This window comes from Mycobacterium syngnathidarum (assembly GCF_001942625.1).
Taxonomy (GTDB): domain Bacteria; phylum Actinomycetota; class Actinomycetes; order Mycobacteriales; family Mycobacteriaceae; genus Mycobacterium; species Mycobacterium syngnathidarum.
In genome coordinates this window covers 112351-169356 of record NZ_MLCL01000089.1, presented here as the reverse complement: position 1 = coordinate 169356, position 57006 = coordinate 112351, and the positions used below count along the sequence as shown (strand labels likewise).

The following is a 57006-nucleotide window of genomic DNA, read 5'->3' as shown; positions in this document are numbered from 1 at the left end:
CCGGCAGGCACCGCTTCATCGTCCGAGCTCTCGGTCAGTATGGACATCAGCGGCCGCTCGAACGCGGGCTGATCGTGAGATCCGGTGAGGATCAGGAGGTCTCCGTCATGAATATCGTTCTGTACCAGCGTGGCTGACGCGTCGAGATCATCGCCGCCGAGCCGTGCCAGCTGCCAGTGCCGTGGTGTGCCGTCCCCGGCGCCGAGCATGTCGACGATCCAGGGCAACAGTTCGCCCACGGTCATGGCAGCGGGCAAGGCCAAATCGATTGTGGCGCCCCGCTCGACTCCGGGCGGCGGCCCGCAGTGAACCGACACATGGCGCAAGGAATCCGGCATCGCATCACCCCCCCGGTTGACACCGACACATGTCACGCTAACCGACCGGGCCGGGGTCGCTGTGCACCAAAATTTCGGTGAGAACAGGGAACCCGAAGGGGCCGGCGTGCGTCCAAATGTCGATGGGAACCAGCCACACAACGCACACCGCCCGCGGGCTCCCGGCGGTGGAGCCTTCGACCGGGGAGATGGTGATCGACGCGCCACCCGCGTTGCCGCTCCACACCCCGGCCGGCCCTCTGACCCGGTTGCTGCCGTTGGTTCTCGTGGTGGCGGTGGTCGGCATGATCGCGGTGTATGTCACGTCGGGGGCGGTTGCCACCCGCGGCCCGGCGGCCACGATGTTTCCGATCATGATGGCGATGTCGGCGATCGGAACAGCGGCCTACAGTTTGAAGGGCAACGGTCGGGCCCAGCAGATACACCGGGACCGCTGCGAGTACCTGCGCTATCTCGATGGTATCGACGCCGTGACAGGTGAAGCGGGCCGCGCACAGTGGTTGAGCCTGCACGCGGCACATCCCGAGCCCGCACGACTCTGGGCGCTCGCCGGCAGTGAGGGGATGTGGACGCGCCGCCCCGCTGCCGCTGACTTCGGTGAGGTCCGGATCGGGTTGGGGGAGCGTCCACTGTCCATGCGGCTGGTGGCCGGTGCTGCCGATTCGGGACGAGATGCGGATCCGGTCGCGGTATCGGCTCTGGCCCAACTGATCCGGCGTCGGTCGACGGTGACCGATGCGCCGGTGACGGTCAAGCTGTGCGGGCTGAGTCATGTCACCGTCGGCGGTGCCGCCGACGCGGTCCGTGCCCTGCTACGCGCCATGATCTGTCAGCTGGCGATCGCACACAGCCCGCGGTACCTGCGCATCGCAGCTGTCGTCGACGGGTCCACCGCCGCCCATTGGGAATGGTTGAAATGGCTTGGCCACCATGCGGTTACCGGCGGAAGTGGTCCGCCCGCGGCGCCCACGGTGCACACCGTGGTCATCGTCGACTCTGCCTCGGCCGGTGTGCCCGCTGCCGGTGCCGGTGTCACGCTGTTGGTCGCCGCGGGTCCTGGCGGCACCGACACCAGCGGAGCCGATCTGCATCTGGACCTGGATTCCGGTGTAGTGCTCTGCGACGGCGCCGCTGTGCAACCGGACCAGATGACCCACGAGCAGGCCGTCACGTGTGCCCGCAGGCTGGCGCGCCATCGTTTCACCGACACGGCTGACGATTCCGCCTGGCCGGCGTTGATCGGGATCGAAGACCCGGGACGGATCGATCCGCGCAATGTCTGGTTGTCATCGGATCCGCAGCGGTTCCTTCGGGTTCCGGTCGGCCGCTGTGCTGACGGCACGCCGCTGTATCTCGACCTGAAGGAAGCCGCACATGACGGCATGGGGCCGCACGGGCTGTGCGTCGGGGCCACCGGCTCAGGGAAGTCGGAATTCCTGCGGACGTTGGTGTTGGGACTGATCGCCACACATCCTCCCGAGGCGCTCAACCTTGTCCTCATCGACTTCAAAGGCGGGGCAACATTTCTCGGGTTGAACAAGGTGAATCACATCAGCGCGTTGATCACCAATCTGGCGCAGGAGGCGCCGCTGGTGACCCGGATGGCCGACGCCCTGGCCGGGGAGATGACGCGCCGCCAGGAACTGCTGCGGGCAGCTGGGAATCTGGCCAACATCGCCGAGTATCGGAGCCGGACTGATCTACCTGTGCTGCCGGCTCTGCTGATCGTGGTCGACGAGTTCTCCGAACTGCTACAGCAGCACCCGGACTTCGCCGAATTGTTCGTGGCGATCGGCAGGCTCGGTCGCTCGCTGGGCATCCATCTGCTGCTGGCCAGCCAGCGCCTTGACGAGGGCAGGTTGCGGGGGCTGGAGAGCCACCTGTCCTACCGGGTCTGTCTCAAGACGTTCTCGCCCGGCGAATCCCGTTCGGTGCTCGGGATCGCCGATGCGTACGAGTTGCCCGCAACGCCGGGTGCGGCCTATCTGAAGGCGCCATCCGGACAGATCGTCCAGTTTCAGACCGCGTTCGTCTCCGCGGAATGCCCGGTGCACGAGCAGCCTTCGCCGTCACCGCAGGGCCGGGTGCGGCCGCGACGCTTCACCGGGCTCACGGCGGGGACCGATCCTCGGACCGCCGCACCGGCCACGACCACTGTGCTGCACCAGGTGGTCAACCGGTTGACCGGACACGGCACCCCGGCACACCAGGTGTGGCTGCCGCCGCTGCCGGGTGCCGTCCCACTCAGCGATGTGCTGTTGTCGGATCCCGAGCCGCTGACGGTCGCGCTCGGACTTGTCGACTGTCCATTCGAGCAGCGTCGGGACCGACTGATGCTCGCGTTGGGGACCGCGCACGGCAACGTGGCGATCGTCGGAGGTCCACAGTCCGGGAAATCCACGGCGGCCAAGGCTTTGGTGGTGGCGCTGGCCGCCACACATCATCCCCGCGACGTGGCGGTCTACTGCCTGGACTTCGGCGGGGGAGCGTTGAGCGCAGCGCAGGCGCTGCCGCATGTGGGGGCGGTCGCCGGGCGCGCTGACAGCGATCTGATCCGGCGCACCGTGGCCGAGTTGCACGCGCTGGTCGGCGCTCGCGAAGAGCGTTTCACCGCCTTCGGTGTCGGCTCCATGGCGGAGTACCGGTCACGTCGTCGCGATGGAGACATCGACGATCCCTTCGGAGATGTGTTCCTGGTCATCGACGGGTGGTCGACGTTTCGCACCGCGTTCGAATCTCTGGAGCCGTCGATCACCGCGCTTGCGATACAGGGGCTTTCGCTCGGTGTCCATGTCGTGGTGACGGCGTCGCGGTGGGCCGAGTTCCGGCCTGCACTCAAGGACCAGCTGGGAACCCGCATCGAGTTGTGCCTCGGTGATCCGGCCGAATCCGAGATGGACCGAAAACGCGCCCGGCAGCTGGCCCACAGCGCACCAGGACGGGGTCTGACCCGTGAGGGTCGCGAGTTCCTGATTGCGCTGCCACGGCTCGACGGCCGGCCGTGCGACACCGGGATCGGTACCGCCCTGGCACACATCGGTGATGTGCTGCGCCTGCAGTACGGAGATGCCCGAGCGCCCGCGGTGCGGCTGCTGCCGTCGTGCGTGTACGGGTCCGGGCTGCTGCCGGCGTCGCGGGTCCGGCCCGCGACCGAGGTGCTGCTGGGTCTGGGTGAACGCGAACTGGCCCCGGTGGTACTCGATTTCGCCGCTCAGCCGGATCTGGTGATCCTCGGTGACACCGGTTGCGGCAAGTCGACCGCATTGCGCACCCTGTGTCGCAATCTCGTCGACGCCAACGACCCGTCCGACGTGCAACTGCTCATCGTGGACTTTCGGCGTGCGCTGTTGGGAGTTGTCGAATCGGGGCACCTGGCCGGGTACGCGCCTTCAGCCGGCGCCCTGGATGCCGTGCTGCCGAGAGTGCTTGAGACACTGCGCAGCCGGATGCCCGGGCCCGCGGTCACCCAGCAACAGCTTCGCGACCGCTCGTGGTGGTGTGGCCCGGAGCTCTACGTCGTGGTCGACGATTACGACCTGGTGGCCGCCGGCGCGACGAATCCGCTCTCGCCGCTGTTGCCCTACCTACCGCATGCCCGTGACCTCGGACTGCACCTGCTACTGGCGCGGCGTTCCGGGGGTGCGGCGCGAGCAATGTTCGATCCGATGCTGGCCAGCGTCAAAGACCTTGGCTGCATGGGCCTGATGATGAGCGCCAACCCAGATGACGGTGTGCTGCTGGGGGCGGTGCGCCCGGATCGGCTTCCGCCCGGGCGCGCAACGCTGATCACCCGTGCGGCACCCGATCAGCTGGTTCAGGTCGCGCTGACCGACGGGGCGGATCCGTCGTGACAGGGGCGGTCGTCGAGGTGGGCCCGGTGACCGTGCGTGGTCCGGGTCCGGTGTCTGACCTTGCCGTGACGGCGGTGGCCGGCATCGATGACGAGCTCACCCTGGTCGGGGACCAGCCGGTGCCGGTTTCGCAGCTGTGGGTGGAGGTGCTCGACACCGCGGCTGCGGGGAGAAGGAAGCTGACCCTTGTCTGCCCGACCTGGTGGAGCGCCGATCGTTGTGACCGGGTGCGAGCTGCAGCCGCGGTCTCGGGTGCCGAAGTTGTTGTGATGCCGCGGGTTCAGGCTGTGGGCAGCGCTCTGACCGGGGCGTCGTGGGCCGTGGTCGAGATCGCTGATGAGCTCGTGGTGATCTCGAGCGCCGGGGCCCGCAGCGATACCTTGGCGCGTCACGCCGAGGAGGATCTGGATCCGGAGGCGGTGGTACGCACCGTATTGGCACTCGCCGGGACATCGGCTGAGGTCGTCGTCGATGCTCCGGCGGAGGTTGCCGGGGCGGTGGACCTGGGCAATGCGGTGATAGCCGGGCTGCGCCGTCGCGGCGTATGTGTCACCCCGGTCGACGCCCGGATGTGGCGTGACGCGGCCATAACTCCGGACGCCCCGGCCGCCCGTCATCCGGCAGGGGCGCGGGCACCGGCGGGCCGGGTCATGCTCGGTGCGGCAACGGTTTTGGCCGTGGTGTTGGGCGCAATCTCGTTCGCCGGGTCCGGCGGGTCCGCGGACGACATGGCGATGACGGTTCTCGTCGAGGGGCGGGTCGGTGTGCAGATCCCGTCGGGATGGACGGTGCACCGGGTCACCGATGGGCCGGGATCGGCACGGGTTCAGGTGGTTTCCCCGACCGACCCACAGGTGATGATTCACCTCACCCAATCCGGTATCGGCGACGGTGCGGTGGCCGACACGCTGCAGCGCGCATTCCAGGAGCAGCCATCTGGAGTCTTTTTCGATTTCGACCCGTCCGCGGTCGTCGCCGCGCGTCCGGTGGTCAGTTACCGGGAAGTCCGCGCCGGCAGAGAGATCCGCTGGGCGGTGTTCGCCGACGGTCCGGTGCGGATCGCGATCGGGTGCCAGAGCGCACCGGGACACACCGAAGCCGTGCGGCCGGCCTGCGAGGCGGCCACCCGCTCGGCGCGGGCGACATTCTGAAATCGGATGGAACCGAACTGGGCCGGCGTGCGTCGAATTGGTATATCCCGCAGAACAACACCGGAGGACTCACAGGACATGTCACCAGGACCAACGGGGCCGTTGGGCACCGACTTCGATGTAATGACCAGCGTGGCCGGCCGGATCGAGGGCCTCAACGACGACGTCCGGGCCATGCTGCAGACGTTCATCGGGAAGATGAGCAGCGTGCCGCCGTCGGTGTGGGGTGGCGTGGCCGCGGTGCGGTTCCGCGATGTGGTCGACCGCTGGAACGGTGAATCGCTGACGCTGCACACCTCACTGAGCCGGATCGCCGAGACCATCCGGACCAACGAGCGCACGTTGCGCGCCGCGGCCGATGCCCACGCGCAGCGCCTCGGCACCGTCGGCGACGGTATCTGATCGGAGCCCACGATGGACAACGTCTTGTCATACAACTTCGGTGAGATCGAGTACTCGGTCCGCCAGGAGATCCACACCACCTCCGGCCGCTTCAACGCCGCACTCGACGAATTACGTGCGCAGATCGCACCTCTGCAGCAGGTGTGGACCCGTGAGGCGGCGCAGGCCTATGCCGTCGAACAGGCTCGCTGGAACCGGGCCGCGGCGGCGCTCAACGAAATCTTGTTCTCGCTCGGCAATGCGGTGCGTGACGGTGCCGACGAAGTGGCGGCCACCGACCGCAGCGCGGCCAACGCGTGGGGAGCGTGAGGGGGGCGGGAAGAACCTGTGCGGTCCCGGTCGGAGGAGAGGACGATCGGGACCGCACACTTGCGGTCTAGCGGCCCGAGCCGGAGTCGTTCGAACGGCGGGGACGGCGGTGTCCGCCGCGCTGTCCGCCGCCGCCGGACCCGGACCGGGCCGTCGGCGCACCGCCGCCGTTGCGGGAAGACCCACCGGGACGGTTGCGCCGGGGCTGGCCGGACTTGCTGGGCTGGCCGGACTTGCCGCCGGTGCGCCGCGGCGCCGCAGCGGCCTGGGCAACCGGCTCGGGACGGATGGGGTCACCGAAAACCCGGTCGCCGGGGGCGATCTGACGTAGCACCGGATGGTCGGTGCCCTGCACCCGGGTGATGGTCGGCTTGACCCCGGCCTTGCGGGTCAGGCTGCGCACATCCGAAACCTGCGCATCGTGCATGAGCGTCACCACGGTGCCCTCGTTGCCGGCCCGGGCGGTCCGGCCGGACCGGTGCAGATACGCCTTGTGCTCGACGGGCGGATCGGCGTGCACGACCAGGCTGACGTCGTCGACATGGATGCCGCGGGCAGCGATGTCGGTGGCGACCAGCACCCCCGCCGAGCCGTCGGAGAACGCCGTCAGGTTGCGGGTGCGGGCATTCTGGGAAAGATTGCCGTGCAACTCAACTGCCGGGATGCCGCGTGAATTGAGTTGCCGGGTGAGATTTTTGGCACCGTACTTGGTGCGGGCAAAGACGATGGTGCGTCCCGGCGCGGCGGCAAGGTCGGCCACCACGCTGATCCGTGTCGAATTGTCCACGTGCAGCACGTGATGCACCATCGCGGCGACCGGGGACTGGGCGGAGTCCACGCTGTGTACCACCGGGTTGTGCAGGTAGCGGTCCACCAGGACATCCACCCCGGCATCGAGGGTGGCCGAGAACAGCAGGCGCTGGCAGTTTTTCGGGGTCCGGTCCAGCAGTCGCTTGACACCCGGCAGGAAGCCGAGGTCGGCCATGTGGTCGGCCTCGTCGAGCACGGTGATCTCGACCGAGGACAGGTCGGCGTGGCCGGACTTCACATGGTCCTCGAGACGGCCCGGGCAGGCGATCACGATGTCAACACCCTGCTTGAGCGCGGCAATCTGCGGGTTGGGGCCCACTCCGCCGAAAACGTTGATCGAGCGCAGTCCGGTGGCCTTGGCCAGCGGGGCCAGCGAGGCCTCGATCTGGGTGACCAGCTCGCGGGTGGGCGCCAGGATCAGCGCGCGGGGCCGCTTCGGTGCCCGGCCGGTGCCGCTCGTGGCGAGGCGGGCCACCAGCGGCAGCAGGAAAGCATAGGTCTTGCCGGAACCGGTGCGGCCGCGGCCGAGGACATCACGGCCGGTCAGCGAGTCGGGCAGGGTGGCGGCCTGGATCGGGAACGGGCTGTGCACCCCGTTGGCGGCCAGCGTGGCCACGATGGGTGCGGGCAGGCCGAGGTCAGCAAAAGACGTCTGGGCAGACAAAAACAAACTCCGAAGAAAGTGGGCGGTTGTCCTGCCCGGCGCGGGTGAATCCCACGGCGCTGAAATGATGATCGAGATTGCGGCAGAGGCAGAACAGGCAAGCCGCGACGACCCCAACCATACCGGGTGGGGGTGGAATCCGGAGATTTCTGGCGGCTGACCTGCGGGTGGTTTCCATCACAGGTCAGGCCGGTCAACTATCCTGGCGGGTGAATGCCATACCCATGGCCCGACGCCGGGAGAGATGATCGCCGTGGCCGCATCGAGGAACGCGGGAGGCCGGATTTCGACCCGGGCACTGCCCGCGAAGGTGCGTGCCATCCACGACCTTTTCGTGGAAGGTCAGGTAGATGCCGATTCCCTGGATGCCACGCCGGTGCGCCGCGTCATCGTCGAGAGCTGGCAGCGCAGCCTGGCCACCGGCGTCGACCCTGATCTGGGCACCCGGGCGGCGGCGGCCGCCGCGGCACTGACCGAGCTGCGCAACACCCATCCGCTGGCCCCCACCCTGCCGCTGATCCGTCGCCTCCTGGTCGATGACGCCGTCGACTCCGGGGTGCTGGTGGCGATCACCGCAGCCGACGGCACCTTGCTCTGGGTCGAAGGTGACGCGGGCGCGCGGCGCAAGGCCGAGGCGATGAACTTCGTGCCGGGTTCCGACTGGAGCGAGCGGACTGCCGGGACCAACGCACCCGGCACCGCGCTGGCCCTGGATCGCGAACTGCAGATCCTCGGGTCCGAACACTTCTCCCGCACCGTGCACTCCTGGAGCTGCACCGCGGTGCCCGTACACGACCCGGCCACCGGGGCGCTGCTGGGCGCCATCGACCTGACCGGTGGTTCCAAGGTGGCGTCGCCACAGACGTTGGCGCTGGTCAGAGCCACCGCGGCGGCGGTGGAGAACCAGCTGGCACTGCTGCGGCTCACCGCGCCCGTCGTCCCTGCCGCGCAGGAAGGCGCGCGGCTGACGGTGCTGGGCGCCGACCGCCCGCGCTGGCGGGTGCCTGACGTCGCCGGCCGGAGCCAGGACAGTGTGCTGACCGGGCGCCACGCCGACATCCTGGTCCTGCTGATCCGCCACCCCGAGGGGCTCAGTGCCGATCACCTGGCGATGCTGCTCGACGACAAGGACCTGGATGTGGTGACGGTGCGGGCCGAGGTGTCGCGGTTGCGCCGGGTCATCGGCAGCACCTACATCGAGTCGCGGCCCTACCGCCTGATGGCGCCGGTCGCCAGCGACATGGGCGACGTGTTCGGCGCACTGCAGGCGGGCGATGTCGCGGCTGCCCTGGACGCGTATTCGGGGGCGTTGTTGCCGCAGTCGGTGTCACCGGCCATCGCGCGCTTGCGCACCGAGCTGAGCGCCAGTGTGCGCGAAGCGGTGCTGACCGGTGCTGACCTGGGTCTTTTGCGGCGGTGGCTGGCGTTGCCCGACGGCCGCGACGACCGACAGGGCTGGCGGATGTTGCACGACCATGCCCAGGCCGATCCGGTGGCCAGGGCACAGGCCCGCGGCCACCTGGCCGGCATCGACTCTGAGCTGGGCTAACCCGGCCGGCCGGCCGCCTGCAACGTCACTTTCGAACGGTGCAACTGTGCTGCAACCTACTGCTGACTACCTTTAGTGACGACCGACACATCTGGTGTCCGATGCAGGAGATTGCCATGACTGTTTATGCACGTCCGGGTGCCGAAGGCGCCCTGATGTCGTTCGAGGCCCGCTACGACAACTACATCGGTGGCGAGTGGGTGGCTCCCGCCGAGGGGCGCTACTTCGAGAACCCGACGCCGGTTACCGGCCAGGTGTTCTGCGAGGTGGCCCGCTCCACCGAGGCTGACGTCGAAAAGGCGCTGGACGCGGCCCACGCGGCCGCTCCGGCCTGGGGTAAGACCTCGCCGGCCGAGCGGGCCGTCATCCTCAACAAGATCGCCGACCGGATCGAGGAGAACCTCGAATCCGTCGCGCTGGCCGAGTCGTGGGACAACGGCAAGCCGATCCGCGAGACGCTGAATGCCGACATTCCGCTGGCGGTCGATCACTTCCGGTATTTCGCCGGCGTGCTGCGCGCTCAGGAGGGCTCGCTCTCGCAGATCGACGAGGACACCGTCGCCTACCACTTCCATGAGCCACTCGGTGTCGTCGGCCAGATCATCCCCTGGAACTTCCCGATCCTGATGGCGGTGTGGAAGCTGGCCCCGGCACTGGCCGCCGGCAACGCCGTGGTCCTCAAACCTGCTGAGCAGACCCCGGTTTCGGTGCTCTACCTGATGTCGCTGATCGGTGACCTGCTGCCCGCCGGTGTGGTCAACGTGGTCAACGGGTTCGGTGTCGAGTGCGGCAAGCCGTTGGCCTCGAGCAACCGGATCGCCAAGATCGCCTTCACCGGTGAGACCACCACGGGCCGGCTGATCATGCAGTACGCCAGCCAGAACCTGATCCCGGTGACGCTCGAGTTGGGTGGCAAGAGCCCCAACATCTTCTTCTCCGATGTGCTGGCCGCCGCCGACGACTTCCAGGACAAGGCCCTGGAAGGGTTCACCATGTTCGCCCTGAACCAGGGTGAGGTGTGCACCTGCCCGTCACGGTCGCTGATCCAGGCCGACATCTACGACGAGTTCCTCGAACTGGCCGCCATCCGCACCAAGGCCGTGCGGCAGGGGGACCCGTTGGACACCGAGACGATGATCGGTGCGCAGGCCTCCAACGATCAGCTGGAGAAGATCCTGTCCTACATCGAGATCGGGAAAACCGAAGGTGCTCAACTGATCACCGGTGGTGAGCGGGCCGATCTCGGTGGCGATCTGGGCGGCGGCTTCTACGTGGCGCCGACGATCTTCACCGGGCACAACAAGATGCGGCTGTTCCAGGAGGAGATCTTCGGCCCCGTGGTGGCGGTGACCTCGTTCACCGATTACGACGACGCCATCTCGATCGCCAACGACACCCTCTACGGTCTGGGCGCCGGTGTGTGGAGCCGCAACGGCAACACCGCCTACCGCGCGGGCCGCGACATCAAGGCCGGGCGAGTGTGGACCAACTGCTACCACGCCTACCCCGCGCACGCGGCGTTCGGTGGCTACAAGCAGTCCGGCATCGGCCGGGAAAACCACAAGATGATGCTCGATCACTACCAGCAGACCAAGAACCTGCTGGTGAGCTACGCCAACAAGGCGCAGGGCTTTTTCTGACGAGCGCTTGCGCGAGGAACCGACAAGCCCAGTAGCCCCCTGAACCACCGTCGAGTGTGGAGCTGTTGCGGCATCTGACCCGCACGCCCGCAACGGCTCCACACTCGCGGTACCTGTTGTGGAACAACTGAATACGGCAGAAGCCGTCGGCCATCCGACGGCGGCTTCGCTGTGTCCGCCGGTGTCTCGATCAATGTGGTGGAGCGAAATCGCTTGTGGCGCAGTCTATAGCCAAGGTGTCTTCGCTCGCTCGCACCAGTTTCCCGTTGGGGTGGACAGAGTGGTGGCGGAGGGTGATACTCATCTAGTCAAAGGTTGAGAAACCTACCTTTAACGTCGTGTCGACGGGTGACCGGTCAGGCTGCACGAAGCCGGACCTACATGCGAACAGCTTTGTCAATGAAGGAGTTTGAAATGGCGGGTGTGGACGAACACCTGGAGAGTGCTGACTATCTGAACAAACGTCAGCTCAAATCCGGAAGCGCCGGATGGCTGCTGTTGGCCGGCCTCGGCGTGAGTTACGTGATCTCCGGCGATTTCTCGGGCTGGAACTTCGGCCTCGCCCACGGCGGCTTCGGCGGGCTGCTGATCGCGGTGGTGGTCATCGCCACCATGTACTTCTGCATGGTGCTGGGCCTGGCCGAACTGTCCTCGGCGCTGCCCGCGGCCGGCGGCGGCTACACCTTCGCCCGCCGTGCCCTCGGGCCGTGGGGCGGTTTCGCCACCGGCACCGCGATCCTGATCGAATACTCGATCGCGCCCGCGGCCATCGCCACCTTCATCGGCGGCTATATCGAGTCGCTCGGCCTGTTCGGCATCCACAAGGGCTGGTGGATCTACCTGGCGGCCTTCGTCATCTTCATCGGCATCCACCTCGCCGGTGTCGGTGAGGCACTGCGGCTGATGTTCGTCATCACCGCCATCGCCCTGCTGGGTCTGGTCATCTTCGCCGTGAGCGCCATCGGAAGCTTCGACGTCGCCAACCTGACCGACATCGCCCCCGACGCCGCGGCCGCAGGCGCGAGCAGCTTCCTGCCCCACGGATACCTGGGCATCTGGGCTGCCATCCCGTTCGCCATCTGGTTCTTCCTGGCCGTCGAGGGTGTGCCGCTGGCCGCCGAGGAGACCGCCAACCCTGAGCGCAACGTGCCCCGCGGCATCATCGCCGCCATGACGGTCCTGATCATCACCTGCGTCGCAGTGCTGTTCCTGACCACGGGAGCCGGTGGCGCAGACGCGATGTCGACCGTCGACGATCCGCTGGTGCAGGCCCTCGGCGGTGGCGGGTTTGCCGCCAAGGCGGTCAATTACATCGGCCTGTTCGGGCTGATCGCGAGCTTCTTCTCGATCATCTACGCCTACTCGCGGCAGACGTTCGCGCTGTCGCGGGCCGGCTACCTGCCCACCTCGCTGTCGGTGACCAACAAGCGCAAGGCCCCGACGCTCGCCTTGATCGTCCCGGGTGTCGTCGCGTTCCTGCTGTCGCTGACCGGACAGGGCGACCTGATCCTGAACATGGCGGTGTTCGGCGCGGCGTTGAGCTACGTGCTGATGATGGTCAGCCACATCACCCTGCGGGTGCGCGAGCCCAACATGCCGCGCCCGTACCGCACCCCGGGCGGCATCGTCACCACGGGCTTCGCCCTGGTCATCGCGGTCGTGGCGGTGATCGCGACCTTCGTGGTCAGCCCGGTGGCCGCGGGTCTCTGCCTGGCTGTGTTCTGCGCATTCATGCTGTACTTCGCGTTCTACAGCCGCCACCGCCTGGTGGCCAACTCGCCCGACGAAGAGTTTGCGATGCTCGCGGAGGCGGAGAGTGACCTGAAATGAAGTACCACCAGCAGGTCTCGGGGGTGAACTACAGCTTCGACGGTCTGGTCGAGGTGATGGCCAAGGCCACCCCGCTGCGCTCCGGCGATCAACTCGCCGGCTGCGCGGCCGAGCACGACGGTGAGCGCGCTGCGGCCGCCTGGGTGCTCGCCGACCTGCCGTTGGAGGTCTTCCTCAACGAGGAGCTGGTGCCGTACGACACCGACGAGGTGACCCGGCTGATCATGGACAGCCATGATCGCCAAGCCTTTTCGGAGATCTCACACCTGACCGTCGGCGGGCTGCGGGACTGGCTGATGGACACCGCGGCCCATGATCACAGCCCCGAGCGGCTGGCCGCCGTCTCCCCGGGGCTGACCCCGGAAATGGTTGCGGCGGTCAGCAAGATCATGCGCAACCAGGATCTGATCGCGGTGGCGGCCGCCGCGGAGGTGACTGCGGCGTTCCGGACCACCGTCGGCGCCCGCGGCACCCTGGCCACCCGGCTGCAGCCCAACCATCCCACCGACGACCCGCGCGGGATCGCGGCGGCGGTGCTGGACGGGCTGCTGCTGGGCTGTGGTGACGCGGTGATCGGGATCAACCCGGCCACCGACTCGCCGCAGGCCACCGCCGACCTGCTGTACCTGCTCGATTCGATCCGCACCCGCTACGACATCCCCGCCCAGTCCTGTGTGCTGTCGCATGTCACCACCACGATCGGGCTGGTCGAGGCCGGGGCGCCGGTGGACCTGATGTTCCAGTCCGTCGCGGGCACCGAGGGAGCCAACTCCGCATTCGGGGTGAACCTGCAACTGCTGCGCGAGGGCAACGAAGCGGCGCGCAGCCTGCGCCGCGGCACCGTCGGCGACAACGTCATGTACCTGGAGACCGGGCAGGGCTCGGTGCTCAGCTCCGGTGCGCACCTCGGGGTCGGCGGCAAGCCGGTGGATCAGCAGACCCTGGAGGCCCGGGCCTACGCGGTGGCCCGCGACCTGCAGCCGTTGCTGGTCAACACGGTCGTCGGGTTCATCGGGCCGGAGTACCTCTACGACGGCAAGCAGATCATCCGGGCCGGTCTCGAAGACCACTTCTGCGGCAAGCTGCTCGGCCTGCCGATGGGGGTGGATGTCTGCTACACCAACCACGCCGAGGCCGACCAGAACGACATGGACAACCTGTTGACCTTGTTGGCCGCGGCGGGAGTGGCCTTCGTCATCACCGTGCCAGGCGCCGATGACGTCATGCTCGGCTATCAGAGCCTGTCGTTTCACGACGTGCTGACCACCCGGCGCACGCTCGGGCTGCGACCGGCCGCCGAGTTCGAGGCGTGGCTGCGCAGCGTCGGCATGGTCGACGACTCCGGCAAGCTCACCCCGTTCGACCTGGAGCGTTCGGTGCTGCGATCGCTGACCTCCGCGGAGCCGTCATGAGCGCGAACGAGGTTGCAGTTCAAGAGTTTTGGGATGAACTGCGCAAGACGACGCAGGCCAGGATCGGGCTGGGGCGGGCCGGAACCGCGCTGCCCACCCGCCGGGTGCTGGAACTGGCCGCGGCGCACGCTGCTGCACGCGACGCCGTGCACGTGCCGTTGGACACCGACCAACTGGTGACGGCTGTCCGTACCGTCGGCATCGGTGAGCCGGCGGTGGTCACCAGCCGCGCCGCCTCACGCGACGAGTACCTGCGTCGCCCGGATCTGGGCCGCGAACCCGCCGACGGCATGCAGGTGCCCGACACCCCGGCCGACATCGGCTTCGTGCTCGCCGACGGGCTGTCGCCGACCGCGCTGGACCGCCACGGGGCCACGCTGCTGAAGGCACTGGTGGCCCAGTTACAGGACCGCTACTCCCTGGCGCCGCCGGTGATCGCGACGCAGGCCCGGGTCGCGCTCGGGGATCACATAGCAGCCCAGGCCCACATGCGGACGGTGCTCGTGATCATCGGGGAGCGGCCCGGTCTGAGCGTCGCCGACAGCCTCGGCATCTACCTCACCCACTTGCCGATGCCCGGCCGCACCGACGCCGACCGCAACTGCATCTCCAACATCCATCCGCCCGACGGGCTCGGCTACGCCGAAGCCGCGCGGGTGGCAGCCGGATTGGTCGACGGGGCGCTGGCGCTGGGTCGCTCCGGCGTTGACCTGAAAGACACCTCCCGTACCTCGGCGCTCACCAATCCGACCATCGCCGAACTCACCTGACAGGAGCCCTGATGCCCGCACGCGCACCGCTGTCCCTTCTCGTCGCCGCGGTAACCGCGTTGAGCATTTCCGGGTGCGGGGCCGAGTCGCCGCAGCCGTCGGACACCTCCGAGAAGGCTTCGGCGACCCCGGCCGCCGACTGCCGAACCCTGGCCGAGAACCCCGGCTGGTACGGCGACAACCGGGACCGCATCGACGCCATGCTCGCGGAGTTGGGCACCTGCGGGGCCACCGGCTCGGCCACCGACGGTGCGCCGCTGGCGCTGTTCGACTGGGACAACACCGTGGTCAAGAACGACATCGGCGATGCCACGTTCTTCTGGATGGTGCGCAACGGCAAGCTGCGGGCGCCTGCCGGCGGTGACTGGTCCACCACCAGCCCCTATCTCACCCCGCAGGCGGCAGCCGCGCTGTCAAAGGCGTGCGCTGCGGCCGAGCCCGGCCGGCCGATGCCGACCGATACCGACCTGGGCTGCGCCGATGAACTGGTGTCGGTCTACACCGACGCAGAGACGCGGGCCGACGAGCCGGCTTTCGCCGGGTTCAACGCTCGCCGGTTCGAGCCGTCGTACGCGTGGGCGGCGCAGATGCTGGCCGGCTGGCCCGAATCGGAGCTGACGGGTTTTGTCGAGGCGGCGCGCAAGGAGAATCTCGCAGCGCCCGAGGGCACCGAGCAGAAGGTCGGCAGCGGTGACGAGACCGGCTGGGTGCGGTACTACCCGCAGATGCGCGATCTGGTGGAAACGTTGCGCGCCAACGGTTTCGACGTGCGCATCATCTCCGCGTCGGCGGAGCCGGTGGTGCGGGTGTGGGCGGCCGAGCTCGGTTTCACCCCGGACAAGGTGATGGGTGTGCGCACCGAGCGTGACGGCGATGTCCTGACATCCAAGCTGGTGCCGTGCGGCGGCGAGACAGCCATCCCGTACATCGAGGGCAAGCGGTGCCGGGTCAACGAGGACGTCTTCGGCGTCACGGGGTCTGCTGCGTTCGAGCAGCAGTCCGAAGCCGAGCGCGCGGCGTTCGCCGCCGGGGACTCCGACACCGATGTCACGTTCCTGACCGACGCGACGGCGCTGCGCCTGGTGCTCAACCGCAACAAGACCGAGTTGATGTGCACGGCCTACGACAACGCCGACGGTCGCTGGCTGGTCAATCCGATGTTCATCGATCCGAAGAAGAAGCAGGATGAGTCGTACGAGTGCGCGACCGAGGGCTACATCGAGCCCAGCGGTAAGGAAGGACCGCTGCACCGTGCCGACGGCAGTGTGGTGTCCGACCAGCAGGACTCGGTCTCGTAGGCCGACGCCAGGTGCTGACAAGGCCGACAAGCCGCGTTTTGACCTGCACGGACGCGCACCGGTAAGCTGCTCCGTTGGTGTGCGCTGCCTTTTGTGGGGCAAGCGGGTCCCGGGTCAACGTCGGTCGCCGGGATGCGGTAGCACACTCACCTGACCGGCACCCGAAACCCGAGAATAAGAGGTAAGCGCTGTGCCTACGTACACGCCGAAGGCGGGTGACACCACGCGCCAGTGGTACGTCATCGACGCCCAAGACGTGGTGCTCGGCCGGCTCGCCGTCGAAGCAGCGAAGCTGCTGCGCGGCAAGCACAAGCCGACATTCACGCCCAATGTCGATGGTGGCGATTTCGTCATCGTCATCAACGCCGAGAAGATCGCCGTCAGCGGCGACAAGCTCACCAAGAAGTTCGCTTACAGCCACTCGGGTTACCCGGGCGGTCTGCGCAAGCGCACCATCGGTCAGCTGCTGGAGAAGCACCCGACCCGCGTCGTCGAAAACGCGATCCTCGGCATGCTGCCCCACACCAAGCTCGGTCGGCAGATCCAGAAGAAGCTCAAGGTCTACGCCGGCCCGGATCATCCGCATGCCGCGCAGCAGCCGGTTCCGTACGAGATCAAGCAGGTGGCCCAGTGACCGAAACGATTGAGAACGGCAGTGAGAACACCGGGGTCGTCGAAGCCGTGACCGAGAGCGTCGAGGTGGAGCAGGAGCACCGCGAGCCGGTCATTATCGACCGTCCGATCCAGACCGTGGGCCGCCGCAAGGAAGCCGTGGTCCGGGTGCGTCTGGTTCCCGGCACCGGTCAGTTCAACCTGGACGGCCGCACCCTGGAGAACTACTTCCCGAACAAGGTGCACCAGCAGCTGATCAAGGCCCCGCTGGTGACCGTCGACCGCCTTGAGCAGTTCGACATCTTCGCCCACCTCGATGGTGGCGGCCCCTCGGGTCAGGCCGGCGCGCTGCGTCTGGCCATCGCCCGTGCGCTGATCCTGGTTCAGCCCGAGGATCGTCCGGCACTGAAGAAGGCCGGGTTCCTGACCCGCGACCCGCGTGCCATCGAGCGCAAGAAGTACGGCCTCAAGAAGGCCCGCAAGGCGCCTCAGTACAGCAAGCGCTGATCTGTCGCCGTTACGGCCGAACGAACCCGCCGGGTGTGTCGCGTACACACCCGGCGGGTTTGTTTTGGGCCCCGAAACTTGCATCGGTTTCTACGTCGGGGCTGTTCACGCTCGGTTTCGACGACCCTGCGGGAGAAACCGGCGCTTTCCTTCCCCAACTTTTCTGCGGATTCGAGGTTTGAGCTTCGCGATCGCGTGGAAGCCCACTGCCCGGAGAGGCGGGGCCGCTTTGTGTCAGCAGAGTTGTGCCCGCAGGACCTTCCTGCCACCGGTAGACGTCGTGTCGACGTCGGGGGGGCCGGGTGCCGCTTTCTCATCGGAAGGAGTAATTGTGGGGAACTTCGTGAAGACGGCGACTGCGGGCGCGATGCTCGGCGGGTCACTGCTGTTTACCGTCGGCCTGGGAATCGCCCATGCGGTGCCCGACACGGTCGGCGACGGCAAGGTGAATCTCACGCTCGGCAATGTCTCGGTCCTGGAGAACGTCGAGGACGCCGCGGCCGCCCAGATCGCGGCGGGGGTGTGCGAGAACACCGACACCGCATCGCTGACCACCGCCGTTCAGGGGGTCGACACGAACGGCACCGACCACGTGGTCTGCACCAACAACCTCGGGACCATCTCGTTCAGCCAGAACGGCCCCACGGAGCGGCCGGGTAGCGCCTCGCAGGGCATGACACCGCACAGCCCGGCTCCGACCATGACCCCTGCCACGGAGGCGCCGGGAAGCGCTGACGGCAGCTAGCGATTTCTCACTGATCCCCGCCCGCGAGTGCAACCGCGGGCGGGGATTCGGTGTCACGAGCGGGTATCGATCTGGCCGCGGGATGGACGCTGACCTCGTCGGTTGTGTTTCAGGCAGCCAATTATGAGAAGTTTAAGGGCATGGGTCGACTGTTCGGCACCGACGGGGTGCGCGGAGTCGCCAATCGCGATCTGACTGCTGAACTGGCAGTTGCACTCGGTTCGGCGGCAGCACGGCGTCTCGGCAATTCCACGGGCAGTGGCCGTCGGCTCGCCCTGGTGGGCCGGGATCCACGGGCCAGCGGCGAGATGCTGGTGGCAGCGATGCTGGCCGGCATCGCCAGTGAAGGGGTCGACGTCCTGCGGGTCGGCGTCCTGCCGACCCCGGCGGTGGCCTACCTGACGAGTGCTTACGACGCCGATTTCGGCGTGATGATCTCGGCCTCGCACAACCCGATGCCCGACAACGGCATCAAGATCTTCGGTCCGGGCGGGCACAAGCTCGACGACGCCGCCGAAGACCGGATCGAGGAGCTGGTGAACGGCGGTCCGGGGCTGCGTCCGACGGGCGCGGGCATCGGCCGGGTCCTCGACGCCGACGACGCGCTGGACCGCTACCTGCGCCACGTCGGCAAGGCCGTCACCACCCGGCTGGACGGTCTGACCGTCGTCGTGGACTGCGCGAACGGTGCGGCGTCCGCGGCCGCTCCACAGGCCTACCGGGCCGCTGGAGCCAACGTCATCGCGATCAACGCCGAGCCCAACGGGCTCAACATCAACGACGGCTGCGGGTCCACCCATATGGAGGTGCTGCAGGCCGCAGTGGTCGAGCACGGCGCCGACCTGGGTCTGGCCCACGACGGCGACGCCGATCGCTGCCTGGCGGTGGATGCGGCAGGCCGGGTCGTCGACGGCGACGCGATCATGGTCGTGTTGGCGCTGGCGATGCAGGAAGCCGGCGAGTTGGCCTCGGACACCTTGGTGGCCACGGTGATGAGCAATCTGGGATTGCACCTGGCCATGCGTGCGGCCGGGATCGACGTCCGTACCACGGGTGTGGGGGACCGCTACGTTCTGGAGGAGCTGCGGGCCGGCGAGTTCTCGCTCGGCGGTGAGCAGTCCGGCCACATCGTGTTGCCCGGTTTGGGCACCACGGGGGACGGCATTGTCACCGGGCTGCGGCTGATGTCACGGATGGCGCAGACCCGTTCTACCTTGGCCGCCCTGGCCGAACCGATGCAAACGCTGCCGCAGGTTCTGATCAACGTCCAGGTGGACGACAAGGCTGCGGTGGCCCAGGCGCCGTCCGTGCAGTCCGCGGTGGCCCAGGCCGAGGCCGAACTCGGCGACACCGGGCGAATCCTGTTGCGGCCCTCGGGCACTGAGCAGGTGGTTCGCGTGATGGTCGAGGCTGCCGACGAGAACACGGCCCGGCTGCTCGCGGTGCGGGTGGCCGAGTCGGTAAGCGGTCAGTCGGCCTGACGAGCGCTCGCGCGAGGAACATTCAGCCCCGAGGGAACCCGATAAGGGCTGGCTGCGTCTAAACCGGGCATGGGAGATGTAACTGCCGCGCGTGTCGACGCTGAGGCGCTGCTGCAGGTGGCGCGACAGTACGGTGCCGCCGCCGAAATCATCGAGTCCGCTGCCCAGGTGAGGCTTCGGTTCGACGGCGCGAGGGCAGGCCGGGAACACATCGCGTCGGGTGACTCGCTGCGTACGGCACTCGATGAACGGATCACGTCGTTTCACCAGTGGGCCCGGGCGGCGGGGGAGGTTGCCGCGGTCCTGAGAAGCACCACCGACCGATATCTCGCCGCGGACGCCTGCGCGGCGGCGCGGGTGGGCTGAGGCGTGGTTCAAACCGGTGATGTCGCAGGGCGTTTGGATCAGGGGCAGCCTGCGGTCGAGACTCTTGCCGAGTTCGTCTGGGCCTGCGCGCTTTTGGGCTATCAGCATCCCGACCTCACGCTGCATGCCGGTCAGGTGCACGACTGGTACGCCACAGAGGATGGCCTGGATCTGCGGACCCTGGAGTCGGACTGCGCAGCGTTGACGGCGGCTGCTGCGGCGGCCGAGCAGGCACTGCGGCTGCAGGACGCTCAGCTGACCACACTCGACCAGGCGTGGCAGGGGCGCGGTGCGCAGGCCGCGCGTGAGTTTCTGCACCGCCATGGTGGCGCGGCCGGACAGGCCGTCGCCGCTGTGCGAGGAGCTGCCGATACCCTGGCGTCGCTGCGTGAGCAGCTGTGGCGGGCGGTCGACACCAAGGTGGCCGCAACGGAAAGCATCGAGGCGCGATGCGCGGCCCAGCGCCAGGACTGGCTGGCCGCGGCGCGCACCGTGCGGACGGGGATCGGCGACCGGGACCTGGCCAGTGAACTGATCGACGCGCAGGTGAAACCCTTCGTGGCCAACGACATCGGCGCCGACTGGGTATCCGCGATGCGTTCGGCGACCGCCGCGGTGTCCGACGCCTACGCCGCGGCAGTCGCCGCGCTCTCCCACGGACCGGCTCCGGCGTTCGAGATCCCCGGCGATCTCGGCCCGTCATGGACGCCGCGGATCGGTGCGGCGGTGCCGGTGGATCGACCCGTGGGCGGTGCCCGCACCGTTCCGGCGGGGTTCGTACCGTCGTCCGGTTCCGGCCCAGCGCCGTGGGTATCGCCGGTCGGCTCGACGGGCACCGCGCCGCCGATCGGTCAGATGCCCTCTACTGCACCGGCCCTCACCCCACCGACGATTGGCTCGGCCGCGGTGCCGGACTCTGCCGTGCCGCCGGCCGGCAGTCCCACAGCGGCTGATCCGGCGGCTGGATGGGGTTCGCCACTGGGCGGCGGACTGCCCGGGGCCGGGTTGTCGGGCCTGGGATCCGGGACGTCGGGCCTTGGCCGGCAACTCGCCGACCTGTTCGGCGGGCTGATCGGTTCAACAGAGGGCTCGCTGGGGTCGAGCGCCGACACCGCGCTGCCTGAGCGGCCGGACCCACCAGAAACCTCTGACGCGGTCGACGACGCGGACGGTGCGGACGATCCCGACGAGGAAGACGTCGGACCGGACGACGACGCAACAACGGAAGATGTTGCGGCTGAAGAGGACAAGACGTCCGACGAGGACCCTGCCGCCCCGGAGGTCGAGGCGGTTTCGGCTGACGTGCCCGGTTCTGTGCCCGCTGAGACCACCGTCGATGATGCGGCCGAACCGCCGCCTGTCGCCGCCGCTGCCCCCGGCGTCCCGGTCCCGCCTGCCGGGGAGGCGGTGGCACCGGCCGGCGGGACACCGTGTGCGATCGCCGCCGACGAGCTACCGCAGGTCGGCGGCTAGCCCGGGCTGCGCCGCGTCCTGCGCGGGATTTTCGATCCCTGCCAGTGGGACTCCGGGAGTCAGGGTGCTGCCCGGGGTGTTAGACCTGGTTGTGACGTGAAGCACAGGTGCCGCGAAAATATCGGAGGGTCTTTCGATGACGATGGAATCCGAGTGTGAGGTGCGCCAGATAGAAGCCGAAGCGCCTCCGGGACGCTTCGCCCGTGGCTGGCACTGCCTGGGCTTGACCCGCGATTTCGGCGATGGGAAACCTCACGGGATCAACGTGTTCGGCCAGAAGCTCGTGGTCTTCCGGGGTGGTGACGGCAGGATCAATGTGCTCGACGGATACTGCAGGCACATGGGCGGTGACCTGTCGCAAGGCCAGGTCAAAGGCAACGAGATCGCCTGCCCGTTCCACGACTGGCGGTGGGGCGGTGACGGCCGCTGCAAGAACGTGCCGTACGCCAAACGCACTCCCCGTCTGGCCCGCACCGCCTCCTGGACGGCCCTTGAGCAGGACGGGATGTTGTTCGTCTGGAACGACCCCGAGGGCAAACCGCCGCCGGCCGACGTGACGATCCCGCGCATCGCAGGCGCCACCAGCGATCAGTGGACCGATTGGCATTGGTACACAACGGTCGTCAACGCCAACTGCCGCGAGTTGGTGGACAACGTGGTCGACATGGCCCATTTCTTCTACGTGCACGGATCACTGCCAACGCACTTCAAGAACATCTTCGAAGGCCACATCGCAACGCAGTACATGAACGCCGATACCCGGTCCGACCGCGGGGATGTCGGCGGATCGACCATGCTCGGCACCACCTCGGTGGCGTCCTATTATGGGCCGGCTTTCATGATCGATGATCTGACCTACCATTATCCCGACGCCGACCATCACAGCGTGCTGATCAACTGTCACTATCCGATCGACGCGAATTCGTTTGTCCTGCAATACGGCATCATCGTGAAGAAACCCGAAGGAGTGTCCGACGAGCTGGCTTTGCAGAGCGCCGTCGCGCTCGGCGACTGGGTCAAGATCGGCTTCGAACAAGACGTGGCGATCTGGAAAACCAAGGCCCGCATCGACAACCCGCTGCTGTGCGAGGAAGACGGGCCGGTCTATCAGCTGCGCCGATGGTACGAGCAGTTCTACGTCGACGCCGCGGATGTGGCCGCCGACATGGTCGACCGGTTCGAATACGAGATCGACACCACGAGTGCGCAGCACGCCTGGAACCAGGAGATCGAGGACAACATCGCTGCCGGCGTCGCCACCCAGTCGGTGCCATGACCGTCCGCTCAGATCCGCGGCTCGTTGAAATGCCGATGATGCCGGTGTCGTGCGGTCGTTGCGGAGCCGTCGTACTGGCACGGAAGAGCAGTTGGCAGCAGACCAGCGTGCAGTGGAATGCCGCGGCGACCGGACTGTGCCGGCAGCGTCGTGACGCGACCGCGCTCGCCGGCCACAGCGACCGCGGTCTGTTCCTCGGCTGCGATTCGATGCGGGATTCGGTCTCGGCCGCCGCGAGGGACGGTGCATTGCCGGTGGCAGACGGTCGGCGTTGACAACCAACGTGGTCACCCGACGCCCCGATTTCTGGGTCAAGATGGTTCGATGAGCGCGACCAAGACCGTCAAGACCGGGCCCGGTCGGCCCGCGGGTATCGACAGTGGTGACACCCGGCAACGGGTCATCGACGCCGCCTGCCGGTGCTTCGCCCAATTCGGCTACGGTCCGGCCACCAACAGCCAGATCGCCGAGACGGCCGGCGTCACGGCCGGCTCGGTGTATTACCACTTCGGTACGAAAAACAAGCTGTTCGAAGCAGTTTGCGACGACGTCTACGGCAAGATCCTGGCCAGCGCCGCACCGGCGATGGCCGGGCCGCGTTCGATGGAGGAGTTGCTGCGCGCGGCGCTCACCGAATCGATCAGGATCAACCGCGAGCATCCCGACCTCGCCGGTTTCGTCGCCACCGCTCCGATCGACGCCCGTAGGCACCAGGAGCTGATCGCGGGTTTTGCGCGCCAGGGAGCCCGGATGACCGACGCGCTCGCGCGGTCGGTCGTCGAGGGACAGCGCGCCGGGCTGATCTCCGCCGAGTACGACCCGGTTCAGGTGGCCCGGGTGATCAGTGCGATCGTCGACGGCTTCGCCCATGCAGCGGCCGTCACGGAACCGGCAGAGATGGATGGCGTGAACCGGCTGTTCGAATCGCTGCTCCTGAACGCCGAGGCCCGCAATCGCCCAGCTGCCAGGTCTGTGGGTTCTAGCGAGTGAGCTCCACCAGCTCCTCGCAGAACTTCACGGTCTCGGCGCTGTCGGTGGCCAGCGGGTGCACGAGCATCGTGGTGACCCCGGCCTCGGCGTAGGCGGCCAGGCGTTCCTTGACGAAACCCTTCGGCCCGACCAGCGAAATGTTGCGCACCAGGTCGTCGGGCACCGCCGCGATGGCCTCGGCCTTCTTGCCGGCCAGGAACAGGTCCTGGATGTGGTCGGCCACCTCACCGTAGCCGTACCGGGTGGCCAGCTTGTGGTAGAAGTTCTGCCCGCGGGCGCCCATGCCGCCGATGTACAGTGCCAGTTGGGGTTTCGCCCAGGCGAGCCGGTCGTCGACGTCGTCGCCGATCGCCAGGCTGGCGCTGACCATGACGTCGAGCGGTCCCAGCGCCGGATCACGCTTGGCGGTCCCGGCCCGCAGGGCGTCGCCCCAGACGTCGTCGGCCTTCTCCGGGAGGTAGAACACCGGCTGCCAGCCCTCGGCGATCTCGGCTGTCAGCTCGACGTTCTTCGGCCCCAGTGCGGCGATCGTGATCGGGATGCGCTCCCGGACAGGGTGATTGATCAGGTGCAGGGACTTGCCCAGGCCGGTGCCGCGGTCGGCGGGCAGCGGCAGCTGGTAGTACTTGCCGTCGTAGTCGAGGTTCTCGCGGCGCCACACCTTGCGGCAGATCTCGACGACCTCGCGGGTGCGGCCCAGCGGCGCGTCGAACGGCACCCCGTGGAAACCTTCGATCACCTGCGGGCCGGAGGTACCGAGGCCGAGGCGGAACCGGCCGTCGGACACATAGTCGACGCCGGCCGCGCTCATGGCCATCAGGGCCGGCGTGCGGGTGTAGATCGGGACCACGCCGGTGCCGAGCTCCATCGTGGAGGTCTTGGCGGCCAGGTAGCCGAGCTGGCTGATCGCATCGTAGGAGTACGCCTCGGCGACCAGGGCGATGTCGACGCCCACCTTCTCCAGTTCGACGACTTGGTCGGCTGCTTCTTTGAAGCCGCCGGCATAACTCAGGAAGATGCCAGTGCGCATCGCAGGAGTGTAGCAACCCAACCAGTTGGTTGGGTGAGGGTGTCTCCGCGGCTATGTGATCAGTTACGGATACGCGGATAACTCCGTCGGGCGTCAGATCGTCTCGTCCCGGCACGCCAGGGCTGCCGCCACGAACTCATCCCGCAACGGGTTGTCCGTGTCGGCCTTCCAGATGAGCGTCACCCGGGAGGGCCCCACATCCTCGATCGGCACGGCCTTCACGTCGGGTCGACGGTAGTAGGCGGTGGTCGATCGGGGCAGGATGACGAAACCCTCATGCGCGGCAACATGTTCGAGCTTGTCCTCCACGGAACGGAACTCCTCGCGCGGTGGTGCCCAACGCTGGCCGGGCCCGACGAGGTCCGTCTGCCACCCCGGAACCATCGCGGGATCCGGCAGCAACAACACCCGTGACGTGAGATCCGCCAACCGCACCGATGCGCGCCCCACCAGATCGTCGTCGGCGGGCAGCACCGCGTCCATCGGTTCTTCCAGGAGCGGGGCGCTCCCCAACCCGCGGTGGTCGACGGGCTCACGCGCGTAGACCACATCCACCTCGCCGGACCTGACTAGCTCGGCCTGCTCGTGCCACGGGATTTGACGCACGACTGCACGGCGGCGAGGGTCGCCCGCCTCGAACGCCGCGGCTGCGGCTGTTGCCCGCAACCCCGCCATCACTCCGACCGTCACGGTCACCGGGTGTCCGGCGGCGCGAGACAAGCGCCGCCGCAGCGCGTGCGCGTCGTCGAGCAGAACCTTGGCGTCCTGCAGAAGCTGCGCGCCAATGGACGTCAGCTGGGTACCGGTCGAGCCGCGGACGAGCAACTGAACCCCGAGCTCACTTTCGAGCGTGCGGATCTGGCGCGAGAGCACGGGTTGCGCGATGTGGAGACGCCGGGCTGCCCGGCCGAAATTGAGCTCCTCGGCGACCGCGACGAAATACCGCAGCTTGCGCAGGTCGAGGTCCGGCGTGCTCATACCCCGAGGGTATCGCCGGACGACGAAAAGAGTCTTGGACGACGGTGGTCGATCGCACCCACAGTGGACTCATGAACCTCAAGAACGCGCGGGTCCTGATCATCGGTGGTACCTCCGGCATCGGACTGGGTGTGGCGGCAGCGGTCGCCGACCGAGGCGGCATCCCGATCGTGGTGTCGCGCAACCAGTCCAACGTCGATCTGGCGATTGCCGGACTCGGCGAGAACGCCCGCGGGATGACTGTCGACCTCACCGACCCCGCCTCGCTCGGCCACCTCGTCGACGAGGTCGGACCGATCGAGCACCTGGTGTTCAGTGCGGGGGAGCCACTCACAATGGTCGGACTGGCTGATCTCACCCCTGCGACGATCACCGAGTTTCTCGGCACCCGTTTCATCGGGCAGTTGCAGGCGGTCCGCGTGTTCGCACCGACGATCACGCCGGGCGGCTCGATCACGCTCACCAGCGGCACGGCTGCCGACAAGCCCGGCCTGGGAGTGCTGCCCACCGCCGTCTGCGGCGCGATCAACGCCATGACCAAAGCGCTCGCCGTCGAACTCGCGCCGTTGCGCGTCAACACCGTGGCGCCCGGTCCGATCCGGACACCGCTGTGGTCGGCGCTCGGTGAGGCGGATCGGGAGGCCGTGTACGAACAGTTTGCGAGCAATCTCCCCGTCGGCCGGATCGGCGAACCGTCCGACACGGCGCTGGCCTACGCCTACCTGATGGAACAGGAGTTCGGTACCGGTGTGGTCCTGACGGTCGATGGCGGTGCCACCCTGGTGTGACGCCCCGTCACGGCTTGAGCAGCGCCACCACCTTGTCCTCCAGGGCCACCGGATCGGCATTCGGGTCGGCCGTTTCGGTGTGGGGCAGCGCAACGTCGGGGTCGGCGAAATCGCGGTAGGTCTTGTCGCCGGTCAGCGTGGCCAGCAAGTATCCGGTGAGCAGTGCGCGCACGATCTTCTGGGTGTCTTTGTCGGCGCCGGGCAGTCCGAAGAATCGGGCCAGGCGGCGTCCCTCGACCAGGCCCCCGGCCTGTGCCTTGCTGACCGTCCGCAGCGTGGCGCCGTCCCAGGCCCGGGCCAGTTCCACGGCGTTCGAGCGCAACGTGATCTGGTCGCCCGGGGCGGTCAGGACCAGGCCCGGCACCTTCAGCGTCGATGCGGGTTGTTCGGCCGGCGGCGTGGTCACCGTGGGAAACAGTGACACCACGGCCTTCGGGTGGTGTGCGTCACCGCCCATGCCCGCGGCGGCGAACACTGCCGCCGACCCGCCGAAGCCGTGGCCCACCACACCCCGCTTGCCCGGGTGCACGCTGATCTTGCCGGTACCCAGCCGCACCCCGGTGATGATCTCCAGGGCCGCGCCCAGGTCGAAGGCGAAATTGAGCACCGAGGGTGCCACGCCCTTCTCGGTGTCGGGTGCCGCGGCCACGATGCCCCACGACGCGAGGTGCTCCAGCGTGTGCGCGTAGTTGCCCGCCTGTGCCATCCAGTCGTGGCCGAACACCACACCGGGCAGATTCAGGCCGGACTCCGGCGTGTACACGACGCCGGGCACACCGGCGAAAGCCAGGTCGCCGCGCAAGACGCGATGCGGTCCGCGACGGGTCAACCCTGAAAAGAGCTTCTTTGTGCTGGCCACGGGTTGACCGTAGCGCAGGGCCACCGCTGCGCGTGATATGCGTCAAACGGCGTCGCGCGGAAATCGGGCCAGGGCTCCGACTGCACTACCCTGGGACCCTATGTGTGGAATCGTCGGCTACGTCGGGACGCGCCCGGCCCGCAACATCGTGGTCGACGCGCTTCGCCGCATGGAATACCGGGGCTACGACTCCGCGGGAATCGCGCTGATCGATGGCAACGGCGGGTTGACGGTGCGACGCCGCGCGGGCCGGCTGGCCAACCTGGAGACCACCCTCGCCGAGACTGACGATGGCGTGCTGACCGGCAGTACCGGCCTCGGCCACACCCGCTGGGCCACCCATGGCCGCCCCACCGACCGCAACGCCCACCCGCATCGCGACGCGGCGGCCAAGATCGCCGTCGTCCACAACGGCATCATCGAGAACTTCGCCGTCCTGCGCGCCGAACTGGAAGCCGACGGGGTCGAGTTCGCCAGCGATACCGATTCCGAGGTTGCCGTGCACCTGGTGTCGCGGCAGTACACCAGGGGCAACACCGCGGGCGATTTCCCGGCATCAGTGCTGGCGGTGCTGCAGCGCCTGGAAGGCCACTTCACCCTGGTTTTCGCCAACGCCGACGATCCGGACACGATCGTGGCCGCGCGCCGGTCCACCCCGCTGGTGGTCGGCATCGGTGACGGCGAGATGTTCGTCGGCTCCGACGTGGCGGCATTCATCGAACACACCCGGCACGCCGTGGAGCTCGGCCAGGACCAGGCCGTGGTGCTGACCGCCGGCGGCTACCGGATCACCGACTTCTTCGGCCGCGACGATCTGCAGGCCGGCCGTGACTACCGCGAGTTCCACATCGACTGGGATCTCGACGCCGCCGAAAAGGGTGGATACGACTACTTCATGCTCAAGGAGATCGCCGAGCAGCCCGCCGCGGTCGCCGACACCCTGCTGGGGCATTTCGTCGACGGCCGCATCGTGCTCGACGAGCAGCGCCTGTCCGATCAGGAGCTCCGCGAGATCGACAAGGTCTTCATCGTCGCGTGCGGCACCGCCTACCACTCGGGTCTGCTGGCCAAGTACGCCATCGAGCACTGGACCCGGCTGCCCGTCGAGGTCGAGCTGGCCAGCGAGTTTCGCTACCGGGATCCGGTGCTGGACCGCAGCACCCTGGTGATCGCGATCTCGCAGTCCGGCGAGACCGCCGACACCTTGGAAGCGGTGCGGCACGCCAAGACGCAGAAGGCCAGGGTGCTGGCGATCTGCAACACCAACGGCAGCCAGATCCCGCGCGAGGCCGACGCGGTGCTCTACACCCGGGCCGGGCCGGAGATCGGCGTGGCGGCCACCAAGACGTTCCTGGCCCAGATCGCGGCGAACTACCTGGTGGGGCTGGCCCTGGCGCAGGCCCGTGGGACCAAGTACCCCGATGAGGTCGAGCGCGAGTACCACGACCTTGAGGCCATGCCGGAGGTGATCGACCGGGTGCTGGCCGGCATCGATTCGGTGGGGCAGCTGGCGCAGCGGTTCGCGAAGTCGCCCACCGTGCTGTTCCTGGGCCGCCACGTCGGCTACCCGGTGGCGCTGGAGGGCGCGCTCAAGCTCAAGGAGCTGGCCTACATGCACGCCGAGGGTTTCGCCGCCGGTGAGCTCAAACATGGCCCGATCGCGTTGATCGACGAGGATCTGCCGGTGATCGTGGTGATGCCCTCGCCCAAGAACGCACAGATGCTGCACGCCAAGCTGCTGTCCAACATCCGCGAGATCCAGGCCCGTGGTGCGGTGACCATCGTGATCGCCGAGGAGGGTGACGACACGGTGCGGCCCTACGCCGATCACCTGATCGAGATCCCGGCGGTGTCAACGCTTTTCCAGCCGTTGCTGTCGACCATCCCACTACAGGTGTTCGCGGCCGGGGTGGCCCGGGCACGTGGGTATGACGTCGACAAACCGCGCAACCTGGCCAAGTCCGTCACGGTCGAATAGGCGCTGCACCCTCGGTTGGGCCGACTTTATGGATCTGCGGGTTCCCACGGTCAACATCGCGGGGCGGTGGGACCGGGGCGGGTTGGGAGCCTTTGTCTCCGATACCGCGTTCGAGCATTTCCTGGGCGTCTACCGAACCGGGATGGCAGCCCTGCCGCCATTCGAATTGTTCGACGTGCCAACATCGTTCGGGTCCGTGCGGGCCTACCGTTTCGCCGGGCCGGACACCGGTGCGCCGGTGGTGCTGCTCCCGGGGCGCAACGCGTCGACGCCGATGTACCGGAGCAACCTCGGGCCGTTGCTGGCGTGTCGCACCGTGTACGGCATCGACCTGCTCGGCGAGGCGGGCCTGTCGGTGCAGCACAAGGCGATTCGTAGTGGTCCGGACCAGGCGCATTGGCTCGACGAGGCATTGGCCGGCCTCGGATTGGACCAGGCGCATCTGCTCGGTGTGTCCATCGGCGGCTGGACAGCGACCAACTGTGCGGTGCACCGGCCCGCAAGGGCAGCCTCGCTGACCCTGCTCGATCCGGTGTTCACCTTCACCGGGGTCCCGGCCAAGGCAATTCTGGCCTCGATGGCATTGCTCGGCCCGGTGCCACAACGTTGGCGCAGCCGGGTGCTGAGCTGGATATCCGGTGGCGCCGACGTATCCGAAGCCGAGACCGAGTCAGCGCTGATCTCAGCTGGAGCAAGGGATTTCACGATACGTATGCCCGCGCCCAAACTGTTCACCGACGAGCAGCTGCGCGGCCTCGACGTGCCCGTGCTGGCTTTGATCGCCGGACGCAGCGTCATGCTCGACCCGGTACGCGCCGAGGGGCGCGCCCGCAGACTGTTGGGGCGCGGGCAGGTCGAACTGTGGCCCGAGGCCTCCCACGCCATCAACGGCGAATACCCGGAAGAGATCGCGCAGCGGGCGGGCCGGTTCTGGGGCCCTGGGTAGCGGTACGCGGTCCTCAGCCGGACCGTCGCGCCCATTCGCTCGGCGAGGAGCCGAACCGCCGCCGGAAGGCGCGGTTGAAGGTGCCGGGGTCGGTGAAGCCGCTGCTCCGGCACGCCTGGCTCACCGACGAGCCCTGCGTGATCAGCGCACTGGCGAGTTCTAGGCGCTTGTGCCGGATCTCGGTCGCCGGTGAGCGGCCGGCTTCGGCCAGCAATTGCTGTACCGAGCGCAGCGAGAGGTGCACCTCGGCGGCCAGTGTGGTTGGGGTGAAATCCGGGTCCCGGAATCGGGCGTGGACGTGAGAGAGCAGACGCGCGCGCAGCTGAGTGCGGGAGGGAACAGCGGCAGCTTCGACCGCGGCTCGGACATCGTGTTCGTCGGCGACGGCATGTTGGGCGGCCACCCGTTCCGTCGCGTCGCAAAACGACAGTAGGCGTGATCCTTCGATACCGAGTGGGCGCGCAGACCAGGTGACCGGAATCGGCTGGCCGGCACGGGTGATGAACCATTCGTGATCCGGCGTGCAGGACAGGCGTTCCTCCATGATCGGGCAGGAGTGTGATGGGTAGCGTGACCCGTCAGGCCGCCACTCGTGCAGGGTGTCGTGGCTCGGCGCGCCGATCACCTCACCGGCAGAGCGGTAACCGAGAGTGTCGAGTGCTGCTCGATTGGCCAGGGCGACAGTGCCGTCGGCGTCAATCACCCATAGCGGGGTCGGCGCGATGTCGATCACTGCCAACAAGGCTGCGGTGCCGAGGGGGTTGGTAGCGTGGCTTGTCCGGGTGCCCATTGGTCCCACCTGAATTTCCCTGAGTTTGCGAAAAAGGTAAATGCCAGGCGTTTCGGCCTGTTTCCCCGCTCGTTACGCACCGGTTAATCCAGGAGTGTGCGCGAAATGCCGTATTACGTGCGCCTTTTGCCATTGGCAGCGCGGCCCCGAAGCGGTGACATGAAGGACGGCGGTCGATAGCGATCGCATGACTTCGGCACCTACAAGGAGGCGTTTCGTGGCGTGCACCCCGGGATACACCGAGATCGAAGAACGTCGCATCGAGACCGGCATCGGCTGGCAGGAGATCGCCGATCACATCGAGCGACCGCTCGTCTGGACTGTCGCTGCACTCTTGGGAAGTCACCCCTTACACCAGAAGGAGGCGGCGGCGGTAGGGGAGTTGCTCGCCCTGAGCGGTGAATCGGTGGCCGCGTTGCAGCGGCAACCGTATCGGACAGCTGATCCGTCGCTGTCCACGGACCCGACGATCTATCGCTTCGTGGAGCTGATCAACGTATACGGCCCTGCGTTCAAAGCGTTGATCCACGAGGAGTTTGGTGACGGAATCATGAGCGCAATCAACTGCAATGTGTCGTTCGAACGGCGGGCACATCCGGATGGAGATCGTGTCGTCGTGACCATCGACGGCAAGTTTCTGCCCTACCAGTGGTAATCCGTCAGGAAGGAAGCCCGTCCATGTCCTACGTCAAACCTCAGGAACTTGCCACCCGGATCATCGATGCCGGCGAATCCAAGGTCTTCATGTCGACCCGCGACACGCTCATCCGCGCCTATATGGCCGGGGCGATTCTCGCCCTCGCGGCGGCGTTCGCGGTGACGATCTCCGTGCGCACCGGCGAGCCCTTGCTGGGGGCTGTCCTGTTCCCGGTCGGTTTCTGCATCCTGCATCTGCTCGGATTCGATCTGTTGACGGCGGTGTTCACTCTCGTACCGTTGGCGTGGCTCGACAGACGTCCCGGGGTGAACATCGCTGCGCTGCTGCGCAACTGGGGCTTGGTGTTCATCGGCAACTTTGCCGGCGCCCTCACTGTCGCGCTGTTCATGGCGATCTACTTCACCTATGGCTTCAGCGTCGAGCCGGATGCCGTCGGGCAGGCCATCGGTCAGATCGGTGTGGGACGCACCGTGGGATACGCCGATCATGGCGCCGCCGGAATGTTGACGCTGTTCCTGCGCGGTGTGATGTGCAACTGGATGGTCTCGACCGGCGTGGTCGGAGCGATGATGTCGGACAGCCTGCCCGGCAAGGTGATCGCGATGTGGATGCCGATCACGGTGTTCTTCTATCTCGGCTTCGAGCACTCGATCGTCAACATGTTCCTGTTTCCGTCCGGGCTCATGCTCGGTGGTGACTTCACGATCAGTGACTACCTGATCTGGAACGAGATCCCCACGGTACTGGGCAATCTCGTCGGCGGCCTCGCGTTCGTCGGACTGGTGATCTACGCGACCCACGGCAAGCCCGCGCCGTCCCGCCGCAGGCCGACGGATCTGGTCACCGTGGATACGGTCGCAGCCCCGGCCAAGGGCTGACGCCGGCCGTCAGGCGCGGATCACCGACGGCCCCAGCGCTTCATAGCGCCGCGCTTCTTCCGCGGGCAACTCGGTGCCGGTGACGATCGACTCGAAATCGGAGACGTGCGCGAATCGGCAGAAACTCGTTTCCCCGAACTTGGAATGTGCGGCCACCAGTACACACCGCTGAGCGACCTTCACCGCCGTCTGCTTCACCGCTGCCACCGCGGGATCAGGTGTGGTGAGGCCATGTTCAACGGTGATCCCGTTGGTGCCGAGGAAGGCGATGTCGATGACCAGGCTGCTCAGTCGCTCCACCGCCCACTGGTCGACGGTGGCCAGGGTGCGTCCTCGCATTCGCCCACCGATCATCAGTACGGTGACGGTTTCGCTGTGCGCCAGCGCTTCGGCGGCCAGCAGCGAGGATGTCACCACGGTGAGTTCCTGCTCGGCGAGCTGTTCGGCGATCAGCCGTGGCGTGAAACCCTCGTCCAGGTAGACGGTTTCGGCGCCGTGCAACAGATGTGCCGCCGCGGCCGCGATGCGGTGCTTCTGAGCCAGGTCCACTTGGCTGCGGTATTCGACGGTGGATTCGAACGCGGCGGTCTCCAGTGGGATCGCGCCGCCGTGCACACGCTTGAGCAGTCGCCTGCCGGCCAATGCCTTGAGATCACGGCGGATGGTCTCGGCCGCGACGTCGAGTTCGTCGGCCAGCGCCAGCACGTCGACACGGCCCCGGCTGCGCGCGAACTCGACGATGCGACTCTGGCGGGTATCTGAATCCACGCTTGCCATTCTGGGGCACCAGGCTGCGGCGTCGGCTATTTGCTGTCGGAAAGCACCGCGCGCACCTCGTCGGCGCTGGTCGCCGCCCGCAGCCGGGCCACCTCGTCCTTGTCGAGGAAGACGTGCGCGATCTTGGTCAGTAGCGCCATGTGGTCATTGCCCAACCCGGCGATGCCGACGACGAACTCAGCGGGCTTACCGTTCCAGTCGATCGGTTCGGGATAGCGCACGAAGGAGATCCCGGTGCGGCGGATCGCGGTCTTGGCCTCGTTGGTGCCGTGCGGGATGGCCAGACCGTTGCCCATGTAGGTCGACACCGACTTCTCGCGCTCGTGCATCGCATCCACGTAGGTCGGTTCGACGGCGTCCGCGGCGACCAACAGGGCACCGGCCTCGTCGATGGCGCCCTCCGCCGAGGTGGCGGTGCCTGCCAGCACGATCGAATCCAGCGGCAGCACGTCGTTTTCAGTGCTCCCGGGCTGTTCCTCGGCCACCTCGCCGGCCGCAGCCCCCGAGTTCGTGTTCCCCAGCATCTCCACGATCTCGTCGTAGCGAGGTGAACTCATGAAGTCCTCGACCGAGACATGAACGGCTGAACCGGTTTTCAGGCGGGCCCGGTCAGTCAGGTCGCGGTGGGTGACCACCAGGTCGTAGTTGTCGGTGAGGTTCGCGATCGATTGGTTGGTCACGGTGATGTCGCCGAAGCCTGCGGAACGGATCTTCTTGCGCAGCACCGAGGCGCCCATCGCCGAGGAGCCCATGCCGGCGTCGCAGGCGAACACGATGCTGGACACCGGACCCCGGGCCGCACCCACCAGGGCGGAAGCGACGCTGGACTTCTTGCCTTTGAGGGCCTCCATCTCAGCGGTGGCCACGGCCAGATCGGGTTCGTCAGCTGCCCGGTCGGTCTTGAGCAGCAATGAGGCGACGGTGAACGAGACAGCGGTGGCCGCGAGCACCGACAACGTCACGCCGAGGAAGCTGCCGCTTGCGGTCTGCGCGTAGATCGCGATGATCGAGCCGGGCGCGGCCGGGGCGCGCAGGCCGGAACCGAACAGCACGTTGACGAAGACGCCGGTCATGCCGCCGAGAATGGTCGCGGCGATGAGCTTGGGCTTCATCAGCACGTACGGGAAGTAGATCTCGTGGATGCCGCCGAAGAACTGGATGATCGCGGCTCCCGGTGCCGAGGCGCGGGCAGCGCCCCGGCCGAACACCATGAACGCCAACAGGACTCCCAGGCCGGGCCCGGGGTTGGTCTCCAGCAGGAACAGAATCGACTTGCCGGTGTCCAACGCCTGGGTGGTGCCCAGCGGTGTCAGTACCCCGTGGTTGATGGCGTTGTTGAGGAACAGCACCTTCGCCGGTTCGATGAGCAATGAGGTCAGGGGCAGCAGGTCATGGTTGACCAGGAAGTCCACCGCGTTTCCGGCGGCGCGCGTGAACGACGACACGATCGGTCCGATGCCGAAGAACCCCAGGATGGCCAGCAGCATGCCCAGGATGCCTGCCGAGAAGTTGTCGACGAGCATCTCGAAGCCCGGCCGGATCTTGCCCTCCCAGAGCGCGTCGGCCTTCTTCATCGCCCAGCCGCCCAGCGGCCCCATGATCATCGCGCCCATGAACATCGGGACGTCGGCGCCGGCGACCACCCCCATGGTGGCGATCGCGCCGACGACGGCGCCGCGGTTGCCGTGGATCATCCGGCCGCCGGTGTATCCGATCAGGACCGGCAGCAGGTAGGTGATCATCGGGCCGACGATGCCCGCGCCGTCATAGCTGCCCCAGCCGCCGATCCTGGCCACCCAGCCATCAGGGTCTCTGAGTCCGGAGAAGATGGCCTGCAACCAGCCCTGCTCGATGAACAGGGCCGTGATCAGGCCCCAGGCGATGAAGGCGCCGATATTCGGCATCACCATGTTCGACAGCGAGGTGCCCAGCTTCTGCACGTGCACCCGAACCCCGGTGCGTGGCGCTTCGACAGTGGACATCTGACGACCTCCGATCTTGCCGGCTGCTGGGTGACGCCGGTCACATGCGTACCCAGTACACCCCATAAACGGGCATCAATGCAAGCAATCGGGCGTAAATGGGCGTAAGAAACTGTGGTTTTATGACCGGATTGGCGTTAGGGTGCTGATACCAACCGCTTACCGCCAGTCCCTGTGAGCCGAGAGGACCGCCATGAAAGCCCTGCGTTACTACGCCCCGGAAGATGTCCGGCTGGAGGATGTGCCGGAGCCCCAGTGCGGCCCTGACGAGGTGAAAATCCGGGTGCGCAACTGCTCCACCTGCGGCACCGACGTCAAGATCCTGCACAACGGGCACCAGAACCTGACCCCGCCGCGCACCATCGGCCACGAGATCGCCGGTGACATCGTGGAGGTGGGTGCCGACGTGAATTCCACTTATGGCACCGACTGGGCCGAGGGAGACCGGGTTCAGGTGATCGCCGCGGTCCCGTGCGGAGAGTGTCACGAGTGCCGCAAGGGCTGGATGGCCGTGTGCCAGAACCAGACATCGATGGGCTACCAGTACGACGGCGGTTTCGCCGAGTACATGATCGTTCCGCGCCAGGTACTCAAAGTCGATGGGCTGAACCGCATTCCGGACAACGTCGGCTACGACGAGGCGTCGGCGGCCGAACCGTTCGCGTGTGCCATCAACGCGCAGGATCTGCTCGGGATCGAAGAGGGCGACACCGTCGTGGTGTTCGGTGCCGGCCCCATCGGCTGCATGCACATCCGCATCGCGCGCGGTGTACACAACTGCGGCCCGGTCTATCTCGTCGACGTGAACGAAAGCCGGCTCGAGATGTCGGCCGACGCCGTGCATCCCGATGAGGTGATCAACGCCGGGGAGGTCGACGTCGTCGAGAAGGTGATGGAACTGACCGGCGGCCGCGGCGCCGACGTCGTCATCACCGCCACCGCGGCCAACGTGACCCAGGAACAGGCCATCGCCATGGCGGCCCGTAACGGGCGCATCTCTTTCTTCGGCGGACTGCCGAAGACCAACCCGACCATCACATGCGATTCGAATGTGGTGCACTACCGGCAGTTGCACATCCACGGTGCCAACGGCTCCGCGCCGGAGCACAACAAGCGCGCATTGCAGTACATCTCGACCGGCCAGGTGCCCGTGAAGGACCTCATCACGCGCCACATACCGCTGGACGACGTGCTCGACGCGTTCTCGATCGTGCAGAACGGTGAGGCCATCAAGGTGACGGTCGAGCCTGCCGCTGCGACAGTGTCAGCCTGAGCTCAGTACAGCTCGTTTTCGTAGTGGTCGTCGATGACCGCATGCAGGGAGCCGGCCAGGTCGCCGAGTTTCTCGGCCATCTTCGCCGCACTTTCGGTGATCGACAGGGTGTAGAAGTCGCCGCCCAAGGTCACCGCCTCGGCGAGTCCGCGGCTGTCTCCTTCCCAGAGTCTGGCGCGGATCACCGCCTTGCCGCACTGTCCGAACACTTCGCGAATGCGTACGACGGTGGCCAGCACTGCGGGTTTTCCGTCGGCGCTGAGCATCTCGAGTAGTTCGGGATCATCGGTGACGAAGGCATCGCCGTTCACCCGGATCACCTCTCGGATGCCGGGCACGAAGAACACCAGCCCGACCGCCGGATGTGCGGTGATGTTCTCGTGGGTGTCGGCCAGCTTGTTTCCCGGCCGGTCGGGGATGGCCAACGTCCACGGATCGAGAATTCGCACCGAGCCCGGTGGGTCTCCACGGGGGCTGGTGTCCAGCTGGCCGTCTGCGCCCACCGTGGCCATGCAGAAGAACGGGCTGTGCGCGATGAACCGGGCCGAGAACTCGCCGAGTTTCGGCTCTTTCTTCTCCGCGATGAACCGCTCCGGAAAGCCGACGATCTCCCGGACGCGCTCCATCGAGATGGGTGAATACGCATCTGCCGCCGTGGTGTGAGTCGTTTGCATGGTTGCCTTACACATCGAGGACGAGTCGTGGGGTCTGGGCACGCGAAACACAAATGAACATGCGGTCATTGGTGGCGCGCTCGGATTCGGAGAGGATGTCGTCCCGGTGGTCGGGCACCCCCTCGACGACGGCCGTTTCACATGCCCCGCAGATTCCGGATCGGCACGACGACGCCACCTTGACCCCGGCGTCGTCGAGCGCGGCCAGAATGCTCTGACCGGCTTCGACGTTGACCGTTTTGCCCGAGGCTGCGCACACCACCTCGACTGCCTTGTCTTCGGTTGACGGCCCGCGGGAGCGCGGCTTGAAGCGCTCGAGGTGCAGGCTGTCGGCCGGCCAGTGGGCGACGGCGTCCTGCAGTGCGGTGAGCAATGCTTGCGGTCCGCAGGCGTAGATCTTCATGCCCGGGCGAACTTTGGCGAAGTGCGCACCGAGGGGTATGCGGCCGTCGGCGTCGGACGGGTGAAAGCGCACGCGGGGGCCGTATCCCCGAAGTTCGTCCAGGAACGGCATCGACGTGGCGGTGCGCCCGCCATAGAGGAGTTGCCAGTCCAGGCCCCGGGCTTCGGCCTGCCGGACCATCGGAAGGATCGGGGTGATCCCGATGCCGCCCGCCACGAACAGATAGGACGTGGCATCGTGTAGTTCGAAGGTGTTTCGTGGCCCGGCGAGCATGAGACGCTGCCCCGGGCGCAGAAATGCGTGTACGTATTCGGAGCCGCCACGGCTGGTCCGTTCCCGCCGTACTCCGATGCGGTAGTACGAACGCTCGCCGACTGGACCGCACAGCGAGTACTGGCGTTTGATGCCGGTCGGCAACACCAGATCGATGTGGGATCCCGCCGTCCAGGACGGCAGTAACCCGCCGCCGCTCGGCTGCAGTTCCACGGACACCACACCCTCGGCTTCCCAGCGGAGTTGCCGCACCGTCACGTCGATCCCGTCTGCGGGAAGTTCAGTTCTCACGTCACGTCCTTCCTGGGATTAACAATGTTAATTGCAGGTCAGAGCGTACTGATAACGTTGTTAACATGTCAACCGCTGCGCCAGGTCCGGACCGAGTCGGGTTGGCGAACCTGCGGGCGGAGCGCGTGGTCGCCGAAGCCCTGGCGGTGGTCAACGAGGGCGGACTGGAAACGCTGACGATGAGGCGGCTCGCCGACCGGTTGCAGGCTCACCTCCCGACCATCTACCGGTTGGTCAACGGCAAGGACGCGCTCATCGACGAAATGGCCGAGACGATTCTGGCCAACGCCCTCGAAAACTCCGCACCCGAGGACTCCGACTGGTCATTGCGGGTCAAAAGCCTTGCCGCGGGCCTACGTTCGGCCCTGTTGGCGCAGCGCGACGGCGCTCGCATCGTCGGCGGAAACTACGCCGCCAAACGGGCCAACCTCACCTACGTCGACACCCTCGTCGGCTGTATGCAGGACAGCGGTCTGGAGCGCGAGAACGCCCTGTGGGCGGCCAGTTCACTGTTCTGCTTCGTCTTGGGGGAAGTCCTCGAACAACAGGGCGCCGGTGGCGGTGAGTTGGACGCACTCGAAGGTGTGCTCGGGGCGGGGGACTATCCCCACCTGGCCTCCAGCCCCGTCGGGCAGTTGCTCGACTTCGATGCCAGGTTCGACTTCGGGCTGAATCTGCTGCTTGTGGGCATCACTTTCGGTGACGCCCCGAGCAAACCCACGTAACCTGTTGGCGCACGGCAAAGTCGACGGCACATCGAGCGGAGCGGGAGCAGATGCGGTACTACTACTCGGCCGATGCGATCCGTGAGGCCGAGGCGCCGCTGTTGGCATCCCTGCCCGATGGTGTGCTGATGGGCCGCGCCGCCTATGGTCTGGCGACGGCGATCGCCACCGAGTTGAAGCTGCGTACCGGCGGTGTTGCCGGACGGCGGATCTGTGCGGTGGTGGGTTCTGGCGACAACGGCGGCGACGCCCTGTGGGCGGCGACGTTCCTGCGTCGCCGCGGAGCAGCCGCCGATGCGGTCCTGCTGAACCCGGAGAAAACTCACGCCAAGGGGCTGGCCGCGTTCCGGCGTGCCGGCGGCCGCGTGGTGCCCGGTATCTCTGCGGCAACCGATTTGGTGATCGACGGCGTCGTCGGCATCTCCGGACGCGGTCCGCTGCGGCCTGACGCCGCCGCGGTGTTCGAGGCCAACACGGTGCCCGTGGTTGCCGTCGACATTCCCAGCGGACTCGATGTGCAGACCGGCGCCGCCGACGGCCCTCATGTGCGCGCCGTCCTGACGGTCACGTTCGGCGGCCTCAAACCCGTACACGCGCTGGGGGAGTGCGGTCGTGTCGAACTCGTCGACATCGGCCTGGACCTGGCAGCCACAGAGCTGGCCGGGCTCGAGGCGGCCGATGTCCGGGAGCTGTGGCCGATCCCCGGCCCGCGCGACGACAAGTACACCCAAGGGGTAACGGGTGTGGTGTCCGGATCGGCCACCTATCCCGGGGCGGCGGTGTTGAGCACCGGCGCCGCGGTTGCCGCGACCTCCGGCATGGTCCGCTACGCGGGCACTGCTGGACCGCAAGTGCTTTCGCAGTGGCCCGAGGTGATCGCCGCGCCCAGCCCACAGGAGGCGGGTCGCGTTCAGGCCTGGGTGGCCGGACCCGGGCTGGGGACCGATGACACCGCGAAGGCCGCGTTGCGTTTCACGCTCGAATCCGACCTGCCCGTCATCGTCGACGCCGACGGTCTCACTCTGCTGGCCGCGGACCCCGGCTTGATCGCCGGGCGCAGCGCACCGACCGTGCTGACCCCGCATGCCGGTGAATACGAACGGCTCGCCGGCATTCCGCCGGGCGCCGACAGGGTGGCGGCTGCCCGCAGTCTTGCCGAACGACTCGGCGCCACCGTGCTGCTCAAGGGGAACGTCACCGTCATCGCCTCACCTGGGCACACCACGTACCTCAACCCCGCCGGCCAATCCTGGGCTGCCACCGCGGGATCCGGGGATGTGTTGTCGGGCATCGTCGGGTCCCTGCTGGCAGCCGGCCTGCCCGCCGGAGAAGCCGCGGCCGCGGCCGCATTCGTTCACGCCCGCGCCGCCAACCTGTCGGCGGCCGATCCCGGTCCCAACCCGGCGCCCACGTCGGCGTCACGCATCCTCGCCCATGTCCGCGCCGCGATCGCCGCACTGTAACGAAAAGGATTGTCATGTCGCACAAGCACCGTCACACCCCGCATGTTTCGCCGGCCTACACCGGCAGGCTGGCGATGGCCCCCGTCCCGTCACTGCGCCTACCGGACAAGTCGATGGAACCCGCTGCGGCGTACCGATTCATCCACGACGAGCTGATGCTCGACGGCAGCTCGCGGCTGAACCTGGCGACGTTCGTCACCACCTGGATGGACCCTGAAGCCGAGAAGCTCATGGCCGAGACGTTCGACAAGAACATGATCGACAAGGATGAGTACCCGGCCACCGCCGCGATCGAAAGTCGTTGCGTCAGCATGGTTGCCGACCTTTTTCACGCTGAAGGGCTGAGCGATGAGGATGCGGCGTCGGCATGCGGTGTCTCCACGATCGGCTCGAGCGAGGCGGTGATGCTGGGCGGCCTGGCCATGAAGTGGCGGTGGCGCGAGCGGGTTGCGCGCGGCAAGAAAGGCGACTGGAAGGGGCGCACACCCAACCTGGTGATGGGGTCCAACGTCCAGGTGGTGTGGGAGAAGTTCTGCCGGTACTTCGACGTCGAACCGCGCTACCTGCCAATGGAAGACGGCCGCTATGTGATCACCCCGGAGCAGGTGCTCGATGCGGTCGATGAGGACACGATCGGCGTGGTGGCGATCCTGGGCACCACCTACACCGGCGAGCTGGAACCGATCGCGGAGATCTGTACGGCACTCGACGGCCTCGCGCAGGAAAAGGGCCTGGACATCCCGGTGCACGTCGACGCGGCCAGCGGCGGATTCGTCGTCCCCTTCCTGCACCCCGACCTGGAGTGGGATTTCCGGTTGCCGCGCGTGGTGTCGATCAACGTCAGCGGGCACAAGTACGGGCTGACCTACCCGGGGATCGGTTTCGTGGTGTGGCGCAGCAAGGAGTATCTACCCGAGGACCTGGTATTCCGGGTCAACTATCTCGGCGGGGACATGCCGACATTCACCCTGAACTTCTCGCGGCCCGGTAACCAGGTGGTCGGCCAGTACTACAACTTCCTGCGCCTGGGCCGCGCCGGATACACCCAGGTGATGCAGTGCCTGGCGCAGACGGCGCGATGGCTGGGCGACGAGCTGCGCGACAGCGAGCACTTCGAGCTGATCACCGACGGCTCGGCCATCCCCGTGGTCAGCTTCCGGCTCAAGGGCAACCCGGGCTACACCGAGTTCGACGTGTCGGAGGGGTTGCGCTCGTTCGGCTGGCAGGTGCCGGCCTACACGATGCCCGAGGACGCCGCCGATGTCGTGGTGTTGCGGGTGGTGGTGCGCGAGGGCTTCTCGGCCGACCTGGCCCGCGCACTCAAAGACGACATGATCACGGTCCTCGGGCGGCTCGACGCGCTCAAGCCGCGGGGAGCGTTCAACGACCTGCAGCCATTTGCGCATTAGACCCGCATTAGACCCGCCTGATCGGCGCCTCGCGACTTGCGCGCAGAAAGGCGATGTTCCCCAGCCGGTCGGAACAGCCGGCGATGCCGTGGGGAATGTTTGCCTCTGCCTTTCCCGGCTACTCCGTACAGGAGGGGGTTCGCGCTGAGGATCTTCGGTCTTCGCATGACGGCCGATGGGTCGAAGCACAAAGTGAAGGAGTGTGAGGCAGATGAATAGGAGGTCCAAGCAGGTTTCGATGCTGGCCGGTACGGCTGCGGCTGGAATCATGTTGGCGTGGGTTGGCGCACCAAGCGCTGTTGCTACGCCGGGTCAGGACTGTTCGAATGGCGGCGGGACGGTGGTATGTCAGACGCCGGGCAATGCCGAGGTATATCCGGATCAGCCGACGGCGCCCGACGCGGGTGTCGGCAGCAACGGCCCCTATGGACCGTGGGGCAATGTGCCACCTCTCGGGTAGGGGTTCGACGGGCCCGCGGTAGTTATGGCTCTGTACGAAGGAGCAGTGACCGAACTCACCTCCGCGGGTTACCCGCCGTATTGCGGGAAATACCGGGCCGCGTCTGACGTCCGCGCCGGACACTTCGAGGCACCACCACCTACCTCTGGGACAATGGTCGGCGGTGATATGACATGCAGACGACCGAACTCGTGACACCGCTGAGCCCGGACGCATCGCCGCACGCGATGGTGGACCTCGGCGCGATCGACCACAACGTGCGCCTGCTGCGCGAACATGCCGGCAACGCCCAGGTGATGGCCGTGGTCAAGGCCGACGGCTACGGGCACGGTGCGGTCGAGGTGAGCCGGGCCGCCCTGGCCGCCGGGGCCGCCGAACTCGGGGTGGTGACGATCACCGAGGGACTGGCATTGCGCGCCGGGGGGATCACCGCGCCCGTGCTGTGCTGGCTGCATCCGCCGGGCACGGACTTCGCCCCGGCACTTGAGGCCGATCTGCAGATCGCGGTGTCATCGGTACGCCAAGTCGGCGATGTGGTGGCGGCGGTGCATCGGACCGGCCGCACCGCGACCGTCACGGTCAAGGCCGACACCGGGCTGAGCCGCAACGGTGTCAGCCCGGCCGACTTCCCGGCGTTGATTGACGCCCTGGGCCGGGCCCAGGCCGATGGCGCGATCCGGCCCCGCGGCATCATGAGTCACCTCGTGCACGGTGACGAGCCCGAGAACCCGTTCAACGACCTGCAGGGCAAGCGACTCACCGCGATGCGAGAGCAGGCCGCAGCCCAGGGCGTGGTGTTCGAACTGGCACACCTGTCCAATTCGCCTGCGGCGATGACCCGTCCGGACCTGGCGTTCGACATGGTGCGGCCCGGGATCGCGATCTACGGACTGACCCCCATCCCCGAGCGTGGCGACATGGGACTGATTCCCGCCATGACTTTGAAATGCCCTGTGGCACTGGTGCGTTCGGTACATGCCGGGGACGGGGTGTCCTATGGCCACCGATGGATCGCCGACCGGGACACCACGCTGGCACTCTTGCCGGTTGGCTACGCCGACGGCATCTTCCGTTCGTTGAGTGGCAAGATCGAGGTGCTGATCAACGGTCGGCGTTGCCCGGCGGTCGGGCGGATCTGCATGGACCAGTTCGTCGTCGACCTCGGTCCGGACCGCACCGATGTCACCGAAGGTGATGACGCGATCCTGTTCGGTCCCGGCACTCAGGGCGAAGAGACCGCCCAGGATTGGGCGGAACTGCTGGGCACCATCAATTATGAGGTGGTGACCAGCCCGCGCGGCCGGATCACCCGGACCTATCTGCAGGCAGGTCGCGGGCGTTGAGTCGCAATGCTCAGTGGTTGGCCGGTGCCGCCGGGCTGACCGCCGTGGGCACGGTGGCGGGCCGGTCGGTGGCGCGGTCACTGACTCGCCGCGCAGCCGGCGACGATCCTTATCTGGGTGAGGATTTCGAACGCCTCGATGCCGACCGCAGTTCAGTGGTGACCACCGAGGACGGGGTGCCGCTGGCAGTGCGTGAGGTCGGTCCCAACGACGCACCGCTGACGGTGGTGTTTGCGCACGGTTTCTGTCTGCGTATGGGCGCCTTCTACTTTCAGCGCACCCGACTGGCCGAGCAATGGGGCCCGCAGGTGCGGATGGTGTTCTACGACCAGCGGGGCCACGGTCAGTCCGGAGCGGCGTCGCCGGACACCTACACCGTCGAGCAACTCGGTCGTGATCTGGAAGCTGTTCTGGCCGTTACGGTTCCGCGCGGGCCCGCGGTGCTCGTCGGCCACTCCATGGGCGGCATGACGGTGCTGTCGCATGCGCGGCAGTTCCCGCACCGCTATCCCAAGCAGGTTGTGGGTGCCGCGGTGATCTCCTCGGCGGTCGAAGGCGTGGCCCGCTCACCCCTGGGGGAGATCCTGCGTAACCCGGCGCTGGAGGCGGTGCGGTTCGTGGCCCGCTATGCGCCCGGCGCGGTGCATCGCACCCGGGGTGCGGCCCGGTCGGTGATCGGGCCGGTACTGCGCGCGGCGTCCTACGGCGATGAGGCGGTCAGCCCGAGCGTGGTCGAGTTCTCCCATCGGATGATGCACGGCACCTCGATCACCACGCTCGTCGAGTTCCTGCACGCCTTGGAAGTCCACGACGAAGCCGCAGCGTTGCGGGTGCTGGCAAAAGTACCGACGCTGATTGCCTGCGGTGACCGGGATCTGCTCACACCAATGGAATACTCAAAGGCCATGGCCGCACAGCTACCCCGCTCCGAACTGGTCATCGTCGGGGGCGCGGGTCATCTGGTCCAGCTTGAGGAGCCCGTGGTGATCGATGACGCACTGGTCCGACTGGTGGAGCGGGCCACCCCGTCCAAGTTGGTCACCTTGAGCCGTCGGGTCCGCGATCGGGTCCGGTTCCGTGGCTGAGCGCGGCGCCGGCACGGCCCAGCCGGCCACCACCGAGGACACCATCGCGCTGGGCGCCACGTTGGGCGCCGGGCTCACAGCCGGAGACGTGGTGGTGCTGTCGGGCCCGTTGGGTGCGGGCAAGACTGTGATGGCCAAGGGCATCGCCCAGGCCATGGATGTCGACGGTCCGGTGGTCTCGCCGACGTTCGTGCTGGCCCGGGTGCATCGCCCCCGACAGGCCGGACGGCCGGCGATGGTGCACGTGGACATGTACCGGCTGCTCGATCACCCCGGTGTCGACCTGCTGGGCGAGCTCGACGCGCTCGATCTCGACACCGACCTGGACGACGCCGTGGTCGTGGTGGAGTGGGGTGAGGGTCTGGCGGAGCGCCTCTCCGACCATCACCTGGACATCCGCATCGAGCGGGACACCGAAACCGAGACACGCACGGTGATCTGGCAGTGGAGCACCCCATGAATGTGTTGACCATCGACACCGCGACCCAGGCGGTCAGCGCCGGTGTGGTCCGTCGCGCCGAGGACGGTTCGGTGCACGCCCTCGCCGAACGCGTCACCGTCGATGCCCGGGCACACGCCGAACAGCTCACGCCGAACGTGCTCGGCGCGCTGTCCGATGCCGGGATCACGATGGCCGATCTCGATGCGGTGGTCGTCGGGTGCGGCCCGGGCCCGTTCACCGGGCTGCGGGTGGGGATGGCCAGTGCCGCGGCGTTCGGGCATGCGCTGGGCGTTCCGGTGCACGGAGTGTGCAGCCTGGACGGCATCGGAATCCACACCGACGGCGACGTATTGGTGGTCACCGATGCGCGGCGGCGCGAGGTGTACTGGGCGCACTACCGTGACGGTGTCCGGGTCGACGGTCCGTCCGTCAACGCTCCCGCCGACGTGGCGGCCGTGCTGGCGAGCTCGGTCGCCGCGGTCGCCGGTTCAGCTGAGCATGCCGCGCTGTTCGCTCTGCCCCGGCTCGAGGTGGTGTACCCATCGCCCGCGGGGCTGGTGCGCGCCGTCGCCGATTGGGCTGACCCGCAACCGCTGGTCCCGCTGTACCTGCGTCGGCCCGACGCCAAACCTTCTGTGGCGGTGCGGAAATGACCGTGTTCGACGCGCTCACGCGCGCCGACGCCGCGCGGTGCGCGGAGTTGGAAGCCAAGCTGTTCGCCGGTGACGATCCCTGGCCGGCGCGGGCGTTTCTGGCCGAACTCGACGCCAAGCACAATCGGTATATCGCGGCCCGCAGCGACGGGGTGCTGGTCGGCTACGCCGGGATCTCGCGGCTGGGCCGAATGCGCCCGTACGAGTACGAGATCCACACCATCGGCGTCGATCCCGACTTCCAGGGGCAGGGGATAGGACGTCGGCTGCTCGGCGACCTGCTCGACTATGCCTCGGGCGGAACGGTTTTCCTGGAGGTCCGCACCGACAACGAGCCGGCCATCGGCCTGTACGAGAGCTTCGGATTCGTCAACATCGGCCTGCGCAAGCGGTATTACCGCGCGAGTGGGGCTGATGCCTACACCATGCAACGCCTTCCCCAAGGGAACCCGACATGATCATCCTTGCCATCGAAAGTTCTTGTGACGAAACCGGAGTCGGCATTGCCGACCTCGCCGAGGATGGAACCGTAACGCTATTGGCCGACGAGGTCGCCTCCAGCGTGGACGAGCATGCCCGTTACGGCGGCGTCGTCCCCGAGATCGCCTCGCGCGCACACCTGGAAGCGTTGGGGCCGACCATGCGCCGGGCCCTGGACGCGGCCGGTATCGAGCGGCCCGACGTCGTCGCCGCGACCATCGGGCCCGGATTGGCCGGGGCGCTGCTGGTCGGTGTGGCCGCCGCCAAGGCGTACGCAGCCGGCTGGGACGTGCCGTTCTACGGGGTCAACCACCTGGGCGGGCATCTGGCCGCCGACGTGTACGACCACGGGCCGCTGCCCGAGAGCGTGGGGCTGCTGGTCTCCGGCGGGCACACCCACCTACTGCATGTCCGGTCGCTGGGCGAGCCCATCGTCGAGTTGGGCAGCACCGTCGACGACGCCGCCGGTGAGGCCTACGACAAGGTGGCCCGGCTGCTCGGCTTGGGTTACCCGGGCGGACGAGTGCTCGATGAACTGGCCCGCACCGGGGACCCCAGCGCCATCGTCTTCCCGCGGGGTATGACCGGACCGCGCGACGATCCGTACGTGTTCAGCTTCTCCGGGCTCAAGACCGCGGTGGCCCGCTATGTGGAAGCCCATCCGGAGGCGTCGCAGGCCGACGTGGCGGCCGGTTTCCAGGAGGCCGTCGCCGACGTGCTGACCGCAAAGGCCGTGCGGGCGGCCACCGATCTGGGTGTGTCCACCCTGCTGATCGCCGGCGGGGTGGCGGCCAACTCCCGGCTGCGCGAACTCGCCGAGCAGCGCTGTGCGGCGGCGGGGCTGACCCTGCGGGTGCCACGGCCGCGGTTGTGCACCGACAACGGCGCGATGATCGCCTCCTTTGCCGCGCACCTGATCGCGGCAGGCGCCGCCCCGTCGCCGCTGGATGCGGCCAGTGATCCCGGGCTGCCGGTGGTCAAGGGGCAGGTGGCGTGAGCGCTGTGGACAAGCTGGAGGTCACCGAGCTGCTCTACCGCTACGCCGAGTTGATCGACGCCGGCGACTTCGACGGGGTCGGGAAGCTGCTGGGCCGGGGCTCGTTCATGGGGGTGTCGGGGCCGTCGGCGATTGCCAAGCTGTTCGTGTCGACGACCCGTCGGTTCCCCGAACACGGCAACACCCCGCGCACCCGCCATCTGGTGCTCAATCCGATCGTCGACGTCGATGGTGACCATGCCACGGCCCGCTCGACGTTCTGTGTGGTGCAGAAGACCGACAGCGTGCCGCTGCAGCCGATCGTCGTCGGGCGCTATGCCGACGTGTTCGCCCGTGACGACCACGGGTGGTACTTCACCGAGCGCACCGTCGATGTGGAGATGGTGGGAGATGTGTCCGAACATCTGAGCATCCCGATATAACACCGGTGTCCAGGTCGACCGGTCACCTGCTGGGCGCTATGCGGCGCGAAGTTTTACGACGTGGATGTCGCTGGTGAACACCCGCGCGCCGATGGGTAGCGGTGGGGCGGTACTTCGATAGGTGCGCCCGGTCGGGGTCGTGAGTTCTGTGGTGTGGCGGCCGTGCCGGTCGTAGGCGGTCGCGGTGCGCCATCCCGCGTATTCCTTGGTGTAATTGCAGCGTTCACACAGCCCTTGTCCGTTGACGGCGCTGGTCGGGCCGCCCTCTGCATGCCGGGTGATGTGGTCGATGTGGCGAACCGGCGCGTCGCAGTACGGGGTGCGGCAGCGCTGGTCACGCAAGGCGATCAACCAGCGCAGCCCCTTGGGGAACGCCCGGGCGGTGGACTCCAGCGCGACCAGGTTGCCGGTGGCCGGATCGGCGTAGAGCTTGCGCACCGCGGATTCGACCTGGGGATCCAGCAGCGCCGCCAAGGCCATCTGCCGGGCCACCGCCGCCGGAATGGGGCCGTATCCCTGCAGCACCGCCGGGTCGGGACCGTGGGCCAACAAGCTCTCGTCCGAGACCACCAGATTGAGCGCGACGGGGACCGCCGCCCCGACCTCACGCCCAGTGACGCGTCGATAGAAGGCATCAGCCATCAACGGGCCCCGACCCTTGCATCCATCTCCGGCGGAGATCGAGGCGGCCGCGGCCGCGGCGGCCTCCGCCTGCAACGCCTGATAAGCGGTGACGCCTTCGGCCGCGGTCAGCAGCGCCGTGAGGTACATCATGCCGTGCGGGGCCGGCCGTGCGGTGACGGTGCGATCGCACTGATGGCGGCTGATGCGCGCCATCACCGCGTCCTGGTCGAGCCGAAACGCCACCCGCCCGGCCTCAGCCTCCACCTTCCTGTCTCCCAGGCCATCCAGCACATCAGGGTCGGCACACAGTGCGGCGTCCATCGCGTGTCGATCTGCCGGCGTCAGGCAGGCGGCCTGGTCCGCGATGATCATCGCCCGGACCTCGGTGAGTACCCCAGACTCCAGCGCGGCAAGGGTGAAAGGCATGTGGTCGACCAGGATCCGGGAGCACTTCAGATACCTGGCTCCGTGCCATGGCGAGGCCTTGCGGGCCAGGCCGACCTCGGAGGCCAGACCTCTGCCGCGCTGGTGGGCAGGGACGCCCTCTGCGGCCTTGCGGGCATGACGCTTGGCTTCCAGCATTGCCGTCACTCGTGCCTGCCCGGCCGCGATGCCCGCGGCGGCACGGTTCATCGCGGCGAGCTGATCGACCAACGCCTCCTCGGTGGCGTCGAGATCGATCGCGAAGCTCGTTTCGAACACATGTTCGAGTGTAGTGGGAATGGGCTTGCGGTGCAACCGTGGACCGTCTTCGTCGCGAAGGAGTGGGCGGCAGGCACAACCCACCCTTGAGTGCTAGCACTCGCATGTATAGAGTGCTAGGTGGCACGCGGCCAACCCCCCAGCGCCGGCACCCGCGACGACGGAGCGAAGGGCACGGACGCCTGCCGAACACCTGGTTAACCCGAGGGCCCCGGAGAACACCGGGACTCGATACCCAAACAAGTGGAGGGCTTCCATCGTGGCAGTCAACATCAAGCCACTCGAGGACAAGATCCTCGTTCAGGCCAATGCGGCCGAGACCACGACCGCTTCCGGTCTGGTCATCCCCGACACCGCCAAGGAAAAGCCGCAGGAAGGCACCGTCGTCGCAGTTGGCCCCGGCCGCTGGGATGAGGACGGCGAGAAGCGGATCCCCCTGGACGTTGCCGAGGGCGACACCGTCATCTACAGCAAGTACGGCGGCACCGAGATCAAGTACAACGGCGAGGAGTACCTGATCCTGTCCGCTCGCGACGTGCTGGCTGTCGTCGCCAAGTAAGTACTCGTGCATCCGCCCCGGAGATCCCCGTGTTCAGCACGGGAGGTTTCCGGGGCGGTTGCGTCAGGAGTCATGAAAGAGACTTATGAGCAAGCAGATTGAGTTCAACGAGACTGCGCGCCGTGCCATGGAGGCCGGCGTCGACAAGCTCGCCGACGCGGTCAAGGTAACGCTGGGTCCGCGCGGTCGGAACGTGGTGCTGGCCAAGGCCTTCGGTGGCCCGCAGGTCACCAACGACGGTGTGACGATCGCCCGCGAGATCGACCTGGAAGATCCGTTCGAGAACCTCGGCGCCCAGCTGGTGAAGTCGGTGGCCACCAAGACCAACGACGTCGCAGGCGACGGCACCACCACCGCCACGGTGTTGGCGCAGGCCCTGGTCAAGGCCGGCCTGCGCAACGTGGCCGCCGGTGCCAACCCCATCGCGCTGGGTCAGGGCATCGGCAAGGCCGCCGACGCGGTGTCCGAGGCCCTGCTGGCCGCCGCCACCCCGGTGTCGGACAAGACGGCCATCGCCCAGGTCGCCACGGTGTCCTCACGCGACGAGCAGATCGGTGAGCTCGTCGGCGAGGCCATGACCAAGGTCGGTCACGACGGTGTGGTCACCATCGAGGAGTCCTCGACACTGAGCACCGAACTCGAGGTCACCGAGGGTGTCGGCTTCGACAAGGGCTTCATCTCGGCCTACTTCGTCAACGACTTCGACTCGCAGGAAGCGGTCCTCGAGGACGCCGTGGTGCTGCTGCACCGCGACAAGATCAGCTCACTGCCCGACCTGTTGCCGCTGCTGGAAAAGGTCGCCGAGAGTGGCAAGCCGCTGCTGATCATCGCCGAGGACGTCGAGGGCGAGGCCCTGTCCACGCTCGTCGTCAACGCCATCCGCAAGACGCTCAAGGCCGTCGCCGTCAAGGCGCCGTTCTTCGGCGATCGTCGCAAGGCGTTCCTCGACGATCTCGCCATCGTCACCGGCGGCCAGGTCGTCAACCCCGACGTGGGCCTGGTGCTGCGTGAGGCCGGCCTGGAGGTGCTGGGTACCGCGCGTCGCGTGGTGGTCAACAAGGACAGCACCGTGATCGTCGACGGCGGCGGCGCGGCCGACGCGGTCGCCGACCGGGTCAAGCAGCTCAAGGCCGAGATCGAGACCACCGACTCCGACTGGGATCGCGAGAAGCTGCAGGAACGGCTGGCCAAGCTGTCCGGCGGCGTCGCGGTGATCAAGGTCGGCGCGGCCACCGAGACCGACCTGAAGAAGCGCAAGGAAGCCGTCGAGGACGCCGTCGCGGCGGCCAAGGCTGCGGTCGAGGAGGGCATCGTCACCGGTGGTGGCGCCGCACTCGTGCAGGCTCGCTCAGCCCTCGACAAGCTGCGCGGCGAGGTCACCGGTGACGAGGCGCTCGGTGTCGAGGTGTTCTCGTCCGCGCTGTCGGCCCCGCTGTACTGGATCGCCACCAACGCCGGGCTGGACGGCTCGGTCGTGGTGAACAAGGTCAGCGAGCAGTCCAACGGCCAGGGCTTCAACGCCGCCACCCTGTCCTACGGTGACCTGGTCGCCGAGGGCATCGTGGATCCGGCCAAGGTGACCCGCTCCGCGGTGCTCAACGCCGCATCCGTGGCGCGCATGATCCTGACGACCGAGACGGCCGTCGTGGACAAGCCTGTCGAGGAAGACGAGCACGCCGGTCATCATCACGGCCACGCTCACTAGTTCGGAGTAGCGAGGAGGCCCCCGTCCGTGCGGCGGGGGCCTTCGCGTGTCGGAGTCCTATTACCAGGAGGGCTTGGGTGGCGGAGTGAAACCCTCCGGCCACTTCGTTTCATCGTCGTAGTCGACTCTGTCCAGAGCGACATTTTCAAGTTCGGTGTTCCTGAGGTCGACGCCGTACAGGTCCGCGTAAGCCAGAGAAGCTCCGTTCAACTTTGCATCGCTGAGGTCAGTGCCCCGCAACTTCGCATGGTCGAGACGAGCACTTCTCAAATCGGCGTGCTCAAAATCGGTCCTAGCAAGCTCGGCGAACCGCAAGTCAGCCTCTCTCAAGTCCGCGTACATAAAAGAAATCCTCGACAGCTTCGCTCCAGCAAAACGAGTGCGTCGGAAATCCATCCCACTGAATGATGCACCCGTCAGGTCAGCGTCAGAGAAATCCACACGGTTCACGGGTGCGGTGAAAGCGACCCCGCGTAGGTCCGCACCACTCAACAAGCTGGAGCTGCCCCAGAGATCCTCCAGGCCAGCACCCGCGTTCCTCGACAGGAGGGCAACGATCAGAGCCCGAACAGGTCCATCGTCTCCAGCATTCGGCTTTGGTTCGTCCGTGTAGGTGGGGTTTGGGGTCGTCAGGTATGCAGCGAGGACGCCGAAGCAGACCTTCATCTCTGCCTCTTCGCCGACGCTGCGCCAGTCATTCGCGAGCGCAGCCATCGCGTATGCCCCAGATCGCCGCACAGTTGGGCTGTTGTCTGCCAACTGCGTCGTGATCTCGGAGAACCGGTCGCGGAGGTCTTTGATCGCGTCGCGCTTCTTTTGATCCTCCCAGCGCTCCTGCTCTTGCGACCAGCGCGCCCGATCCTGCTCTCGCTGTTCCACCCAACGTGTGTGATCCAGTCTCCGTTGCTCCCGTAGCTCTTCGAGCTGGGAGCGGCTGTTGTGCAGAGCGATTGCCCCGGCACTGACAGCTGCGAGTGCTGCCAGTGTCGTGGCGTACGGCTGACCCATCCCCCGCCAGAAGCCCTCCCAATGGAAGAGGTAGGCCGAGGCCGCTATGGCTATCAGCACCAGCAGAGTGACGGCTACGGCCACTGCAGCGGTAACCAACAGCGGGTCATAGCGCCACGTCTTCTTGCCATTGCCGGCAGGTTGTTTCAACGAATCGCCGTCAGGCTGCTCTGACGGTTCTCCTTCCGAAACCATCCTCTGAATGTAGCTAAACCAACAGGTCATTAGCCGGGAACCACATCGTGTCGCCGGACGAAAGACCGATCTGGGTTCATGACCTTCGAAGTGACGGTCCCGCAATAGCTGCGAGGAATTTGTTCGAGGGAGACGGTGGGTCGTCCCTCGGAAGTAAAGGGCCGCATTCGGTCCCCCACGACTTTTTCTCCTCACCGTCGTGACTTCTTGGGGACTGGCGATCCGGGGCTTTTACGTGGGGGCCGGCTCTTCACGCTGAAGCTGATACTGCGAGCTTCAACACGTTCGCATTAAGGTCGACGTGATCGAGATTGCACAGTCGTACGGCGGCGCAGACGGCGAGCACCAGCAGGATGATGGCGGCGAAGCAGACAAGCAGTGGCGTCATGGAGCACGCAATGGTGACCACCGCCGACAAGCTGCGACCTGCGAGTATGCAGTTTGCTAGGGCCGTGAGCTGCTCTTATCCCGTAGCTTGTGATACGCATGTACCGGATGTGATCTTGGTCATACTTCAGATAAGTGCATGTCGGAGGCCGTTTCATACGCGAAGCAATTTCGTGCAAGTAGCCCTCCATGATGATGTCGGGTTTCCGGCTGCTTTCAGCAAACTACCGCCGGACCAATGTGTAATCGACGTGAGCGGTTCTGCTGCTTCCGTTGTAGATCTTCGGATCCCCGTCGATGGCGTACCGCTTGCCGTTCCACTCGACGGCGCTCTGAGCGCCCAGTAGACCGTCGTATCCGACCAGCCGTAGCCCGATACCTCAAGGTGGTCCCGTCGTCGTTCTCGGTGGACGACAGCCGCTGCACGACCGCACGGCAGACGACTCCGACCGTGCCTGGTTTGGTCACCTTGTTGCCGTCTGAGTCAGTCACTACCGTCTCGGCGAAGACGGTGACCTGATCGGTACCTCTTTGCAGCAGACTCATCGGACCCTCCCGAGGTTCGGGACGATCTGGAACATCTTGCGCGGCTTGATCCCGAGGCGTTCCCACTCCTCGGCGGTCACGCGGAGGCTGTTGTCGGCAGCCTCTTGCGAGAGCTGGTAGCCGTAGCTGCCGTCCTGTTCGCTGAAGAGCCCCTCGGGGTTCCTGATCACGCGGTAGACGGCCTCGGCCTCGATGTCGACCACGTCGGCCTCGTCCAGGTCTCCAGCGTCGATCTGCTCGGCCAAGTCTGGGATCCTGCGGAGGATCATCCGCTCTACTTGTTCGAGCCGGCGGTTGACGAGCGCCGTCTCTTCGTCCGTCAGCGACTTTCCGTAGATCGCCTGTACGTCAGTGCTTTTCGCGTATGTCATCAGATGGCCCTCTCTAGTCGGTCTAGTAGTCCGGCGGTAGCTGGGTTGGCCAGCAGCCCTGCGGCCTGCTTGGCTCGCATGTATGCGAGGAACTCCGGGTGCGAACGCGGAGGGCTCATGAGCCGCTGCCGGAAACGTCGGCCATTGACCCGCAGGGAGATGGTCTCGGAGCTGCCGTACGGCGGCGTCTGGTCTTGCGTCCAGCTCTGGACATCAGTCCTCGGCCTCCGCGAAGTTCATCCGCGCCAGGAGTTGAGCCAGTAGCCCGCGCTGAACGCGGGCCTCAGCGATGAACGGGGAGATAACCGGCTGACCCATCGAGCCCCGAACGGTCAGCGGAGCCTCGGCGGCTGCCTCATCGAGTTCCGCGATCTGATCGGCGACTTTGCACGCTTGAAATAGCAATTCGAGCCGGTCTGGCTCGTTTTCGAGGTAGAACTCTGCGGTGATTTTCCGCCACAGAGCCTTGCCGTTCCTCTGCAAACCTGCAGGTACACGTTGGTTTTCATAACTTACTGACTGTCGAAAAATAGGGGTTTAAGTCTCATCGGATTGCTCACCCGCATAACCGACCGGTCGGGGAGGGGCGGGAGGGGGATCCCCCGTGGGGGCGAGCCACCTAGGCTTTGACGCGTGGCACAAGGGTTTCCAGCGCATCCGAAGACGGTTCGCCATGAGGTTGGGCACGCAATAGCCGCGATGAAGACTGGCGGACGCGTGAAAGAGATGAACCTCGGGGACCGTGACGTCAACGACGACTACGGGTACACGGAAGCTTCGTATCCGCAATCCGAAGCGGGTTTTTACCACTACGCGGGGTCATGGACTCAAGCGAAGTTCGACAAGCCAGACAGACCTGTAGAGCCCGGCGACATCATCCCGCACTACTGGCTTCAGAACTCAGATGATGCGGTTATGTTCGGGGACGCAACCGGTATCACACGTCCCCACCCGGCCTGGCATGAGAAGGTCTCGAGGGTGTTGGCCGAAGCCTGGGACAACGGTGAGATACAGGGTCTGGCAGAGCAGTTCATCGCGCTCAGTCCAAAGATTGCTCTTCACAACGGCCAACTGCTTATCCGCCAGGGCGCGAATGCTCTATGGCGCGGCACCGATTACTACGACGTTCCCGATAATGGGGGCGGCCTCGTCGGACCTCCCCCGCCGATCAACTAGAAGAATTAATTTAGTCGACGACGAATAGGGGAGGGCCGTGCCCGACTGGGTAGCTATTGCGGGTATCGGTGGTACTGCGTTCGGCGCGTTCACAACCCAAGCGTTCAATGCATGGACGAAGCGCGGCGATCGTAAACACGCCTCCCAGTTGGACTATGAGAAGCGTGTCTGGGAAGCGAAGAGCGCGGCGCTGGTAGAGATCATCACGAAGTGCCAGCGCCTGAAAGACGCCACTGATGTGGATCCACCTGGCGGCCCTTCACGGTCCGATACGACTCGGGAGAGTCGACGGCGGATGCTGGTCCTGCTTGAGTTCGACGCAATCGGCATAGATCTCTACGGCGGGGTGGGTTCGAGCCTGTTGGCCTATGCGGACGAGTCCGTAAACGGGCCGGTCGCGACCCTGAGCAAGCTTCTTAGCCATGAGTACGCCCAAGTTCTGAGACAAATTACGAACCTTGAGGGACTCCGCGAGGAGATGGACGAATTCATCGCCGGTGAAGGTGGTTCGGGGAAGCGTTTCGATGAGCTTCGCGAGGCAATCGACGAAGCAGAGCTGCGTCTCGGCAACGAATCGACGCTTGACGTGGATAAGGTTGAAAAGTTATGCAGCGAGATACTGGACGCGGCCCGGAAGAACCTTCGCGGAGAGTAGAGGGCCGAAGGGGACGGTAGGCGGAACCGTCCCCTTCGAGCCCCTTAGTCAGACGGCGTCGTAACCGCAGATGACGGCGGCTTCGTGCAGGAAGCCGACGCCGACACGGGTGATCGCACGAACGTCGAGCGCGTCGTTGTAGAACCCGGAGTCCTTCGACCGAGTGACCTTGGCGTCCTTGCGGAGGACGGTCACGACACGGTCGCTCGGGATACCCCAGAACAGCGTGTCCTCATCGACCGAGGGCAGCGTCAGAACCGGCAGGCCCAGCACCGACAGCTCGCCGCGAGCATCGAACGCGATTAGCGACTCGTTCGAAGCCTCGGCCTTCTTGATCTTCGCCAGCGTCTCGGCCGTGCTCGGGGCCATCAGCCAGTGAGTCAGCCTGGCGCCCACGGGCTTCGCCGCGAAGACGGCCTGGACGAACGGGTCGGTGTTCGTGATCGCAGCGCCGGTATCGACGACAGACGGGGTGATCGACTGCAGACCGCTCGGGCCGTTCGTGGTGATGTTGCCGACGAACGCGGTGTCGATGGCGTGGCTGATCTGGTGTCCGCGACCTCGGGGGAGCTCATCGCAGGGCCAGTCGCGGTCATGACGATGGCACCGTTCTTGCGACCGATCCGCGACCTGGCCGAGGGCACCGAACGCGTTGCGGCCGGCGACTACGGTCAGCGCCTGCCGGTAGTCCAGGACGACGACCTGGGTGCACTGTCGGCCTCCTTCAACCGCATGCAGGCGGGTTTGGCTGAACGGCAACGACTTCAGGCGGCATTCGGGACGTACGTCGACCCGTTCTTGGCGGCGCGGCTGCTTGAGCAAGGTGACGATGTGTTCACCGGTGAGCGGCGCGAGGTGACGGTGATGTTCATCGACATTCGTGACTTCACCCCGTACGCCGAAGCGAACACGGCTGAGGACACCGTCGCTCGGTTGAATTCTCTGTTCCAAATCGTGGTGCCCGCCGTGGTCGATGCCGGTGGACATGTCAACAAGTTCCTCGGCGATGGTGCGTTGGCGGTCTTCGGCGCGCCCAACGAGCTTGTGAACCATGCCAATGCCGCAGTGAACGCCGCGCTGCTGATGCAGCGGGTGGTTGCCGAACGATTCGAGGGTGCGCTTCGGATCGGTATCGGGATCAACACCGGTGTGGTGATCGCCGGCACCATCGGTGGCGGCGGCAAGCTGGAATTCACCCTGATCGGTGATGCCGTCAATGTCGCCGCCCGGGTAGAGCAGCTCACGAAGACGACGGGCGACTCGATTCTGCTGACCCAGCCGACCGTCGACACCCTGGAGGCGCGCCCGCCCGGACTCACCGACCGGGGGCTTCACGAGCTGAAAGGCAAGTCGACCGCGGTGAGAGTTTTCGGACTGGCCGCATAGCCTCACCATGCCGAGCCGCGATGAGTTTGTGCGTCGACGTCGGTCGGTACCGGTATGACCGACGAAACCATGAGCGCCGCGTGCACCATCAACGCGCCGGCCCAAACCGTGTTCACCGTGCTGGCCGACCCGAGCACCCATCAGGCGATCGACGGCACCGG

General features: G+C 66.8%; 56 protein-coding genes and 1 pseudogene (2 of these 57 cut by a window edge). 41 read left to right on the top strand and 16 right to left on the bottom strand.

The window, feature by feature from the left end:
• A protein-coding gene (gene eccD, locus BKG60_RS26710) for a type VII secretion integral membrane protein EccD (RefSeq protein WP_070944239.1) crosses the window boundary here: on the bottom strand, positions 1-338 show its start. The gene continues 1009 nt to the left of window position 1, outside the view; 338 of the gene's 1347 nt are visible here — the first part of the coding sequence; its start codon is at positions 336-338; the stop codon falls past the left edge of the window.
• A 122-nt stretch (positions 339-460) separates the two neighbouring features.
• On the opposite strand from eccD, the gene eccCb reads away from it, so the two are divergent.
• The 4 genes from eccCb (at position 461) to BKG60_RS26690 (ending at position 6051) form a co-directional block, all read left to right on the top strand.
• Entirely contained in the window at positions 461-4189 is a 3729-nt protein-coding gene (eccCb, locus tag BKG60_RS26705; RefSeq protein ID WP_070944360.1) for a type VII secretion protein EccCb, read from the top strand.
• Positions 4186-5340, top strand: coding sequence for a type VII secretion-associated protein (locus BKG60_RS26700; RefSeq protein ID WP_070944238.1), 1155 nt, complete (start codon positions 4186-4188; stop codon positions 5338-5340). The genes eccCb and BKG60_RS26700 overlap by 4 nt, the downstream gene beginning before the upstream one ends.
• 78 nt (positions 5341-5418) lie before the next feature.
• On the top strand, positions 5419-5742 hold the full coding sequence (locus BKG60_RS26695; RefSeq protein WP_070187094.1) for a WXG100 family type VII secretion target: 324 nt from the start codon (positions 5419-5421) through the stop codon (positions 5740-5742).
• Between the two features lie 12 nt (positions 5743-5754).
• Entirely contained in the window at positions 5755-6051 is a 297-nt protein-coding gene (locus BKG60_RS26690; RefSeq protein ID WP_070187095.1) for a WXG100 family type VII secretion target, read from the top strand.
• Positions 6052-6118: 67 nt separating this feature from the next.
• On the opposite strand, the gene BKG60_RS26685 is transcribed toward BKG60_RS26690, so the two are convergent.
• Positions 6119-7525 (bottom strand): DEAD/DEAH box helicase, encoded by a 1407-nt coding sequence (locus tag BKG60_RS26685; RefSeq protein WP_070944237.1) that lies wholly within the window; start codon positions 7523-7525, stop codon positions 6119-6121.
• A 244-nt stretch (positions 7526-7769) separates the two neighbouring features.
• Here BKG60_RS26685 and BKG60_RS26680 point away from each other — a divergent pair, with 244 nt between their 5' ends.
• The 15 genes from BKG60_RS26680 (at position 7770) to BKG60_RS26610 (ending at position 23474) form a co-directional block, all read left to right on the top strand.
• Positions 7770-9074 carry a helix-turn-helix domain-containing protein gene (locus tag BKG60_RS26680; protein ID WP_120765042.1) on the top strand — a complete coding sequence of 435 codons (1305 nt, stop codon included), beginning with the start codon at positions 7770-7772 and terminating at the stop codon, positions 9072-9074.
• Positions 9075-9190: 116 nt separating this feature from the next.
• Positions 9191-10714, top strand: a complete 1524-nt coding sequence (gene adh, locus BKG60_RS26675) for an aldehyde dehydrogenase (RefSeq protein ID WP_070187129.1) — start codon at positions 9191-9193, stop codon at positions 10712-10714.
• Positions 10715-11128: 414 nt separating this feature from the next.
• Positions 11129-12544 (top strand): ethanolamine permease, encoded by a 1416-nt coding sequence (gene eat, locus BKG60_RS26670; RefSeq protein WP_070944358.1) that lies wholly within the window; start codon positions 11129-11131, stop codon positions 12542-12544.
• Complete coding sequence (locus BKG60_RS26665) at positions 12541-13956, top strand: ethanolamine ammonia-lyase subunit EutB (RefSeq protein WP_070944236.1); 1416 nt, start codon at positions 12541-12543, stop codon at positions 13954-13956. Before eat ends, BKG60_RS26665 begins: the two co-directional genes overlap by 4 nt.
• Positions 13953-14726 carry an ethanolamine ammonia-lyase subunit EutC gene (gene eutC, locus BKG60_RS26660; RefSeq protein WP_070944235.1) on the top strand — a complete coding sequence of 258 codons (774 nt, stop codon included), beginning with the start codon at positions 13953-13955 and terminating at the stop codon, positions 14724-14726. The genes BKG60_RS26665 and eutC overlap by 4 nt, the downstream gene beginning before the upstream one ends.
• A gap of 11 nt (positions 14727-14737) precedes the next feature.
• Positions 14738-16024 carry an HAD family hydrolase gene (locus tag BKG60_RS26655; protein ID WP_070944234.1) on the top strand — a complete coding sequence of 429 codons (1287 nt, stop codon included), beginning with the start codon at positions 14738-14740 and terminating at the stop codon, positions 16022-16024.
• Positions 16025-16214: 190 nt separating this feature from the next.
• Entirely contained in the window at positions 16215-16658 is a 444-nt protein-coding gene (rplM, locus tag BKG60_RS26650; RefSeq protein ID WP_070187101.1) for a 50S ribosomal protein L13, read from the top strand.
• Positions 16659-16705: 47 nt separating this feature from the next.
• On the top strand, positions 16706-17143 hold the full coding sequence (rpsI, locus tag BKG60_RS26645; RefSeq protein WP_110765051.1) for a 30S ribosomal protein S9: 438 nt from the start codon (positions 16706-16708) through the stop codon (positions 17141-17143).
• 331 nt (positions 17144-17474) lie between these two features.
• Positions 17475-17888, top strand: coding sequence for a hypothetical protein (locus tag BKG60_RS26640; RefSeq protein ID WP_239251639.1), 414 nt, complete (start codon positions 17475-17477; stop codon positions 17886-17888).
• A 140-nt stretch (positions 17889-18028) separates the two neighbouring features.
• Complete coding sequence (gene glmM / locus BKG60_RS26635; RefSeq protein WP_070187131.1) at positions 18029-19369, top strand: phosphoglucosamine mutase; 1341 nt, start codon at positions 18029-18031, stop codon at positions 19367-19369.
• Between the two features lie 69 nt (positions 19370-19438).
• Positions 19439-19735 carry a type VII secretion target gene (locus tag BKG60_RS26630; RefSeq protein ID WP_070187102.1) on the top strand — a complete coding sequence of 99 codons (297 nt, stop codon included), beginning with the start codon at positions 19439-19441 and terminating at the stop codon, positions 19733-19735.
• A gap of 3 nt (positions 19736-19738) precedes the next feature.
• Positions 19739-21208, top strand: coding sequence for a hypothetical protein (locus BKG60_RS26625; RefSeq protein ID WP_070944233.1), 1470 nt, complete (start codon positions 19739-19741; stop codon positions 21206-21208).
• A 136-nt stretch (positions 21209-21344) separates the two neighbouring features.
• Positions 21345-22484: a 3-ketosteroid-9-alpha-monooxygenase, oxygenase component gene (locus BKG60_RS26620; protein ID WP_070187104.1), complete on the top strand. Its 1140-nt coding sequence runs from the start codon at positions 21345-21347 to the stop codon at positions 22482-22484.
• On the top strand, positions 22481-22759 hold the full coding sequence (locus BKG60_RS26615; RefSeq protein WP_070187105.1) for a ferredoxin: 279 nt from the start codon (positions 22481-22483) through the stop codon (positions 22757-22759). Before BKG60_RS26620 ends, BKG60_RS26615 begins: the two co-directional genes overlap by 4 nt.
• A gap of 49 nt (positions 22760-22808) precedes the next feature.
• On the top strand, positions 22809-23474 hold the full coding sequence (locus BKG60_RS26610) for a TetR/AcrR family transcriptional regulator (RefSeq protein ID WP_070944232.1): 666 nt from the start codon (positions 22809-22811) through the stop codon (positions 23472-23474).
• Here the strand turns inward: BKG60_RS26610 and BKG60_RS26605 are convergent.
• Positions 23464-24504, bottom strand: a complete 1041-nt coding sequence (locus BKG60_RS26605) for an LLM class F420-dependent oxidoreductase (RefSeq protein WP_070944231.1) — start codon at positions 24502-24504, stop codon at positions 23464-23466. The two genes, BKG60_RS26610 and BKG60_RS26605, sit on opposite strands and share 11 nt — an antisense overlap.
• Positions 24505-24597: 93 nt before the next feature.
• Positions 24598-25482 carry a LysR family transcriptional regulator gene (locus BKG60_RS26600; protein ID WP_070187108.1) on the bottom strand — a complete coding sequence of 295 codons (885 nt, stop codon included), beginning with the start codon at positions 25480-25482 and terminating at the stop codon, positions 24598-24600.
• A 71-nt stretch (positions 25483-25553) separates the two neighbouring features.
• Between BKG60_RS26600 and BKG60_RS26595 the strand changes: the two genes are divergently transcribed.
• Complete coding sequence (locus BKG60_RS26595) at positions 25554-26270, top strand: SDR family oxidoreductase (protein WP_070944230.1); 717 nt, start codon at positions 25554-25556, stop codon at positions 26268-26270.
• A gap of 7 nt (positions 26271-26277) precedes the next feature.
• On the opposite strand, the gene BKG60_RS26590 is transcribed toward BKG60_RS26595, so the two are convergent.
• Entirely contained in the window at positions 26278-27129 is an 852-nt protein-coding gene (locus BKG60_RS26590; protein ID WP_070944356.1) for a dienelactone hydrolase family protein, read from the bottom strand.
• A 100-nt stretch (positions 27130-27229) separates the two neighbouring features.
• On the opposite strand from BKG60_RS26590, the gene glmS reads away from it, so the two are divergent.
• Together glmS and BKG60_RS26580 are read left to right on the top strand one after the other, a co-directional pair.
• On the top strand, positions 27230-29107 hold the full coding sequence (gene glmS, locus BKG60_RS26585) for a glutamine--fructose-6-phosphate transaminase (isomerizing) (protein WP_070187110.1): 1878 nt from the start codon (positions 27230-27232) through the stop codon (positions 29105-29107).
• Between the two features lie 28 nt (positions 29108-29135).
• Positions 29136-30053, top strand: coding sequence for an alpha/beta fold hydrolase (locus BKG60_RS26580; RefSeq protein WP_070944229.1), 918 nt, complete (start codon positions 29136-29138; stop codon positions 30051-30053).
• A 13-nt stretch (positions 30054-30066) separates the two neighbouring features.
• Here the strand turns inward: BKG60_RS26580 and BKG60_RS26575 are convergent, their stop codons facing one another.
• Positions 30067-30843: a helix-turn-helix domain-containing protein gene (locus tag BKG60_RS26575; protein WP_070944228.1), complete on the bottom strand. Its 777-nt coding sequence runs from the start codon at positions 30841-30843 to the stop codon at positions 30067-30069.
• A 217-nt stretch (positions 30844-31060) separates the two neighbouring features.
• Between BKG60_RS26575 and cynS the strand changes: the two genes are divergently transcribed.
• Together cynS and BKG60_RS26565 are read left to right on the top strand one after the other, a co-directional pair.
• Positions 31061-31498, top strand: a complete 438-nt coding sequence (gene cynS / locus BKG60_RS26570; protein WP_070944227.1) for a cyanase — start codon at positions 31061-31063, stop codon at positions 31496-31498.
• Between the two features lie 23 nt (positions 31499-31521).
• Positions 31522-32379, top strand: coding sequence for a formate/nitrite transporter family protein (locus tag BKG60_RS26565; RefSeq protein ID WP_070944226.1), 858 nt, complete (start codon positions 31522-31524; stop codon positions 32377-32379).
• Between the two features lie 9 nt (positions 32380-32388).
• Here the strand turns inward: BKG60_RS26565 and BKG60_RS26560 are convergent, their stop codons facing one another.
• Both BKG60_RS26560 and BKG60_RS26555 read right to left on the bottom strand, forming a co-directional pair.
• Positions 32389-33147 carry a DeoR/GlpR family DNA-binding transcription regulator gene (locus BKG60_RS26560; protein WP_070944225.1) on the bottom strand — a complete coding sequence of 253 codons (759 nt, stop codon included), beginning with the start codon at positions 33145-33147 and terminating at the stop codon, positions 32389-32391.
• A gap of 35 nt (positions 33148-33182) precedes the next feature.
• Complete coding sequence (locus tag BKG60_RS26555) at positions 33183-35138, bottom strand: PTS mannitol transporter subunit IICBA (RefSeq protein WP_070944224.1); 1956 nt, start codon at positions 35136-35138, stop codon at positions 33183-33185.
• Between the two features lie 193 nt (positions 35139-35331).
• On the opposite strand from BKG60_RS26555, the gene BKG60_RS26550 reads away from it, so the two are divergent.
• Positions 35332-36411: a zinc-dependent dehydrogenase gene (locus BKG60_RS26550; RefSeq protein ID WP_070944223.1), complete on the top strand. Its 1080-nt coding sequence runs from the start codon at positions 35332-35334 to the stop codon at positions 36409-36411.
• A gap of 2 nt (positions 36412-36413) precedes the next feature.
• Here the strand turns inward: BKG60_RS26550 and BKG60_RS26545 are convergent, their stop codons facing one another.
• Both BKG60_RS26545 and BKG60_RS26540 read right to left on the bottom strand, forming a co-directional pair.
• The gene (locus tag BKG60_RS26545) at positions 36414-37085 is read right to left on the bottom strand and encodes an MSMEG_1061 family FMN-dependent PPOX-type flavoprotein (protein WP_070944222.1); all 672 of its coding nucleotides are present in this window, start codon (positions 37083-37085) and stop codon (positions 36414-36416) included.
• 7 nt (positions 37086-37092) lie between these two features.
• Positions 37093-38052: a PDR/VanB family oxidoreductase gene (locus tag BKG60_RS26540; protein ID WP_070187118.1), complete on the bottom strand. Its 960-nt coding sequence runs from the start codon at positions 38050-38052 to the stop codon at positions 37093-37095.
• Positions 38053-38117: 65 nt separating this feature from the next.
• Between BKG60_RS26540 and BKG60_RS26535 the strand changes: the two genes are divergently transcribed.
• From BKG60_RS26535 to BKG60_RS26490, 10 genes are all read left to right on the top strand, one after another.
• The gene (locus tag BKG60_RS26535) at positions 38118-38777 is read left to right on the top strand and encodes a TetR/AcrR family transcriptional regulator C-terminal domain-containing protein (RefSeq protein WP_070944221.1); all 660 of its coding nucleotides are present in this window, start codon (positions 38118-38120) and stop codon (positions 38775-38777) included.
• Between the two features lie 50 nt (positions 38778-38827).
• Positions 38828-40240 carry an NAD(P)H-hydrate dehydratase gene (locus tag BKG60_RS26530; protein ID WP_070944220.1) on the top strand — a complete coding sequence of 471 codons (1413 nt, stop codon included), beginning with the start codon at positions 38828-38830 and terminating at the stop codon, positions 40238-40240.
• A gap of 14 nt (positions 40241-40254) precedes the next feature.
• The gene (gene gad / locus BKG60_RS26525; RefSeq protein ID WP_070944219.1) at positions 40255-41649 is read left to right on the top strand and encodes a glutamate decarboxylase; all 1395 of its coding nucleotides are present in this window, start codon (positions 40255-40257) and stop codon (positions 41647-41649) included.
• 633 nt (positions 41650-42282) lie between these two features.
• Entirely contained in the window at positions 42283-43452 is a 1170-nt protein-coding gene (gene alr, locus BKG60_RS26520; RefSeq protein WP_070944218.1) for an alanine racemase, read from the top strand.
• A complete protein-coding gene (locus BKG60_RS26515; protein ID WP_070944217.1) occupies positions 43449-44537 on the top strand; it encodes an alpha/beta fold hydrolase in 1089 nt (362 codons plus the stop codon). The genes alr and BKG60_RS26515 overlap by 4 nt, the downstream gene beginning before the upstream one ends.
• On the top strand, positions 44530-44997 hold the full coding sequence (gene tsaE, locus BKG60_RS26510; RefSeq protein ID WP_070944216.1) for a tRNA (adenosine(37)-N6)-threonylcarbamoyltransferase complex ATPase subunit type 1 TsaE: 468 nt from the start codon (positions 44530-44532) through the stop codon (positions 44995-44997). Before BKG60_RS26515 ends, tsaE begins: the two co-directional genes overlap by 8 nt.
• Complete coding sequence (gene tsaB / locus BKG60_RS26505; protein ID WP_070944215.1) at positions 44994-45632, top strand: tRNA (adenosine(37)-N6)-threonylcarbamoyltransferase complex dimerization subunit type 1 TsaB; 639 nt, start codon at positions 44994-44996, stop codon at positions 45630-45632. The genes tsaE and tsaB overlap by 4 nt, the downstream gene beginning before the upstream one ends.
• Positions 45629-46090, top strand: a complete 462-nt coding sequence (rimI, locus tag BKG60_RS26500; RefSeq protein ID WP_070944214.1) for a ribosomal protein S18-alanine N-acetyltransferase — start codon at positions 45629-45631, stop codon at positions 46088-46090. Before tsaB ends, rimI begins: the two co-directional genes overlap by 4 nt.
• Positions 46087-47109, top strand: coding sequence for a tRNA (adenosine(37)-N6)-threonylcarbamoyltransferase complex transferase subunit TsaD (gene tsaD / locus BKG60_RS26495; protein ID WP_070944213.1), 1023 nt, complete (start codon positions 46087-46089; stop codon positions 47107-47109). The genes rimI and tsaD overlap by 4 nt, the downstream gene beginning before the upstream one ends.
• Positions 47106-47531, top strand: coding sequence for a nuclear transport factor 2 family protein (locus BKG60_RS26490; protein ID WP_070944212.1), 426 nt, complete (start codon positions 47106-47108; stop codon positions 47529-47531). Before tsaD ends, BKG60_RS26490 begins: the two co-directional genes overlap by 4 nt.
• A gap of 36 nt (positions 47532-47567) precedes the next feature.
• Here BKG60_RS26490 and BKG60_RS26485 read toward each other — a convergent pair whose 3' ends face one another.
• Positions 47568-48857 (bottom strand): HNH endonuclease signature motif containing protein, encoded by a 1290-nt coding sequence (locus tag BKG60_RS26485; RefSeq protein ID WP_070944211.1) that lies wholly within the window; start codon positions 48855-48857, stop codon positions 47568-47570.
• A 256-nt stretch (positions 48858-49113) separates the two neighbouring features.
• Between BKG60_RS26485 and groES the strand changes: the two genes are divergently transcribed.
• Together groES and groL are read left to right on the top strand one after the other, a co-directional pair.
• Positions 49114-49416: a co-chaperone GroES gene (gene groES / locus BKG60_RS26480; protein WP_036390082.1), complete on the top strand. Its 303-nt coding sequence runs from the start codon at positions 49114-49116 to the stop codon at positions 49414-49416.
• A gap of 85 nt (positions 49417-49501) precedes the next feature.
• On the top strand, positions 49502-51121 hold the full coding sequence (groL, locus tag BKG60_RS26475) for a chaperonin GroEL (RefSeq protein WP_070944210.1): 1620 nt from the start codon (positions 49502-49504) through the stop codon (positions 51119-51121).
• A 60-nt stretch (positions 51122-51181) separates the two neighbouring features.
• Here groL and BKG60_RS26470 read toward each other — a convergent pair whose 3' ends face one another.
• The 4 genes from BKG60_RS26470 to BKG60_RS26460 all read right to left on the bottom strand — a co-directional run bounded on the left by BKG60_RS26470 (position 51182) and on the right by BKG60_RS26460 (position 54111).
• On the bottom strand, positions 51182-52324 hold the full coding sequence (locus BKG60_RS26470) for a pentapeptide repeat-containing protein (RefSeq protein ID WP_165617757.1): 1143 nt from the start codon (positions 52322-52324) through the stop codon (positions 51182-51184).
• A 250-nt stretch (positions 52325-52574) separates the two neighbouring features.
• The gene (locus BKG60_RS32160; RefSeq protein WP_165617756.1) at positions 52575-52733 is read right to left on the bottom strand and encodes a hypothetical protein; all 159 of its coding nucleotides are present in this window, start codon (positions 52731-52733) and stop codon (positions 52575-52577) included.
• A gap of 520 nt (positions 52734-53253) precedes the next feature.
• The gene (locus BKG60_RS26465; protein WP_070944208.1) at positions 53254-53628 is read right to left on the bottom strand and encodes a Gp19/Gp15/Gp42 family protein; all 375 of its coding nucleotides are present in this window, start codon (positions 53626-53628) and stop codon (positions 53254-53256) included.
• 213 nt (positions 53629-53841) lie between these two features.
• A complete protein-coding gene (locus BKG60_RS26460; protein ID WP_083339207.1) occupies positions 53842-54111 on the bottom strand; it encodes a hypothetical protein in 270 nt (89 codons plus the stop codon).
• Between the two features lie 150 nt (positions 54112-54261).
• On the opposite strand from BKG60_RS26460, the gene BKG60_RS26455 reads away from it, so the two are divergent.
• Together BKG60_RS26455 and BKG60_RS26450 are read left to right on the top strand one after the other, a co-directional pair.
• Positions 54262-54804 carry a hypothetical protein gene (locus BKG60_RS26455; RefSeq protein ID WP_131823366.1) on the top strand — a complete coding sequence of 181 codons (543 nt, stop codon included), beginning with the start codon at positions 54262-54264 and terminating at the stop codon, positions 54802-54804.
• 37 nt (positions 54805-54841) lie between these two features.
• Positions 54842-55459 (top strand): hypothetical protein, encoded by a 618-nt coding sequence (locus BKG60_RS26450; RefSeq protein ID WP_070944205.1) that lies wholly within the window; start codon positions 54842-54844, stop codon positions 55457-55459.
• Between the two features lie 48 nt (positions 55460-55507).
• Here BKG60_RS26450 and BKG60_RS32155 read toward each other — a convergent pair whose 3' ends face one another.
• On the bottom strand, positions 55508-55945 hold the full coding sequence (locus BKG60_RS32155) for a phage major capsid protein (RefSeq protein ID WP_239251655.1): 438 nt from the start codon (positions 55943-55945) through the stop codon (positions 55508-55510).
• A 120-nt stretch (positions 55946-56065) separates the two neighbouring features.
• Between BKG60_RS32155 and BKG60_RS31785 the strand changes: the two are divergent.
• Positions 56066-56845 (top strand): annotated as a pseudogene (locus BKG60_RS31785) (adenylate/guanylate cyclase domain-containing protein); the annotation flags it as partial.
• 54 nt (positions 56846-56899) lie between these two features.
• On the top strand, positions 56900-57006 hold the beginning of the coding sequence (locus tag BKG60_RS26435; protein WP_070944203.1) for an SRPBCC family protein. The gene runs 373 nt beyond the window's last position; only the first 107 of its 480 coding nucleotides appear in the window; its start codon is at positions 56900-56902; the stop codon falls past the right edge of the window.

Excerpts from the sequence above, each read along its gene's own strand:
- eccCb (WP_070944360.1), top strand. The coding sequence starts at position 461 with ATGGGAACCAGCCACACAACGCACACCGCCCGCGGGCTCCCGGCGGTG.
- BKG60_RS26695 (WP_070187094.1), top strand. The coding sequence starts at position 5,419 with ATGTCACCAGGACCAACGGGGCCGTTGGGCACCGACTTCGATGTAATG.
- BKG60_RS26690 (WP_070187095.1), top strand. The coding sequence starts at position 5,755 with ATGGACAACGTCTTGTCATACAACTTCGGTGAGATCGAGTACTCGGTC.
- BKG60_RS26680 (WP_120765042.1), top strand. The coding sequence starts at position 7,770 with ATGATCGCCGTGGCCGCATCGAGGAACGCGGGAGGCCGGATTTCGACC.
- adh (WP_070187129.1), top strand. The coding sequence starts at position 9,191 with ATGACTGTTTATGCACGTCCGGGTGCCGAAGGCGCCCTGATGTCGTTC.
- eat (WP_070944358.1), top strand. The coding sequence starts at position 11,129 with ATGGCGGGTGTGGACGAACACCTGGAGAGTGCTGACTATCTGAACAAA.
- BKG60_RS26665 (WP_070944236.1), top strand. The coding sequence starts at position 12,541 with ATGAAGTACCACCAGCAGGTCTCGGGGGTGAACTACAGCTTCGACGGT.
- eutC (WP_070944235.1), top strand. The coding sequence starts at position 13,953 with ATGAGCGCGAACGAGGTTGCAGTTCAAGAGTTTTGGGATGAACTGCGC.
- BKG60_RS26655 (WP_070944234.1), top strand. The coding sequence starts at position 14,738 with ATGCCCGCACGCGCACCGCTGTCCCTTCTCGTCGCCGCGGTAACCGCG.
- glmM (WP_070187131.1), top strand. The coding sequence starts at position 18,029 with ATGGGTCGACTGTTCGGCACCGACGGGGTGCGCGGAGTCGCCAATCGC.
- BKG60_RS26630 (WP_070187102.1), top strand. The coding sequence starts at position 19,439 with ATGGGAGATGTAACTGCCGCGCGTGTCGACGCTGAGGCGCTGCTGCAG.
- BKG60_RS26620 (WP_070187104.1), top strand. The coding sequence starts at position 21,345 with ATGACGATGGAATCCGAGTGTGAGGTGCGCCAGATAGAAGCCGAAGCG.
- BKG60_RS26615 (WP_070187105.1), top strand. The coding sequence starts at position 22,481 with ATGACCGTCCGCTCAGATCCGCGGCTCGTTGAAATGCCGATGATGCCG.
- BKG60_RS26610 (WP_070944232.1), top strand. The coding sequence starts at position 22,809 with ATGAGCGCGACCAAGACCGTCAAGACCGGGCCCGGTCGGCCCGCGGGT.
- BKG60_RS26605 (WP_070944231.1), bottom strand. The coding sequence starts at position 24,504 with ATGCGCACTGGCATCTTCCTGAGTTATGCCGGCGGCTTCAAAGAAGCA.
- BKG60_RS26600 (WP_070187108.1), bottom strand. The coding sequence starts at position 25,482 with ATGAGCACGCCGGACCTCGACCTGCGCAAGCTGCGGTATTTCGTCGCG.
- BKG60_RS26595 (WP_070944230.1), top strand. The coding sequence starts at position 25,554 with ATGAACCTCAAGAACGCGCGGGTCCTGATCATCGGTGGTACCTCCGGC.
- glmS (WP_070187110.1), top strand. The coding sequence starts at position 27,230 with ATGTGTGGAATCGTCGGCTACGTCGGGACGCGCCCGGCCCGCAACATC.
- BKG60_RS26580 (WP_070944229.1), top strand. The coding sequence starts at position 29,136 with ATGGATCTGCGGGTTCCCACGGTCAACATCGCGGGGCGGTGGGACCGG.
- BKG60_RS26575 (WP_070944228.1), bottom strand. The coding sequence starts at position 30,843 with ATGGGCACCCGGACAAGCCACGCTACCAACCCCCTCGGCACCGCAGCC.
- BKG60_RS26565 (WP_070944226.1), top strand. The coding sequence starts at position 31,522 with ATGTCCTACGTCAAACCTCAGGAACTTGCCACCCGGATCATCGATGCC.
- BKG60_RS26555 (WP_070944224.1), bottom strand. The coding sequence starts at position 35,138 with ATGTCCACTGTCGAAGCGCCACGCACCGGGGTTCGGGTGCACGTGCAG.
- BKG60_RS26550 (WP_070944223.1), top strand. The coding sequence starts at position 35,332 with ATGAAAGCCCTGCGTTACTACGCCCCGGAAGATGTCCGGCTGGAGGAT.
- BKG60_RS26545 (WP_070944222.1), bottom strand. The coding sequence starts at position 37,085 with ATGCAAACGACTCACACCACGGCGGCAGATGCGTATTCACCCATCTCG.
- BKG60_RS26535 (WP_070944221.1), top strand. The coding sequence starts at position 38,118 with ATGTCAACCGCTGCGCCAGGTCCGGACCGAGTCGGGTTGGCGAACCTG.
- BKG60_RS26530 (WP_070944220.1), top strand. The coding sequence starts at position 38,828 with ATGCGGTACTACTACTCGGCCGATGCGATCCGTGAGGCCGAGGCGCCG.
- gad (WP_070944219.1), top strand. The coding sequence starts at position 40,255 with ATGTCGCACAAGCACCGTCACACCCCGCATGTTTCGCCGGCCTACACC.
- alr (WP_070944218.1), top strand. The coding sequence starts at position 42,283 with ATGCAGACGACCGAACTCGTGACACCGCTGAGCCCGGACGCATCGCCG.
- tsaB (WP_070944215.1), top strand. The coding sequence starts at position 44,994 with ATGAATGTGTTGACCATCGACACCGCGACCCAGGCGGTCAGCGCCGGT.
- rimI (WP_070944214.1), top strand. The coding sequence starts at position 45,629 with ATGACCGTGTTCGACGCGCTCACGCGCGCCGACGCCGCGCGGTGCGCG.
- tsaD (WP_070944213.1), top strand. The coding sequence starts at position 46,087 with ATGATCATCCTTGCCATCGAAAGTTCTTGTGACGAAACCGGAGTCGGC.
- groL (WP_070944210.1), top strand. The coding sequence starts at position 49,502 with ATGAGCAAGCAGATTGAGTTCAACGAGACTGCGCGCCGTGCCATGGAG.
- BKG60_RS26470 (WP_165617757.1), bottom strand. The coding sequence starts at position 52,324 with ATGGTTTCGGAAGGAGAACCGTCAGAGCAGCCTGACGGCGATTCGTTG.
- BKG60_RS26465 (WP_070944208.1), bottom strand. The coding sequence starts at position 53,628 with ATGACATACGCGAAAAGCACTGACGTACAGGCGATCTACGGAAAGTCG.